Raw genomic sequence first — 56361 nt, 5'->3', positions numbered from 1 at the left:
TAGCGTGTTGACGACAAACTCATAATCCTTTGGTTGAAGGTTCGAATCCTTCTGGGCCCACCAATGAAACGCAGGCACTTGGACGCGCGTCCAAGTGCCTTTTTTGTGGCTCGGAAACTACCGGGAAACGTCTTCTTCTTCGCTGATCGCGTAGTTGGCGTCTTCTGGATAAGCAATTGCGTGTGCGGTATTCATCGTGCGGCTCCGTTGCGGTGCGCTTGCTTGCGCAGCCAAGTAAGGACGTCAACCGCGGGGTCCTCATGCATGCAGACATGCATCCGACCCAGCACGATGCTCTGCGTATCGCCGCCCGGCAAGACGTCATCAAGGCCGGTGGCTTCGCAGGCGATCAGGACCGGCGGCAGATCAGGCTGCGCGTGGGAATGCAGCATGGCCAGCACATAGCCCTGCATCATTTCGAAGCTGAGGGTGACGTCTGTGCAGACGCGGAACTGTTTGCTAGTGCTCATTGCCGTACCTGCACATCTAAGGCATCGACGGCAGTGATCGCTGCAGCAGCGTCGGCAATCGTGATGGCCCGGGTTGTCTTGCCTGTACTCCCGATGCGTGCCATCAGGCTCAGCCACGCGGTATGGCTGCATTCGAGGGTGTTGGCGATTAGACCCACATGCTGGGGCATATGGCGCGCCGCAGACGCGGGCGCTACTTGGGTGTTGTAAGACATGCTGGACTCCTTTTGTGTTTTGGAATCCGCCACGCCGAGACCAATCGGGGTGGCGGACAGTGCGCGGTTGGTCTGCCGGCCAAAAGGAACCGGTGGGCCTTGCGGCCCCCGCGCACCGCCCGCCATAAAGCTGGCCGGCATGCGCCCGCGACGATGCGGGTGAAAAAAAAGCGCCATGCATCGATCGATGGGCGCTGGTGCGCCTTTTGATTCGGGAGACCAATCCCGGTCGCCGAATGTGCGACGACGCACGCATACTCGCTCCGGCTCCTGGCGCGTGTCAACGGGAAAGCGCGGGAGTTTGCGTAGCGCATTCACGACGCACGGAATGATGGGGCGAATCGGAACACCGGTGGGCCCAGAAAATCTGGGCCCACTTCGGCTGGGTCAAAACTCCTGCCAACCTGCGCCGTCTGTTGAGCCAGTGATGGACGCGAGTTTGCGCGGTGCTCGGTGCGGGACAGCGTTTGCGGCTGTCTTCAACGGCGCTGCCTTCTGCTTGCTGCTTGAGCTGGCGATGGCGGTTTTAGGAAAATTTGCTTGGATCGGAAGAACTTTCTCTTTGTCGATCTTGAGGACCGCTACCGCCTCGGTCAGCTGCGTGGCTTGTTCTTCCATGGCACGGGCTGCAGCGGTCGCCTCCTCAACCAGTGCGGCGTTCTGCTGCGTGGTTTCATCCATCTGCGTCACGGTGATGTTGACCTGCTCGATGCCTGCCGACTGTTCCTGTGAGGCTGCAGAGATTTCACCCATGATGTCGGTGACGCGCTGCACGCTGGAGACGATCTCGGCCATCGTGGTGCCCGCCGTGTGCACCAGCGCAGAACCTTCGGTGACGCGCTCGACAGAGTCATCGATCAGGGTCTTGATTTCCTTGGCCGCGGCGGTGGAACGCTGGGCCAGGGTCCGCACTTCCGATGCAACCACCGCAAACCCACGACCTTGCTCACCAGCCCGCGCCGCCTCCACGGCAGCATTCAAGGCCAGGATGTTGGTCTGGAACGAGATGCCGTCAATCACGCTGATGATGTCGGCAATCTTCTTGGACGAGGCTTCGATGCCGGCCATGGTCCCCACGACCTTGCTGACGATCTCGCCGCCTTGCGAGGCGACGCCTGCGGCACCGATCGCCAACTGATTGGCTTGACGTGCATGTTCCGCGTTCTGGCGAACCGTGGAGGTCAGCTCTTCCATGGAGGCAGCCGTCTCCTCCAGGTTGGCCGCCTGCTGCTCGGTGCGCTGCGACAAATCCTGGTTGCCGGCGGCAATCTCGCTGGCCGCCGAATTGATGGACACTGCCGACTGCTGGATGCGCCCAACGATCTCTGCAAGCTGCGCAGCAGTGGTGTTGGCGTCATCGCGCATCTGGACGAAGACCCCCTTGAACTCGCCGGTCATGCGCGCGGTGAGGTCACCTGCAGCGATGGATTGCAGCAGCGAGGACAGCGATTGCAGGTTGCTGTCCGCGGTGGCCATGAGCAGGTTCAAGCTCTCCACCATGACGCGGAAATCGTACTGGAAGCGCTCGGCATCGCCGCGCGCCGTGAAGTCACCGTTGGCGGCGGACTGCGCCAGCTGCTTGATCTCGATGTTCATGGCAGACAGGTTTGCCTTGACCTCGTCCATGGTCTGCGTCAGCACGGCTTTTTCACCGGGCAGGCGCTCCATGCTCTCGCTCAGGTCACCAATGGCATAGCGGCCCATGATCCGTGCAAGGTTCGACTGCACGGCCAGGTGGGAGGCCACAAGGGCATTGGTGTCCTCGGCCATGCGGCCATAGTCGCCCGGGAAGGCCTGGGCATCCATGCGGAAGCTGGTCTGGCCTTCATCGTGGCGCCTGGCCATGTCGGCCTGTGCGGTCAGAAGTGACTGAAGCTGCGTTTGCATGCCCTGCATGCCCTGCATGGCGCGCAGCAACCGGCCGGTTTCGTCCTTGGCCTGTGTCTGCACGTTGTTGCCGAGCTGGCCATTGGCGATCGCCTCGGCCGCTTTCGTGGCGCGTGCCAGCGGCTGGGTCAGGCTTCGGGTGATGAGCCACGCCAGCAGGCTGCTGACCAGGACGACAGCGGCACCGCCAAGGATGAGCAGGAGCTTGCCCCGATCCATCGACTTGACTGCTTCTGCGTAGGCCTGTCTGCTCTGTCCTTCCTGACGGGTGACGAGTTCGCGGATCTTGTCCTGCCAGGCGAGGGTGGCGGGCCGCCCTTGCTCACTGAGAATGTCCTGGGCCTGCGCGTTCTCGTTCCTGGCTGCCAGTGCGATGACTTCGTCGTTGAACTTCACGGAGGTCGCCCGACGCTCGTCCATCTCGGCACGAATCTTCCGCCCTTCCTCCGAGCTGGACAGGGCGTCCAGCTTGGTGCGCAGCTCCTGGTAGCGCTGGCGCTGGGCCTTGATCGTGTTGAGTGCTTCGGTGTTGAGTTCTTCGCTTGTCGCCATGGCATACGTGCCCAGTGCGATCAGGAGCGAGGAGTTGGCATCCAGCATGCCGTTGCCGATCTGGATCTTGGCGGTGCGGTCGAGAACGATGAAGTCCAGCTGTGCGCGTGCGTTCGCCATGGTGCTCAGGCCGGTGGCCACAAGCAGGCCTGAGAGAAGAATCAAAATTCCAAATGCAACGGCCAAGCGGTGGCCGACGTTGAAGCGTTGAAGAAAAGCGATCATGGACGTCCCAGGAGAGATCAGTGGATGCATCGATGTCCAGGCTGTTGGCGAGCCTGGCATCGGCTTCCCGATAACGGCGCTCTCGTTCAAAACTGGAATGCCTGTCACTAAACGATCCGCTAACCCTTCAGAAAACGTCCGAGCTGTCGGGGTGCTCCTGACGCATGTCAGGCAGCGTGGTTGCGCAAAGCAATGCCTTGTCGGCACCGGCGAAGCCGATCGAGGTTACACACTCGAACAGTTGGCGGCATGGAAGGCTCGCATCGAGCGCGGCTTCCCACAGACGATGAAGCAGTCGTCGTGCTGCCCATTGCTAGGCTGCGCTAACCGAGCCTGTGCTTGATACGTTGCACGCAGCCATCCAGCGTTTGGCGTAGTCATACGCGGCGCGTTGGTCGGCAAAGGCGACACATGGACGTTGGTATCGGTGCAACGTGATGCCGCCGGGCTTGGAAAGCAGAAGCTCCGGCAGGAACTTTCCATCGCACGGAATGATGTGGGCAGTGAGCAGGTAATCGCCCACGTGCCGGATTGCGGTGACGCCCATAGACATCCTCCTTGATGGGGCAGGCACCTACCTTCATCCAACATCAGTGTCAGACGTTCGGCTATCGATGCTCGCCGAGTAACACGCCATCATTGAAGAAAAAGCCTCAAGCCGCTATCGGCAATAGACGAATGTGACTGTAAGTGTTTTCCTGACCCGCCGATGGTGGTGCCGCTGTCAGTGCCCAGCGTGCCCTTGACCTTGAGGCTTGACTTGGTCTTGAGGGCTTGGCGATGGGATTGGGTGCTCATTGCTTCCGGTCGGATTCGCGCTTAGCAGTGGACCAACCTTGATGAGCTGATCGGTATTGTTGAGCTGCTGCATTACCTTGAATCAGATGGCCCCTCACTGGGTGCTGAGCCTCTTACGTTCAACGTTTCAACCATCAGAACTTCTTGACATGGCGAAGGGCTTGAGATGTATGGCTCACGAAACGCCCGTGGCGCAATTTTTGCGCTGCCGGACGCGGGACCGATGGTCGCTCACCCCGCGCGACGCTTGAGCAGCGTCTTGCCGGCACCCATTAAGAAGTCCGATCGGTGGCTACGCCCGTGTGGGTGCCGGGCGGGATAGCCGTCTTATATGCTTGCATACGAGTGAAGGCTTCGACCATCCCTTCCTGTCGGTAGTAGGGTGCCCGCGATTCTCCGGCGATGGCACTTCTGGCGAGCTTTTGCAGACCTGGCCGCTGCCATCGAGAGCAAGGCAGTGACGATGGAGCATGTGCAGTTCGTCGGCTGTCGAGCCGAAGAAAATCCCTGCGCCGTCATCGATAGACGGCGGTAGTTGATGATGCGAATACCGGTGACCAGCGAGACGTTGCCGGTTGCTTGCAGCCCTTGCACGAAGCCGAAGTGCGAGCGAACGGGCTTGCTGCGCTCAACCTCGGCGATAATCTCGTCGACAAACCGAGCGCTCGCAGCCCGCCCGTCGGAACCGTTGAGCGTGAGCGTCAGCTCGAACGTGTGCGGTTGGCCCCGTGGCTGCTGCTGCCACCACTCGCGGATGGTCACCGCATCACAGAACGAGGCCACCACCATGCGGACGCTGTTGGCGGTGCTCTTGCGGCGCTGAATTGCCATGGCGCTACGCAGGCGCGAACGCTTGACCGCATCGCTCCAGTCGGCCTTCCAGTCGTCGACCGATAGCGTCCACGCCAGCCATCGCAGATGGCCGGCTGGGCACGTATCCGGATTCCACAGATCTGAATACTGCAGCGGGATCGCTTCCAGGCGCTTGGTGACGGCCGCCAGGCGCGCTCCATCGGCGTGGCGTTGGGTGGCAGCGGTGAACTACTCATCGATGCCGGCGTGCACGATGTCGATCGCGGCGCAGTAGGCGGCCTGCGTGCGGCTGATCCGGATGTCGGCGGCAGGCGAGTCCAGTTCGACGCGCTGCACACTATCGGCGAACAGCTTGGCCTTGATCGCCGATTCGGGCACGTCGCGACCGATGCGGTGTGCCTCATCCAAATACGCCTGCAGGCTGCGCAGTGCCTCGCGCATGACGACCGCCGAGTCCGGGCCAGCGTAGGTGTAGACGCGCCCACGAATGGCATACGGGACGATCTGGGCGCTCTGGACAGAGACATTGTCAGTCAGCGGGCGTACGTCATCGTTGATGAGGATCGCAGCGACCTCGTCCAGATCAGGCTGCGCGTGGGAATGCAACATCGCCAGCACATAGCCCTGCATCATCTCGAAGCTGAGGGTGATGCCCGTGCAGACGCGGAACTGTTTGCTCAGGCTCATGGCCGCACCTGCGCATGCAAGGCATCGACGGCAGCGATTGGTGCACCATCTCCGGCAAGCGTAAAGGCGTGGATGGCCTTGTCTGTATCTGCGAGGCGTGCCATCCGGCTCAGCCACGCGGCATGGCTGCATTCGAAGGTATTGGCGATCAGGACGATATGCTGGGCGATCTGACGCGCCGCAGAAACGGGTGCTTGTTGGGTGCTGTAGAACATGGTGCTGACTCCAATTCGATGAGCGAACCATCCACCACGCCGCCAAGCAGGGTGGACGACCGAACGGGGTTGGCGGACCGGGTCAGCGCCGGCAGGCTTTGCAGCCTCCCCGTCCGACCGTCCATAAAAACAGACAACGCCGGGCACGAAAAAGCCGCAGAGCATGCTCAATGCGGCTTTCGCCGCTGACAGTCGGGCCGCCAAGCCTGGTCGCCGAATATGCGGCGACGCACGCATACTCGCTCCGGCTCCTGACGCGTGTCAACGGGAAGCGCCGGAGTCTGCGTCACGCATTTCAAGAATCTCTGGCACTGCGTGGTCGTGCCTGCCGCATCTTCAGACTGGGCTCTAGTGGTCGATGAGCGAGCACACGCGTCAAGGTCAAGGCAGCTAGCCATGTCGCCCAACCTCTCATGTCGGGCATTGGCCAATGCGCCAGTCTGGCCGCACGCGGCTGTCACGCCGCCACTTGTCGTGCTGCCATATCCAAGCTACCGAGGTCGTTGGAAGGTCCATCAAGACTTGCTGGGGCAGGGTTGGTCAATGGCGAGTCGCCGGCAATCACGTGCACCGCCAATGCAAGGGACGACGCGTCACTCGCGTACACCTCCATGTGCGCTGCAGCCCCGCGCAGGAGCATGCCACTGCGCTGCGATATCCGTATGGAGACGAATTCGCAGGGCGCAGCGGCAGCCGCCGGCGGATGCATCGACGCGATGGATGCTTCTCGTCAGGTTGCGATCAGGTTGCGGCCGGATAGTCGGTGTAACCCTCGGCACCGCCGCCGTAGTAGGTGTCGCGATCCGGAGTGGCGAGCGGGACACCTGTCTGCAGGCGTGCCACGAGGTCCGGGTTTGCAATGAAGGGCTGGCCGAACGCGGCCAGGTCGATCACTCCCTGGTCGATCAACCGAGTGGCCCATTCCAGGGTCAATTTGCCCGCAAGGATCACGGTGCCGCCGTAGCTGCGCTTGAACGCTGCGAGGAACGTTTCGCTCATGTCGGGAGAGCCGTTTGCGTGGTTGTCGTTTAGATGCACATACGCAAGCGCACGCTTGGCCAGTTCTTCGGCCAGGTACAGATAGCTGGCCTCGCTCTCCGCGTACGCGGGCATGTCGAATTGGCGATTGTTCGGTGCAAGGCGGATTCCCACCTTGCCCGAGCCGATGCGCGCTGCCACCGCATCCACGGTCTCGAGAATGAGCCGCGCCCTGTTCTGCAGCGAGCCACCGTAGGCGTCGACACGGTCGTTGGTGATCGGGTTGAGAAACTGCTCGAAAAGGTAGCCATTGGCCGCGTGGATCTCGATGCCGTCGAAGCCTGCATCGATCGCGCGTTGGGCCGCCTGCTCGAAATCCCTGACGATGCCCGGTACCTCTTCGGTCTCGAGCGCACGCGGCGGGCTGGGCTCAACCGTGCCCCGCGTTCCGTCCTCGCGGTAGATGAATGCAAAGCTCTTGGAGCTGGATGCAACCGGGCGCGTGCTCGCGCTCACCGGATCAGCGCCATTGGGCTGTAGCGAGGTATGCGACATGCGGCCCACATGCCACAGCTGGGCGAAGATATTGCCCTGCTGGACATGCACCGCATCGGTCACCACCTTCCACCCGGCGACCTGCTCCTGCGACCAGATGCCGGGCACATCGATATAGCCCTGGCCTTGCTGCGAGACAGGCGTGCCCTCGCTGACAATCAGGCCTGCGCTTGCGCGTTGGGCGTAATACGTCGCCGTCAATGCGTTCGCAACGTATTCCGGATTGCGGGCGCGGGTCATCGGTGCCATCACGATGCGGTTGCTCAGCCGGGTGTCGCCGAGATCGAAGGGTTGAAAGATCTTTGATGTCATGGGGGCTAGTTGGTGGGAATAGGCTAAAGAAGGTAAGGTTGACTTCGATGCACATAAAGGTGCCAGGAGTCCCGTCATTGGGGACATCAATTCCCCAACGGAGGTCGGATGATTCCTGTCGAGACACTCAATGGGCTGGTCACCTTCGTCACTGCGGCACGTTCCAGCACATTCACCGAGGCGGCCGCGTCGCTGGGGATCTCGCGCTCGGCGGTAGGCAAGGCGATCGCCCGCCTGGAGGCGCGGCTGCGCGTGCGCCTGTTCCATCGCACCACGCGCCGCATCGCGCTCACCGCTGACGGCGAATCCTATTTCGCTGCATGCGCCGCTGCGTTGGAAGAGATCGCCAGTGCTGAAGCCGGCCTGGCCTCGCAGTCGTCATTGCCCACCGGCCGGCTGCGTGTGGACATGCCGTCGTCTTTCGGCCGCCACGTCATGTTGCCGATCCTGCTTCGCATCGGCGCAGCGCATCCCGATCTCCACTACACGCTCTCCTTCAACGACCATCTGATCGACCCGGCCCAGGAAGGCATCGACCTGACGATCCGGTTTGGCGGACTTGAGAGTTCAGGTGGGCTGGTGGCACGCAAACTGGGACGCCAGCGACTGGTGCTATGCGCATCAACCGCGTATCTCGCTGCGCACGGCACTCCCCGCACGATCAAGGACCTGCAGGCGCATCGCAGCATCGTCGGCTTCCGTAACGGCCAGCCTGTTGGCTGGAGGTTTGGCGGCAAGGTGACCGACCGCGATTTTGTGCCGCAAGGAACGCACCAGTTGAATGACGGGGACGCTGTCATCGACGCTGCGATCGCAGGTCTGGGCATCTGCCAGATGCCGATCTCGCTGGTGCGCCCGCACATCCAGGCGGACAGGCTGCAGCTCGTCCTGGAAGAGTGCACGGGCTATTGCATCGAAATCTACGCGCTCTGGCCGCGCACGCGTCACTTGCGCCCGAAGGTGCGCTACGTGGTGGACGAGTTGGTGCGGCTTGCTGCGATCGGCACCTTCGACTGAAGGCGCAGCGCGATGCGCGCTGCCGCCGCCAGCGATACCTGTCACCAGGTCCGGCGGCTTGAGTCGGGTTGAAGCGCTACCTGCCTAGCCGGCCTGCGCATCCCAGAACCCCATGAGCTGCGTGATCGCGGCATCCATCGCCTTGAAGCTCATGCCATCCCGGGCGAGCGTGGAGAGCCCGAGCAGGAAGCTGTCGAACACGCAGGTCAGTGCGGCAGCGTCGGCGGCCGGCCCGAGGTCTCCGCTGGCGATGGCGCGGTCCACGCAGGCGCGGATGCCGGCGCGGGTGCGGGCGCGCGAGCGCGTCAGCGGCGCGCACAGTGCCGAGAACTCCGGCGACGGCGCGCTCATCACTCCCAGCGTGACCATGCAGCCTTTCGGGTGGCCGCGCTCGCACTGCATCTTGGCCGAGCGGCGCAGCGCGAGTTCCACCGCCTGTTTCGGGCCGAGCGTGGTGTCCCACAAGCAGTGGGTCACCTTTGCATAGGTCGCCAGGTAGCTGTCCATGCATTCCCTGAAGAGCGCTTCCTTCGAGCCGAACGCGGCATAGAAGCTGGGCGCGGTGATGCCGCCGCCAATCGCGGCCTTGAGCTGGCTCAGCGAGGTGGATTCGTAGCCCTGTTCCCAGAACAGGTGAAGCGCCTGCTCGACCGCGGCGTCGCGGTCAAAGCTGCGCGGCCTTCCCATTTGCGCCATGGCGCCCTCCGATCTCTACATCAAGACTAGTCGATACATATGTCGTTGACAATGATGCTGCACCGCGGATATATATATCGAACGATACAGATCAGGATTTGGTATTGCCGGCTGGCAGGTCTCAAGACGAAGACCTTTTTTTTGGCCTAGATATGTATCGATCGATATTGATATAGCCAGCCAGGCAGAAATCTCCCTCCCCAACGAAGGACAGCGTGTGACTTCTCCAACTGCATCCACCGCCGGCGCGATCCCGCCGCCATTACCGATCGCCGCCCTGTTGGCGCTGGCCATGACCGGTTTCATCTGCATCGTGACCGAAACCCTGCCGGCAGGGCTGTTGCCGCAACTGTCCGCAGGCCTTGGCATCAGCCCGGCACTGGCCGGGCAGACGGTGACCGCGTACGCGCTGGGTTCGGTGGTGGCTGCCATCCCGCTGACCATTGCAACCCAGCAGTGGCGGCGGCGTAACGTGCTGTTGCTCACCATCATCGGCTTCCTGTTGTTCAACTCGGTCACTGCACTGTCGAGCAATTACAGCCTGACCTTGGTGGCGCGCTTCTTTGCCGGCGCGGCAGCAGGCCTGGCGTGGAGCCTGCTTGCCGGTTATGCGCGGCGCATGGTGCAGCCGGACCAGCAGGGCAGGGCCATGGCGATTGCGATGGTGGGCACGCCGGTTGCGCTCTCCCTCGGGGTGCCGCTGGGCACCTGGATGGGTGGCCTGCTGGGCTGGCGGAGCGCGTTTGCCGCCATGTCCGGATTGACGCTGATCCTGATCGTGTGGGTGCTGCTGAAGGTGCCAGATTACCCGGGCCAGTCCGCAGCGCAGCGGGTGCCGCTACGCAAGGTGCTTGGCACGCCGGGCGTGCGCCCGGTGCTCGCCACGGTGATGGCGTGGATGCTGGCCCACAACATCCTGTACACCTATGTGGCGCCGTTTGCTGCCCACGCCGGGCTGGGCCATCGTGTGGATGTGTTGCTGCTGATCTTCGGCGTTGCGGCATTGGCTGGCATCGGCGTGGCAGCAAGGCTGGTGGAGCAGCACCTGCGTGGCACGGTGTTGGTGTCGTTGGCAACGTTCCTTGCGATCTCGGTGGTGCTGGCATTCCTGCAGAACGTGCAGCCTGTGGTCTACGTGTGTGTGGCGGTGTGGGGCCTGACCTTTGGCGGCGCGGCGACCCTGCTGCAGACGGCACTTGCCGACAGCGCAGGCGAAGGCGCCGATGTGGCGCTGTCGCTCAATGTGGTTGCCTGGAACAGCGTCATCGCCGGCGGTGGTGTGGTGGGCGGCGTGCTGCTGGACCACTGGGGCGCGCAGACTTTCCCGGTTGCCATGGCCTTGCTGCTGGCCATCGGATGGTTGATTGCATGGCGTGCCAGGCGCCATGGGTTTGCCGCGGGCGCACGCTCGCCGGTTGCCGGCCACTAGCGCGCCGCCCCTGGTTTCCTTCCCGGCTGCGTTCGCTTGGCATACCTCGAGCGCAGCCGAGGGCCTGTACCGGCGTTTGTGTGCGGATATGCGTTTCATATACGATTCGTATATTCACAACATTGGAGCTTGCATGGGAATCGTCAATATCGATGACGAACTGCACGATCAGCTGCGTCGCGCGTGCACGGTGACCAGCCGGTCGATCAATGCGCAGGCCACGTTCTGGATCAAGGTCGGCATGCTGTGCGAGATGCATCCGGAGTTGTCGTTTCAGCAGATCGTGGCGCAGGAGCTGCGGGCGGCGGGCGTGCGGCCGCCATCCTTGAAACCGGCGCGGACATGATCAAGCAGCCGGCGGAGATTGCGTTGATGGCCAACGCAGGTGCGCTGCTGGCGCAGGTGTTCCATGCTCTGGATCAGCTGCCGCTGGCAGGCCGCAGCACGCTGGAACTCAACGACTTCGTCGAGCGGATGATTGTCGATGAGCTGGGCGCGCGGCCGGCCAGCAAGGGGCAGTACGACTTTCCCTTCGTGCTCAACGCCTCGATCGATGATGTGGTGTGCCATGGCGTTCCCGCGGCCGCGGACGTGCTGCGCAACGGGCAGATCGTCAATCTGGATATCACGCTGGAAAAGAACGGCTATATCGCCGACTCCAGCACGACGTACCTGGTGGGCGAGGTGGCATATCCGGCGCGGCGGTTGGTGCAGGCTGCCTATCAGGCGATGTGGAAGGGGATTGCCGCGGTACGTCCGGGCGCGCGGCTGGGCGATATCGGTCATGCGATTGCACGGCATGCGCGCGAGCAGGGCTATAGCGTGGTGAAGGAATATTGCGGGCATGGCATCGGCCGGCAGATGCATGAGGAGCCGCAGATCCTGCACTACGGGCATGCCGGCACCGGGATGCCGCTGCAGGAAGGCATGGTGTTCACCATCGAGCCGATGCTCAATCAGGGCAGGGCGGCGATCCGCGCCGAGCCGGATCACTGGCCGGTGCATACGCGCGACGGCACGTTGTCGGCGCAGTTCGAGCACACCGTGGCGGTGACGCGCACCGGTGTGCGTGTGCTGACCTTGCGCCCCGGGGAAACGCCGCTGTGTGTGCTGGGGTGAGCGCTTCGGACGGGCGGCGTGCGGCCTGCACCGGCGGTCGCCCCTTGCTCGTTGATTGCTCTGCCGCGGCCAGACTGCGGCAGGTCAGCAAGACTGCTGCACACTAGATCGCATGGCTGGCGTCTCCCGTGCGCCGGCACCCTGATCCGGCGGAGCGCTGGTCTTCCATGCAGCCACTTGCCCACAACGCCACGCACGCCGTGCACCCGGCGGTCGCACCCTGGCGACGGCCGCTGGAGTGGTTGCGCCGGCAGTTGCGTGCCAACGATCTGTGGTTCATCGGGTTGGCGGCGCTGGTCGGGCTGATCGCCGCGGCGCTGATGGTGGTGCAGGCTGGTATGGCGCACGTGCTGCAGGCTTGGCTGTACGGGCTTGCGCCGGGTGAGCGACTCAGTACCGCCGAATCGATCACCACCACCCAGTTGCTGGCGTTGCCGCTGGGCGGCCTGTTGGTGGGCCTGGTGGCATTGCTGGCGCGGCGGCGCAAGCGGCCGCTGGTGGATGCGGTGGAAGCCAATGCCTTGCACGGTGGGCGCATGTCGATGCGCGACAACCTGATCGTTGCGGTGCAGACGCTGCTGTCCAATGGCGTTGGCGCATCGGTGGGACTGGAGGCGACCTATACGCAGATGGGCGCAGGCGCGGGGTCGCAGCTGGGGCGCGTGTTGCGGGTGCGCCGGGCCGACATGCGCACGCTGGTCGGTGCCGGTGCGGCCGGCGCGATCGCCGGTGCGTTCGGGGCGCCGCTGGCCGGTGCGTTCTACGCGTTCGAGATCGTGATCGGTGCCTATACGCCGTCGGCGCTTGCGCCGGTGGCTGCGGCGGCCCTGGCCGGTGCGTTCATGGCCAACGCGCTCGGTGCCGCGCCGTATTCGTTGCCGGCGGCGGTCGCCTATCAATTACAGCCGCGCGACTATGCGATCTACATCGCGCTGGGGCTGACCTGCGCGTTGATCGGCATCGCGGTGATGCGGCTGGTGGCCGGTATCGAACGCGCCGTGGGGCGGATCGCGCTGCCGATCTGGGGCCGCCCGGTGGTGGGCGGGTTGTTGTTGATTCCATTGGCGATGTACTCGCCGCAAGTGCTGTCGTCGGGCCATGGCGCCCTGCATCTGGACCTGACCAGCAGCAGCACGCTACAGGTGTTGGCCAGTGTGCTTGTGCTCAAATGCATCGCGTCGGGCATCTCGCTGGGCTTCGGCTTCCGTGGCGGGTTGTTCTTCGCCCCGTTGTTCATGGGCTCGCTGGTGGGCAGCCTGTTTGCGGTGTTCCTGAATCTGCTGGTCGGGGCCGCGGCAGTGGACATCACCAGCGCCTCGTTGGTGGGCATGGCCGCGTTGGCGGCGGCCATTGTCGGTGCGCCGATGACGATGGCCATGCTGATCCTGGAAGGCACGCACGACTTTGTGCTGGCGAGCGCGGTGATGGTGGCGGTGCTGGTGGCCAATACCGTGGTGCGCCAGGTGTTTGGCTATTCGTTCTCCACCTGGCGCCTGCATCTGCGTGGCGAAAACATCCGCAGCGCACGCGACGTGGGCTGGGTGCGCAATCTGTCGGCCGGCAAGATGATGCGCAAGGACGCCAACCACACCGCGCACGACACCACGGTCAGCGAGTTTCGCCGGCGGTTTCCGTTGGGGTCCACGCAGCGCGTGGTGCTGGAAGACGCGGCCGGCCATTACGCCGGTGTGGTGCCGCTGGCGGTGCTGTACGCGGACAACGTGCAGGCCGATGCGCCGGTGAGCGACTACGCCAGGCATCGGGATGCGGCGTTGCTGGCAGACACCGACATCGTGGCGGTGATGAAGGTCTTCGACGCCACGCAGGCCGACGAGCTGGCAGTGATCGATGCCCAGCGCAAGGTGCTGGGCGTGCTGTCGGAAAGCTTCGTGCGCAAGCGCTATGCCGAGGAACTGGAAAAACGCGAGCGCGAATTGATGGGAGAGCGTGTGGTCGGCGATGACTGAGCCACGTGCTGCCGGCAGCGGCTGAAGCGACAGGGCGCGTGCTGGTCCGGCACATCCACTGCGTACTCGGCAACGTCATGCGCCCGCGACACGTGCAGCTTGCCCATCGACAGCGGCACCATGCGATGCCAACACGCATCTTCCCAGCGGCCTGCGCGTTGGCGGCGCTCACGCATCGGCAGCGTTGCTCACCCTCGACTAGTCGACGCGTGTGCGCAGCAGCGCGCCATCGGGTTGTCCAGACCGGTATCAACGCGTTAGCATCGACATCCGTCCAAAACGATTTCCTCCGACACATGACACCACCCTGACCTGAGGCATCACGCGCTCGCAGTTGCTGCGAAGGTCCAGGTGTTTGACGTTCATGTAGTCGCGCGGTGTGTGTGCCGGTGCGCGGAGTCGTTTCAATGTCCAGAGTGTTCTCGTTGCGCCAGCAATGGCTCGGCAACGTGCGTGGCGATGTGCTCGCCGGCATCGTGGTCGCGCTTGCGCTGATTCCCGAAGCCATCGCGTTTTCGATCATTGCCGGCGTCGACCCCAAGGTTGGGCTGTACGCGGCGTTCTGTATTGCGGTGGTGACCTCGATCGCCGGTGGCCGGCCCGGCATGATTTCTGCCGCCACCGGCGCAATGGCGTTGTTGATGGTGGACCTGGTCAAGGACCATGGGCTGCAGTATCTGCTGGCGGCCACCGTGCTGGCCGGCGTGCTGCAGCTGATCGCGGCGGTATGTCGCCTGGGTGCGTTGATGCGCTTTGTCTCGCGCTCGGTGATCACCGGCTTCGTCAATGCGTTGGCGATTTTGATCTTCCTGGCGCAGTTGCCGGAGCTGGTCGGCATGCCATGGCCGGTCCACGCGGTGTGTGCGGCGGGCCTGGCCATCATCTATCTGCTGCCGCGCTTCACCACGGCGATTCCCTCGCCGCTGGTTGCCATCGTGGTGCTGACGGCGGTGTGCGCGTATTGGGACATCGACATCCGCAACGTGGGCGACATGGGCCGTCTGCCCGACAGCTTGCCGGTGTTCCTGCTGCCGGATGTGCCGCTGACGTGGGACAGCGTGCGCATCCTGCTGCCGGTGTCGACGACGCTGGCCGTGGTGGGCTTGCTGGAGTCGTTGATGACCGCACAGATTGTCGAAGACCTCACCGACACCCCGTCGCAGCGCAACCGCGAATGCGCAGGCCAGGGACTGGCGAACCTGCTGGCCGGTTGCTTCGGTGGCATGGCCGGCTGCGCGATGATCGGGCAATCGGTGATCAATGTGCGCTCGGGCGGACGTGGGCGCTTGTCGTGCCTGGTGGCCGGCGTCGTCCTGCTGCTGATGGTGGTGTATGGCGCGCCCTGGGTGCGCCAGATTCCGATGGCCGCATTGGTGGCGGTGATGATCATGGTCAGCATCGGCACCTTCAGCTGGGGGTCGTTACGCGATCTGCGCACGCACCCGGGGAGTTCGTCGGTGGTGATGCTGGGCACCGTTGTGGTCACGGTATGGACGCATGATCTGGCCCGCGGCGTGCTGGCCGGGGTGCTGCTGTCGGCGCTGTTCTTTGCGCGCAAGGTCGGGCGCATGTTGCAGGTGCAGGCCAGCGAGCGTGACGACGGGGTGCGCGTGTATGCGGTGCACGGCCAGGTGTTCTTTGCATCGGCCGGGCAGTTCGTGGCCAGCTTCGATTTCCCGGGCACGCCGCCGAAGGTGCTGATCGATCTGAGCCACGCGCACTTCTGGGACATCAGCGCGGTGGCGGCGCTGGATCGGGTGGTGCTCAAGCTACGCGCGCACGGTGCCGAGGTCGAAGTGGTCGGCGTGAATCAGGCCAGCGACACGCTGATCGACACCTTAGGAACCCATCGGCGCGATGGCGCGCGCCTGCAGCTGGGGCACTGAGTTCTGCTGCTCGTGCGCGACCCGCTCGACCACTGGCGCGGCCGTGTGGCGTGCATGTTCGTCCAGCAACGCGGACAGGCGACGGTGGCAGTCGCGGAAGGCCAGCGCGGAGGCCGGCATGTCGCAGGCATCGAAGGTTCTGGCCTCGGCCTTCCAGGCGGCGAGCAGGTCTTCCAGGTCGCGGATCAGGCTCGGCATGCGGGTGACTCCGTGGGCGTTTCCATCAGTACGGCCACGAGCGCCGGCCGGATGCAGTGGCGCTCGTTTGGCGCATGCGTGACCGGCATGAGTGCGCTGAAATCGTGCAGGACACACGTGCGCATCACATCTGCGGGAGGAGGGTGGCCGTGCGGTCTTTCACCGCTGGAGCTGACCATGAGCAATGACGAAAACGGCAACCGCGGCGTGGACGATCCGACCCCGCCCGATGGCATCAAGGCGCCGGGCAGGGACACTGCGCCGATCCAGGAAGGGCCTGCGCAGGACAGCGAGATCGATGACGACGATGGCATCGAAGATCCGGTGGAGGACGATGATGACCTGAGCGAGGAAGACGACGAAGACGAAGACGACGACCAGTAAGCGCGTCGCAGCGTTGCACGCGGCCGTGCATCGTTGACCCCGCATGCCGCCGGTTGCGCGGCATGTGCTGGCTGGGGCGGCCAGGCTGCCTAGACTTGGGGATTGCCCAGCCTGTGACGTCCATGGACACCTCGTTGCCGCCATTGCCCAGCATCGCGCTGGGCCAGTACCGCCACTTCAAGGGCGGCCGTTATGAAGTGCTCGGGGTCGTGCGGTGCAGCGAAACGCTGGCCCCGCTGGTGCTCTACCGTCCGTTGGACAGCGACATCGGTCTATGGGTGCGCCCGTATGCGATGTTCGTCGCGCAGGTCGAGGTGGAGGGCGTTGCGCGTCTGCGGTTCGAGCGAGTGGAGTAGGCGCTGCTTGGTCTTTCCGACGTTACAGGGTCGTTTGCGAGTGTGTTGGCAATGATGGCCGCCGCTGCTGCGCCCGTCACCACGCCCGATGGCCGCTATCTGATCGTGCGTGGCCGGCTCTGGCGTACCGCCAACCCGCATCTGGACGAAGACGTGCGTGCCGGGCTGGTCGGCGCATTGATGGACGCGCGACGCGCGGTCAAGGCGGCCAAGCGCGATGAGGATGCCGGGCGGCTGGCTGCAGCGCGTGCGGCGGTCGACCGTGCCAAGACGGCGCTGGGAGAGCGCGGCCCGGTGTGGTGGAGCGATGGTGCCAAAGACTTCAATCGGCATCTGGTCAAGAACACCCCGTACGCCGACTGGTTTGCGGCGCTTGTGGCGCCCGATGCCTGAGTGCCCGTTGCAGGCACCGGGCGAGGTTTGCCGCTGCCTGCAACGACAAGGCCCGGGAATCCCGGGCCTTGTCTGCTGGATCAAACGCCCAGCGATTTATCTGGACATGGCGAGCGTAGTGAGCAGCCGCGCTCAGCCCAGGTCGCAATTGCTCGGCTGCGGCCAGGTGGTGGCGGGCAGCATGGCCTTGACGGCGGCCGGCGCGGTGATGCCGATAGCGCTGGCGCCGTAGAGGTCTTCCAGTTCGTCGATGCTGACGATGTAGCTGTCCAGCGAACCGAGGTTGGCGCTGTTGGGAATCAGCCAGCTGATCGCGCGGGTGCCGCCGCCCGGGTTGGCGGTGATGATCGTCTTCCAGAAGAAATCCGGGGTGCGGATGCCGTGGCTGCTCAGGAAGTAATCGTTGGTGGTGTCGCTGTAGATCACTCCGCCGTAGACCTGCACGCTGGCGATGTCGCGGTAACACTCGGCCACGTTTTCCGCGCGCACCCAGATGCCCTGATTGAAGCTGGCCACCTGCGGCACGATGTTGGACATGAGGTTGGCGCGGCGGATGTAGGTCGCGTTGTAGTCCATGTGGTTGGAGGTCACCAAGTGCCCGCGATCGTAGCCGGTGCGCACGCTGGCGTAGGAGGCGGTGGAGGTCTGGCCGGCGCAGCCGCTGGGCAGTTCGGTGTCCAGATTGAAGCTGGACGGACGCGCCGCCGAGCCGGTATCGGCCTGCAGGACGTACTCATAACGCAACGCGGTGTGGTTGGTGCAGTCGTAGCGCAAGGTATAGCCGCCCTTGTTGAGGGTGACGACCTGGGCGTTTGCGCTGGCACTGGCAGCGGTGAACAGCAGAACGGCAAAGAAAGTCCGGAAGCGCATGGGCAGTGAATCTCCTGGAAAATCAATCGGACGCACGACGCCACCGCCGGCTGCTGTGGGCAGACCGACGCTCAGCGGAACGCGCGCTGGAAGGGGGACAGTTGGCTCGGTATTTAGCGAGCGCGACAGCTATCGCATGCAAATGTTGCTTGGTGGTGACGTAGGCGTGAGGAATGTGCAGTCGCGCCAGTTTTTCCGGCAAAACTGTGATAAGTTTTGCGCATTGGCCGGCATACGGCTGGCATGCGATAAGCGCGTGGTTATGCCTGGAGCGCGCGGATGCGCCTGCTGCGTCGGTCTTTTTGCGATGGCGCACAGCTGCGCCATCAGCAAGGCACGGTCGCTGCTGTCGGACAACTGCCCGCGTGGAGGTCGGGGTATATGCTGGCACCCGCGGTCAGATGGACAACCGCGGGAGTGCAGTCGCGAACACCGCAGTGCCGGTCATCGGCGCAAGATGCGCGTGGCTCGCTTTGAAACGATGCCGGACCACCGCTGCGTTCGCCGCCTGCGGGCATAAAAAACCCTCTTCTGCAGCCATGCAGAAGAGGGCGTCGTGGGTGTCGCAGGACGATCCGGTTGATTGACTATGCAGCGTCTCTTTCCAGCTGCTGTGCGCTGGCAGGCTCCAGCTGGAACAGCGAGACCAGCTGGGTCAGGGTGCTGGACTGCTTCTCCATCGCCCGTGCCGCGGCCATGGCTTCTTCCACCAGCGCTGCATTCTGCTGGGTGGTTTCGTCCATCTGGATCACCGTCTGGTTGACCTGCTCGATGCCGGCCGATTGCTCGCTGGAGGCGGCGGTGATCTGGCCCATGATGTCGGTGACCCGGTTCACGCTGGCGACGATCTCGGTCATGGTGGTGCCGGCCTTGTGCACCAGCACCGAGCCTTCGGCCACCTTGCCCACCGAGGCGTCGATCAGCTCCTTGATCTCCCTGGCCGCAGCGGACGAACGCTGTGCGAGCGTGCGCACTTCCGAGGCCACCACCGCAAAGCCACGGCCCTGTTCACCGGCACGCGCCGCTTCCACTGCCGCGTTCAAGGCCAGGATATTGGTCTGGAAGGCGATGCCATCGATGACGGAGATGATCTCGGCGATCTTCCTCGATGAGGTTTCGATTCCCGACATGGTGCCGACGACCTGGCTAACCACCTCGCCGCCCTTCGAAGCCACACTGGCCGCATTGCGTGCCAGGTCGTCGGCCTGCAGCGCGTGTTCGGCGTTCTGCCGGACGGTGGAGGTGAGTTCCTCCATCGAGGCGGCGGTTTCTTCCAGGTTGGCGGCCTGCTGCTCGGTACGCCGCGACAGGTCCTGATTGCCGGCGGCAATTTCGCCGGCAGCCGTATCGATCTCCGACGAGGAATGCTGGATACGCCCGACGATGTCGGTCAGGCGATCCACCGTGGTGTTGGCATCGTCGCGCATGCGCGCAAACACGCCGGCGAAGTCGCCGTGCATGCGCGTGGTCAGATCGCCGCTGGCAATCGCCTGCAAGACCTGCGACACCGCACCCAGGCTCTTGTCCGAGCTGCTCATCAGGTGATTGAGGTCCACCACGATCTGGCGGAAATCATGCTCGAACGCGGTCTCGTCGCCACGTGCGCTGAAGTCGCCCGCCGCCGCAGCCGATGCCAGGCGCTTGATCTCGCCGTTGATGGACAACAGGCTGGCCCGCACATCGTTGATCGATTGACTGATCACCGCCTTCTCGCCTGGCAACGGCTCCAGCTGCTGCGACAGGTCGCCGGCGGCATAGCGTTCGGTCAATGCGACGATCTGCATCGTCACCGCGATATGGCTGGACACCAGCGCGTTGCTGGCACGCACCATGCTGCCGAATTCGCCGGGGAAATCCTGCTCGGCGATGCGGTGACTGACCATGCCGGCTTCGTGCCTGTCGCCCATCTCGGTCTGCGCCTGGATCACCCGGCGCAGCTGACGCTGCATGCTGTCCATCGCCTGCAGCAGTTGGCCGACCTCGTCGTTGCGGCCGATCGAGATGCTGTTGTCCAGTTTGCCCGAGGACACCGCATGCGCAATGCCCACTGCACGGTTCAGCGGTTGGGTGATGGCGCGTGCCACGATCCAGCCGAAGGCGATGCACAGCACCGCACCGACCACACCCAACACCAGCCCGCCGATGCTTGCCGCCACCGAACTGTCCACCGCTTCCTGCACGGTGCCGCGGAAGCGTGCATCGGCACGCTTCTGCATGGCGGTCAGGGTGGTGCGATAGGTTTCCAGTGCCGGTGCCATGGCGCTCATCTGCGCCGCATCGGGTTCGCGCTGCTCCACGAACGCGGCGGCCACGCCGTGCGCCAGGCTGTAGTACTGATCGAACTGCTTGCCCAGGCCTGCCAGTTCCTTTGCATTGGCGGGATCGGATTTCTGCAATTTCACGTAAGAGGCGTGGATCTCGTCGGCCACCGGCTTGGTGGCCGCCAACATGTCGGCATCGCCGGCGGCAGCGGCGCCGTTGAGCCCGTTGATGAGCTTGTCCAGCGCAGCCACGTTGCGTGTCATGGCGTCGAGCATCGGGAAATGCACGTCGCGTACCGCTTCCAGGCGGTCGTTGTTGCGGTGAAAGACCAGCGTACTGAAGGCCACATAGCTCGATAGGCAAAGGATCGCCACCGCGGCCGGCATCAGGATTTTCCAGAACAACGGTAGCGACAGGATGCGTCTCATGACGTGAGTCTCGAGCAGGTGGCGGGTCACGGCTTCAGGACGACCTTGACGCTGGGGTCGACTGCGCTGGCACTGATGTAGCCGATGGCGCCCGGCGTGGCGGCGACGGCCTTCTTGACCGCGTCGTCGCCGCTGACACGCTTGGGACGCTGCGCCTTGCCGGTGAACATCAGCTGCGACCAGTACGACTTCAGCTGCGCCGAATCGCGTGAAGCCACTTTCTTGTAGAACTCATCGCGGGTGGCGACGCCTTCTTCCTGGTCGATCGGCACCGCCGCGCCGCCACCGGGCAGGCTGCTGGATTTGGCCAGGAAGATCTGCGACACCTGCGCGGCGCTGAGGCTGTCCGGGCCGCCCTTGGCCGCCATCACCACCACGACATCGGCATTGGCGCAGAACGCGGTCAGTGACAACGCGGCAAGCAGCGAGACTGCAAAACACTTGGAAATGGTCATGGGGGCTCTCTTAGAACACGAAGTCGACGGAGGCCGACAGCAGGTTGTAGCTGCCGCCCGGACGGAAGCCCGGCTGGATGTTGTTCAACGATCCGAACGAGCCCGCGTTGTTGTTGATGTGGCTGGCCTGCAGCTTGAACGCAACGCTCTCACGCGCGTCCCAACGCAGCGCGGCGGTGAAGCTGTGACGGCCGCTCTCGGCCTGCGCCAGTGCGCGGGTCATCACGCCGACCGGATCCTGGCCGGGCGCGATGCTCGGGCCCTTGCGATCGACGTTGGCATAGGTGATCGATGGCGTCAGCGTGCCGAAGCGCCCGCCGACACTGAGATAGCCAGAGGTGGTCTTGCCGTTGAGCGAAGGCGAGTAATCGGCGCGGATCACTTCGCTGCGCAGGAACCAGTTGCCCGGATCGTAGGCGTAACCCACGCTGGCAAAGCTGCCGTCCACGCCATAGGTGGTCAGGCGATCGGCCAATGCCGGGTTGATGCGTTGATAGACCGAGAACAAACGCTCCAGAGACGGGGTGTCGAAATCGGTGGTGCCCACGATGTAGGCAGCACGGAACGTCGACGCACCCGATTCAAGACCCAGCGCCAGCCCGCGCATGGCGTAGACATCGGCCTTTTTCGAATTGATGCGGCCGTAGAAGCCCTGCACGCTGACCACGCTCTGCCCGGCGTTGATGGTGTAGACGCCTTCGACGCCGTCCATCGGCAGCAGGTAGTTGTAGACCTCGTACGGCGGGCGTACCCACGGGGTGGCATAACCCACGCGCTGGTATTCGGAGAGCATGTACAGCGGCGCAGTGATGCGGCCCAGGCGTGCGGCGAACTGCGGGCCGAACTGATACTTCACATGCGCCAGCGTCACCTTCGGATCGTAATCGCCGCGCTCGGCGTACTCACTGGTCACCTGCAACACGCCGGTGAACTTCTCGGTGAAGTTGGCGTTGACCTGGCCGGCGATGCGCGAGTCCGGGCGTGCCGAGGTGGAGTGGCTGGCACCGGCACCTTCCACGGTCTGGATGTCGGGCGTGAAGTCGGCCTGGTCCTCGGTCGAATGCACCACGCCCAGCGTGCCGAAGCCGCTGAAAGAAAACATCGCGTCCTGCTGCGCGTAGGCGCAGGTCGACGATGCCAGGGCGATGGCGCCACTGAGAAGCTTGACGGTCAATTTCATTGAAATCTCGGCTGAGTGGGTGATGGACGCAGCGCCATCGGTGGCGCGGACAGAACGGTGATGGGCGTCGCACGCCCTGGATTGCGGTGGCGGCCGTCTGCATCGTTGCTTTAGCGATATTTTTACAATCGAGATTAGCCGGTTAAGAATCCGACGCGCTCAAAAAAGCAGGCGATAGTTTTGCTCTATCGAGGCAATTGATTCGCGTGTTTGAAACAGCGGACGTGACTATTGACGGACATAATCGTCCGCCTCCGTGGAACCCAGTGAGTGACACCAGCCACAGCGCGTTTTAGGCGGCCGAAACCGGCATTGCCGCCTTCGCAGCGCGTGCGCGTGCAAAAAACCAAACGCCACGCACTGGCAGGCCAGGCGTGGCGTTTGAGTTACTTCGGGCAAACGCGCTAGTTACTTAGCGCGAGTGCGTTACCGCTTTCGAAAATCCGGCCGGCTACGTGCACGCGTCACCAGATAACGACTGCCGAGCGACTGGAAACGGTTACTGGCGCTCCGTCTGCAACCGGCTTGCGACATTTTCATTCCACCAGCTGGCGCCGTACCGGATAACGCCAGCCGGTGATCGCCGCGTACGGCGAGCGTGCATAGATCCATTGCAGCCGCGCGTCGCCGTCGGCGCGGAAGGCGGCATCGTCTGCGAGCTTGCGCTCGAACTCGGCGCGCAGGGCGGCGTCGCTGCGCAGCACGCGCTCGCTGAAGTCCACCAGCTCGGTGCCGTACAAGCCACTATCGGGGCTGCCGGCATTGCGGAAACGTCCGCTGGCCAGCAATGAGTCGCTGCTGTGCGGTTCCAGCAATGCGGCCGCCAGCATGCGCATCGGTTGGTCGGCGGGCACGCGGATGCTGCCGGCGGCGAAGGCTTCGTCCGCTTCGTCGGTCTTCGGTATCTGGACGTCGGCCTGTTTCACCACGCGGATCTGCTGCACCTTGAGCTGACGCGGCTGCTGCAGGCGTTCGTAGGCGATGCCATGCGCCTGCAGCAGTGCGACCACATCGTCGTTGCCGGGCGGGATCCACCACGCGAGCGGGTAGCGCACGGCCTGGGTCTCGCGGTAGCCGATCACCGGCATGGTCCAGGTTTCGTCGTGTCCTTCCCAGCGCAGTTCCTGCCGGCCGGTCACCGGCGAGAACGCGCGGGCGTAGGTCACGCCCTTGAACGGCACCTGGGCGATCGGCTGTGGCAGGCGTTCCCAGGCGACCATCAGTTCCTGCGGGCGGGCGGCGCGATCGGCGCGCTTGGCCGCATCGATCTTTTTTGCATCGCGGGCAACCACGCGCAGTGCTGCTTCCAGCAGGACATAGTCGCCCAGCACGCGCTGCCGGTACGACTTCAAACGGTGGTTCTCCACCAGCACGGTGGGGATCCCGGCGAAGTCGCCATAGCCGGTGGAATAGCGCGGGCCTTCCGGCGAGTAACGCAGGCCCGAGCGCGGCTCGTCTTCGTCGATCAGGCTGGGATAGATCGCAGGCGCATGGCCCTGGTTGCGCAGCGCGGTGTTCACCGCCGGCGTAAAGCGTTGCTGCAGCCAGTCGGCGGTGGCGCGCGAGCGTGCATAGGTGCCCCAACCGGCGAAGGTAAAGGTGATGTCGTACTGGTGATCCAGCCCACCGCTGACATGCAGGTCGATGTAGAGCGCCGGATCCAGGCGATGCAGCAACGCGACCATCGCGCGCGTTTCCGGCGCCTCCAGGTTGAGGTAATCGCGGTTGAGATTGATGCCGCGCGTGGTGGTGTTCCAGCCCATCTGTTGCGGGCCGCGCAATGCGGCGCCGATCAGCGGGCCGCGCTGCTCGTGACCGTCGGCATTGAAGATCGGCACGAACACCAGATCCACCTGGTCGAGCAAGGTGTCCTTGCCGCGTTGCGCGATATCGCGTAGCAACATCAGGCCGGCATCCTTGCCATCGATCTCGCCGGCGTGGATGCCGGCCTGCGCCAGCATCACCGGCTTGCCAGGCGCGCCCTTGTGCGCGCGGACCAGCAGCAGGTCGCGGCCCTCGCTGCTTTTGCCGAACACTTCCAGCGACAGCAGCGGCGAGGCAGCGACCAGGCGTTCCAGCCAGGCGCGCGTTTCGTCGTAACTGGGGGTGCTGGCGAAATCGTTGCGCTCTGCCGGCGTGCTCCACGGATCGTCCGGCGTGGCGATCAACGCCTCGCTGGCTCCATGCCAGGCGCGCACCGGCGGTAGCGGCGCACTGGCGTCGATGGGCTGCGCGCTGGCCTGTGCGGCGCTGAACAGGGTTGCGGCGAGCAGGCCGGCAGCGGCACGCGTGGTGCCGCGGACCGTGGCCTCGGCTACGGCGTTGTGGCAGGCGCGTGCGGGAGGGTGCGAAGCTTGCGGAGCAAAGGGACGCGTATCGGAAGTCATATGGGACGTACGGGATCTCGATTGAGGGAGAAGACGTGGCAAGGCGTGCTGATCCTGAGGGCTGCGCCGGCACGGCGGCGGCTTTCAAACCAGGTAATCGCAATGTGATAACGTATCATCTTGTTGAGCCATTGCCTTGCCATGCTTTCCAGTCCCCAAGCCGCTTCCGCGATCTCGATCAGCAATCTGCATGTGGCCTATCGCGGCCGCGCCGTGTTGCAGGGGCTGGATCTGCAGGTCGCCCCCGGCAGTGTCTACGCCTTGCTGGGCGGCAATGGCGCCGGCAAGTCCTCCACGCTTTCCAGCCTGCTCGGCTTTGTCAGACCCGCCTCCGGCAGCCTGCGGGTCGACGGCATCGACCCGGTCGCCGACCCTGGCGCTGCGCGTGCGCGGCTGGCCTATCTGCCGGAAAACGTCGCGCTCTACGAGCATCTGAGCGCGCTGGAAAATGCCGACTACCTGCTGGCGCTTGCCGGCCAGCGCCGCAGCCACACCGAGATCGGCCAGGCGTTTGCCGCCGCCGGTCTGCAGGGCGAAGCCTGGCGGCAACGGCTGGCGGGATTTTCCAAGGGCATGCGCCAGAAGGTGGCGATCGCGGTGGCCACGCTGCGCCAGGTGCCGGTGTTGCTGCTGGACGAGCCAACCTCCGGCCTGGACCCACGTGCCATTGCCGACTTCAACCGGCTGCTCGGCAGCGTGCGCGAACGTGGCGGCGCGGTGCTGATGGTCACCCACGACCTGCTCGGCGCAGTGGATGTGGCCGACCGGATCGGGTTCCTGGAACACGGGCGCATCGCCGATGAAATCGGCGCCGGCGACAGCGGCTTCGACGTGCGCACCTTGCATGCACGCTTCGCACGTCCTCAGGATCGCGCTGCATGAGCGTTGCCGCATGAGTCCTGTGCTGTTGGTCGCGCGCGAAGAACTGCGCTTCATGGCGCGCAACCGTTCCGCTGCCATCGGTGTGGTGCTGCTGATGCTGCTCACGCTGGTGGCAGCATTGACCGCTGTGCATCATCAGCGCGAAGTGGCCGCGTTCCGCGCGCGCCAGCAATTGGCCGCGCAGCAGGCCTTCGAAGCACAGCCGGACCGCCACCCGCATCGGGTGGTGCATTACGGCCACTTCATCTATCGCCCGCTGCCCGCGCTGGCCGCATTCGATGCCGGCGTGGACGCGTTCACCGGCAACAGCATGTTTCTGGAAGGCCATCGCCAGAACACCGCCAACTTCGGCGATGTGCGCCAGAGTTCGCTGCTGGTGCGCTTCGGCCAGCTCACCCCTGCGTTCGTGTTGCAGGTGCTGGCGCCGCTGATGCTGGTGTTTCTCGGCTATGGCGCGGTGGCGCGCGAGCAGGAGACCGGCACCTTGCGTGCGCTGTTGTTGCAGGGTGCCACGCGTGGGCAATTGTTCGGCGGCAAATATCTCGCGCTCGCGGTGGTGGCCGCTGCCTGCCTGTTGCCGGCCCTGGTCGGGTTGCTGCCGATCGCGTCGTTGCCGGGTCAGGCGCTGCGGGTCGCGCTGCTGGTGCTGGCGTATGCGGTGTATCTGCTGGTGTGGTGTGCGCTGGTGCTATCGGTGTCGATGCTGTGCCGGCGCGGCCGCGATGCGCTGCTGGTGTCGCTGGCGGTGTGGGTGTGGTTGGCCTTGCTGGTGCCGCGCCTGGCACCGGATGTGGTCAGTGCGGCATATCGCCTGCCAACGCGGCTGGGAACCGATGTGGCGATCCAGCGCGACCTGCGCACCCTCGGCGACAGCCACAACCCGGATGACCCGCACTTTGCGCAGTTCAAGCAGCAGACGCTGGCGCGCTATGGCGTGCAGCGGGTGGAAGAGCTGCCGGTGAACTACAAGGGCCTGCTGGCGCTGGAAGGCGAGCGGCTGACAGCGAGCCTGTTCGAGCGCTATGCCGCGCGCGATTCGGCCATCCAGCAGCAACAGAATCTGCTGGTGCGCACGTGCGCCTTGCTGAGCCCCACGGTTGCGTTGCGCGCGTTGTCGATGACGCTGGCAGAAACCGACCTGCGTGCGCACGAGCGGTTTCTTGCGCAGGCCGAGCGTTACCGCTACACGCTGGTGCAGCAGCTCAACCAGCTGCAGGCCGATGCGGTGAGCATGGCCGACGACACCGCGCAGGATGCCGGTGCCGACCAACGCAAGCGTATCTCCTCCGCGCATTGGCATGAGATCCCGGTGTTCGCATTCCAGCCGCCGGCCACCACCGAGGTCGTGCGCGCCGCCGGCGTTGCGCTCGGCCTGGTCGGTGCCTGGTTGCTGGCCGCGCTGTGCATGCTGGTTGCAGCGGGCCGACGTGTGGGAGTGGCGCGCTGATGCTGCTGTGGAAATACGAACTGCTGCTGTTGCTGCGCGCCCGTGCCGCGCTGGCCGGACTGGTGTTGCTCGCGGTGTTGACGGTGTGCAGCCTGCTCTCCGGCCAGCATGTCATCGCCGCGCAGCGCGACAACATCGCGCGCATCGCGGCACTGCAGCAGGAAGACATTGCAGTGGTAGAAGACTATGTGGCGCGCTCCAACGACGCTGGCAGCGCGGCCTACTACAGCTTCCACCCGACCTGGGACCTGCCCTCGCCGTTGGCATTTGCCGCGGTGGGCATGCGCGATGTCTCGCCCTACATCCTGCGTGTGCGCGCGCTGGGCCTGGAGGCGCAGATCCACGATGGCGACAGCTACAACCCGGAGCTGGCACTGGCCGGGCGCTTCGACTACGCCTTCGTGCTGGTGTTCCTGCTGCCCTTGTTCGTGATTGCGCTGCTGTTCGATCTGCGCTCAGGTGAACGCGAGGCCGGGCGCGCACGCATGCTGGCCGCGCTGCCGGGTGCCGGAGCCGCGTTGCTGGTACGGCGCGTGGTGGTACGTGCTGCTGCGGTGCTGGTGTGCCTGAGCGTGCCGTTTGTCATTGCCGCAACCCTCAATGCGGTGCCGCTGCTGCAACAGCTCGCGGTACTGGCATTGACCTGCGCCTATCTGCTGTTCTGGGTGCTGCTGTCGGTGCTGGTCGGGCGCCTCCACTGGCGCCCGGCCGCGCATGCCACCGCCCTGGCGACCTGCTGGGTGGTGCTGGCGCTGGTGGCGCCGGCGTTGGCGCATGTGGCGATCAACCAGGCGGTGCCGGTCAATCAAGGCAGCGAGATCGCGCGGCTGCAGCGCGAGGCGGTCAACCACGCCTGGGATATTCCGCGCCAGGACACCATGCGGGCCTTCTACGCGCAGAACCCGCAGTGGGCAGATTCTGCGCCGCTGACCAGCGAGTTCCATTACAAGTGGTATTTCGCCTTCCACGAGAACGGCGATCAGCAGGTGGCGCCGCAGGTCGCGGCGTATCGGCAAGGCCTGCAACGACGCGAAGCGCTGGCGCAGCGCGTGGCCAGCGTATTGCCGCCGGTTGCATTGCAGGCTGCGTTGACGCGCCTGGCGGATACCGATCTGCGTGCGCAATTGGCCTATCAAGATCGCATTCGCGCCTATCACCAGGCGTTGCGGACGTTCTACTACGGCTATCTGTTTCGCGACCGGCCATTCACGCGCGACGACTTCGGGCGCGCGCCACGTTTTGATGCAAGTGCCGATCCCGCGTCATAGCAGCTGCGTTTTACCCCTCAACCTTCGTTGTCTCACTTGCGACCCGGGCCCAGCGCTTCCGGGTGTTTCAGGAGTCCTGCCCGATGTCCGTGTTCTCGCCGCGCCAACGCATGCCACACACAATGCCGTTGCTCAGCATGCTGGCCTGCGCATGCGTCATTGCCTGCGCCGACGCCGCCGAGCCGCAGGCACGCGATCTGGATGCGGTGCAGGTGCGCAGCCAGTACACGCCGTACCGCGCATTGAGTGTGACCGGCGCCACCAAGACCGATGCGCCGCTGCGCGACCTGCCGATCAGTGCGCGCGTGCTGGACCAGACCCTGCTCAAGGATGCCGGCGTCACCGATCTGGCCGGTGCGCTGGAGATGGCCAGCGGCATCACCAAGGCCAACAACCTGGGCGGGTTGTGGGACAGCTACTCGATGCGCGGCTTCACCGGCGACCCGAATTTCAGCTCGGACTACATGGTCAACGGCTTCAACGCCAGCCGCGGCTACAACGGCCTGCGCGATGGCGCCAACACCCAGAGCATCGAGGTGATCAAGGGCCCGGCCTCGGCGTTGTACGGGCGTGGCGAGCCGGGCGGGGCGGTCAATATCGTCACCAAGAAGCCGTTGTTCCAGCCACAGCACAGCGTGGATCTGTCGGCGGGGCGCTTTGATAGTTATCGGGCTGCGCTCGACAGCACCGGCGCGCTGGGCGAGAACCTGGCCTATCGGCTGAATGCAATGCACAAGGATCAGCACAGCTTCCGCGACACCGTCGACAGCGACAACACGCTGCTGGCGCCCTCGCTGCTATGGATGCCGACGCCCGATACCACGGTGTCCTACGAGCTGGAATTCGTGCGCATCCATGCGCCGTTCGATCGCGGTGTCACTGCCATCGACGGCGATGCCAATCGCTTGCCGGCCGGGCGTTTTCTGGGCGAGCCGCGCGATGGCGATATCGATCTGCATTCCACCGGGCATCAGGTCTTTGTGGTGCATGGCTTGAACCAGACCTGGTCGCTGCAGGGCGGCGCGACCTATCGCGACAGCGGCATGCGCGGTTTTTCGACCGAGCCGTGGACGCTGCAGGCCGACGACCGCACTTTGCGCCGCGAGCGCCGCTACCGCGATTACCAGGGCCGCGACATCGCCGCGCGTGCGGAATTGCTCGGCAGCTTGCAGACCGGCAGCGTCACCCACAATGTGTTGTTCGGCGTGGATGGCAATCGCTTCGACGACAGCCGCTTCCAGCAGCGCGCCCGCTCTGCGGCCACGCCATACAGCATCGACGTACTCGCGCCGCAGTACGGCGTTGCCCAGCCGGGGCGGCTGGCCACCATCACCGATACTGAGGAGCGCCAGCAGGTGTGGGGCGTCTATGCGCAGGATCAGCTCGACCTTGGCGCGCGCTGGAAGGCCTTGCTCGGCCTGCGCTATGACCATTACCAGCAGGATCTCGACAATCAATTGCGCAGCGCCACGCAGCGCGCCTCCGATGGTGTGGTCAGCCCGCGTGCGGGCGTGATCTTCCATGTCGATGCTGCGCTGTCGCTGTATGCCAGCGCCGCGGCCGGCTTTCGTCCCAATAGTGGCGTGGGTGCGGACGGACAGAGTTTTGCGCCGGAGAAAAGCCGCTCGCTGGAAACCGGCCTGAAATACGTGCAGCCCGGCGATGGCCTGGAAGCGACGCTGGCCGCGTTCCGCATCGACAAGAAGAACGTGCTGAGCCTGGATCCGGCCGACACCAGTTTTTCGTTGCCGGTGGGCGAGATGCGCAGCCAGGGCGTGGAGCTGGATCTGCTCGGGCGGCTGACCCCGCGCCTGGCCGCCTCGGTGGGCCTGGCCTATACCGACTCGCAGGTCACGCGCAGCAGTGAGGCCGCCGCCGGCACCGGCCTGGCCGAGGGGCGCCGCTTTCCGAACGTGCCGCGCTTCAGCGGCAATGCCTTCGTCAACTACGCGCAGCCGTTGACCGGCAAGCGCAGTGCGGCGGTGGGCGTGGGCGTGTCGCATACCGGTGAGCGGCTGGGTTCGGTGGATAGCAATACCGACTTCGTGCTGCCTGCGTACACGGTGTGGCGCCTGGTCGGGCATTACGACCTGAGCGAGCGCCTGCGCCTGTATGCCAAGGTCGAGAACCTCAGCGACCGCCGCTACGCCGCGTTCTCCTACAGCGAGCAGTGGGTGTATCCGGGCGCGCCGCGCAGCTGGACGGTGGGTGTGCGGCTGCGGTTTTGATCAGCGCTCGCAGGTGATCGACACCGCCAATCAATATCCGATCCTGTGTGGTCGATGGATCATGCGACCACTGGTCGGGTGGGTGCGAACGACGGCAGCCCGTCGGACTGGTTGCCATCGTGCTGGATGCGTGCGCCAAACCAGTTTCAGCCAGCGGCCGTGTTCATCCAGCGCCAGCGGGATCGATTGGTCGCGCTAGCTGCGCCGCGTGGACGCACGCTTGCTGCGTTTCTTGCCAGGCGCCACGGGTGCGGCGTCCTCGCTGGCCAACGCGCCACCGTTGTGCAGCTGTTCCAGCCACGACAGCGCATCGACATAGCCGAGGAAGTGCTGCAGATAGCCCGGCGAGCACTCGCGCATCAGGCTGATGCAGCGGTGCACCAGCACGCTGGAATTGAGCGGGCCGGCGTCCTTGGGGGCGTCCTGCAGCGACTGCCGCACCTGGCTGGCGGTGCGCACCGTGGTCCAGGTGCGACGGAAATCCTCCAGCGCCGGCAGCTCGGGAAACGGCGTGGCATCGGCGCTGGCGGTCTTTCTGCTGTCCACTTCCATCAACGCGGCGTGGCCTGCCATCTGCTCGGCCAGTGCGCCCAGCGCGCTGCGTTGCGACGGCTGTGCGGCAGCGCTGGCGACACGGCGGCGTGCGGCTTGCTTCACCGTTGCCGCATACGCATCGACCAGTTTGCCCAGTTTTTCTTCCAGCACCTCGCGCACCGGCTCGGCCTGTGTGCCGGCACGCGCGGCCAGCGTTTCCATCAGATGGAAACGCACCGGGTCCAGCCGGTCGGCGCCCTGGCTGCGCCAGCGCTGCAGGCGCGCGTGCGCGGATGTCGCCTGCGTGCTCATCGCGTGCCTGTGGCCGGTGCTGGCTTGGCGGCAGAAGATGCACGCGAGGTGGACGGGCGCGCAATCGGCGCGATCTCCACGCGCCTGTTCCTGGCGCGGCGTGTTTCATCGGCATTGGAATCCACCGGCTGTTGCGAGCCAAAGGCCGCGGCGAACACCGACGCGGCCGGCACGCCTTCGGCGATCAATGCACGCGTCACCGTGAGTGCGCGTTGGGCAGACAGTTCCCAGTTGTCGGCGTAGCGACGGTTGCCGCCCAGCACCGGGCGGTCGTCGGTGAAGCCGCTGACCATCAGGATCTCCTCGCGCGCCGCCAGGTACTCGGTCAACGGCGCGGCCAGTGTCTTCAGCACCTCGCGGCCTTCCGGCTGCAACTGATCGGAATTGAAGGCGAACAGCACATTGCCGCGGATGCCGATGCGCCCGTCGACCAGGGTCACGCGGCCGGCGGCCAGTGGCGCCGCCAGCGCCTGCTCCAGCGTCTTGCGGCGCTGCGCTTCGGCCTGACGCTGTTTGACCTCTTCGTCCAGGCGGCTGGACAGCTGCAGCTGCACACCGATCACCCCGACCAGGATCAGCACGAACGCCCCCAGCAGCACCGACATCAGGTCGCCGAAGGCGGCCCAGATCGGTGTGCCCGAGTCGCCGTCGATGTCGATCTCGTCGCTCATGCCGCGCTGGCCTCGTCGGCAGCGGCCTCACCGGCATCGTTGCGGCCGCGATCGAGCTGACGCAGCTCTTCGATGATCTGCTTCTGCGACAACATGCTGAGGTCCACCACCTCGCGCGCCTGCGCCACGTAATACGCCAGTTGGTCGTCGCTGCGGGCGAGCGAGGCGTCCAGTGCGGTGGCGACGTGCTGCAGGCGTTCGTTGAGCTCGCTGGTGGAACCGCTGAACAGCTGCACCGCCACGCCGAAGGCTTCGCCCAGGCTGGCCACTTCCACCGCGCTGCCGCTGACATGCGCGGCCACCGCGCCGAGCTTGCCGGTCTCGCTGCCGATCTGCTCGGTGAGCTGGATGCCCACGCGCTGCAACAGGTCCGCCGAGGTGGTGACCAGCGCATCCACCGCTGCGCGTTGTTCGGTGGAGGCGTGATTGACCGCGTTGAGCAAGGTATCCAGGGTGGCGAGCAGCTTGCTGCGTTCTTCCAGCATGGCGGTGTCGCGCACCATGCTTTCGGACAGGTTCTGGCGCAGCTCGGCCACCACATCGGCGGCGGCCTTGGGCGCTTCGGAAGCGATCTGCATCAGGCGGGCCACCTCGCTGATGGTGGCGCTGGCCTGTGCCTGCGCCTGCGTGGACAACTCGCTGGCAGTGCTGGCCAGGGTGTCGCAGATCGCCTGCTGTTGCTGGGTGACGCGTTCGCCGGTGCGTTCCCACTGCGTGGTCAGCTCCGCGCTCATCGCGGTGAAGCGTTCGCTCCACAGCGCCAGGCGCTGGGAATCGCGCGCTTCCAGCGCGGCCTGCAGGTCGGTGTGCGATTGCTGCAGGGTGCCGACCAGGGCGGCGGCATGCGTGTCGAAGCTGGCGGTGGCGGCCGCCAGCGCGCCCTGGTGCTGGCTCGCCAAGGCGGCGCTGGCGTCGCGTTGCTGCGCCAGCGCATCGTTCCAGGCACTGGCCGTCTCGCTGCTGGACTGATCCATGCGCCTGGACACCGCATCGACCAGGGCGCTGGAGCGTGCGTCGAAGGTGCTGGCGAACTGGCTCAGCGTGCCCTGCAATTCCTGCGTCAGCACGTGATTTGCGCGCTGCTGTTCGGCCACTGCCGCGGTCCAGGTGGCGGCAGCCGCCGCGGTGCTGTTTTCGAAGCCGCTGCTCAGGCCATCGAGTTGTTGCTGCACGGCCTGGTGCACGCCGTCCTGCAGCGCGGTGGTCTGCTGCGCGAGCTGGTCGAGCGTGGCGTGCAACTGCGCACTCAACGCGGCACCTGCGCGCTGCTGCTCGGCGAGCACCGCTGCCCAGTGGTCGGCAGCGGCCGCGGTGCTGCGGTCAAAGCCGTCATTGAGTGCGTGCAACTGCTGCTGCACCGCGTGGCTCACGCCGTCCTGCACCGCACTGCTGCGCTGATCGAGCTGCGCCAACGTGGCCTGCAACTGCTCGGTCAGGGCGAGGTGCGCACGTTCCTGCGCGGCCAATGCGGCCTGCCAGTGGTCAACGGCCGTCTGCGCACTGTGCTGGAAGCCGTCGTTGAGTGCGTGCAGTTGCTGCTGCACGGCGCTGCTGACGCCGTCCTGCACCGCAGTGGCCTGTTGTGCGAGCTGCTCCAGCGTGTTCTGCAGCTGCGTGTCGAACGCCTGCTGCGCGCGTTCCTGCGCGGCAAGCGCGGTGGTCCAGTGCGCGGCCGCGGCACTGGCGCTTTGCTGGAAGCCGCTGGTGATGCCGTCCAGTTGCTGCTGCACGGCGTGGGTGAGGCGCTCATGCAAGGCGGCGGTATCGCGCGCGATACTGGTCATGGTCGCTTCCATCGCCGGCTGCAGGGCCGCGCCCACCGCGCGTGCGCTTTCTGCCACGCCGGCCTGCAGCGCGTGCTCCATCGCCGTGGCCAGGCGCGCATAGGTCGCCTCGCTCCTGGCGTGGAATTCGGCCTGCTGCGCGGCCAGGCGCTCATCGGCGGCGATGCTCTGCTGCTCGATGCTGCCCATCAGCGTCTGCAGGCGATCGATCAGCGCCGGCATCAGCGCGCTTTGCTGCTGCTGCAACTTGAACACTTCGCCACGCTGGTGCGCGTCCGAGTGCGGATGCAGCTCGGAGGCGATCTTCAGATCCAGCCGCTGCACCGCCTGCAGCCGTTCGCGCCGGCACAACGCCGACAACAGCCCCAGCATTGCGGAGGTTGCCACGCCGGCGATCGAGGTGCCGAACGCAAATGCCAGGCCTTCCACCGGTGCGGCCAGCGAGCCGCGAATGGCCTGCAGGTCGGTGGCGCTCTGCAATGCAAAGCCGGTGCCCTTGAGCGTGGCCATCATGCCGAGCAGGGTGCCGAGCATGCCCAGCAACACCAGCAGGCCGACCAGGTACGGTGTCAGCACCGGTGCCGGCAACGCCACGCGCTCGCCCTTGATGCGCAGGCGCACCGCGTTGCGCAGGCTTGGATGCAGGCGCTCCAGCCACTCGCTCAATGCCGTTGGTGCGGTGGTCAACGCGGCAACGGCATCGTCCAGCGTGGCGCTGGCCTGGCGATAGCGATACAGCTCCAGCGCGCCGGCCACATAACAGGCGCCGATCACCGCTGCGACGCAGGCGCCGAGCGGATTGGAGCCCAGATAACCGATGCCGACCCAGCAAACCGCCAACAGGCCGACGACAAACACACACAGGTGGACGAGAGTTCTGAACATGAGGTCCCAGTTAGCGGGTACGAAGCGCTGCAAGCAGGCCTTCGATCGGGTGAAAACGGACATCCAGTTCGGCGAGCAATACGCTCTGCATGTCTTTGCGAAACACATCCAGCCAGCCATCGGAGACCGCGCGTGGCGCGGCCTCGCCGTCGTGTGCCGGGTTCTGCGCCTGCGCGGCATCGCGCAGACGCTCGAAATGCGCGCCGAGCAGGGTCGGCACATGATTCAGCAGGGTCTGCTCGCGCGGGCTCAAGGTCAGCTCCATCACCGCATCCACCTCGGCCAGCCGCGCCATCGGCGCGGATTCCAGCGCCAGCATGTCGCGCAGGCGGCCACGCAGATCGCCGGTGGCGGTGCGCATCGCGCGCTGCATCGCCAGGTAGTGCTGCCGGAACGGGGCATAGTCGAGCGCAGGCGTCGCTGCCGCCGCGTCGTTGTCGGCATCGGCGGCGCTGCGCGCATCGCGACGCGCGCGCGCGAGCACGGCATCCAGCTCGACCACGCTGCTGGTCGCCAACCCGGTGCGCACGCGCGCGCAGGCCTCGGTGTCGAGTCTGCGCGTGTCGGGCAGCGCTTCGATCTCCGGCAACTTGCCATCCAGCGCCTTGGACACGGCGACCGCGCGCGTCCAGTCGATCCATTGGCTGAGCCGGTCGGCGAGCGCATGGTTGGACTGGGCAACGTGGGCATCGGTGAGGCGAGCGAGCAGGCGAATGAACGCCGGGCCCGACAGGGGCGCCCGTGGAGCAGCTTTCGCCATTGTTCCGGTCAAAGACCGCGCATTTTACACGGGAAGCTGCGCGGTTCGGCGCTTTGCACGGCAGCTGCGGGCTTGCCGCGCAGGCCGGCCCTGGCGGCATTCAGCCGGCCTGGTGTGGGGCGTGCGCGCGATTGCAGCATGCAGGGCTGTGATCCAGCGGGCGCAGCGCCCAAGGATCAAATCCATCTGTAGCGGTATCTGGCCTGCGCACTCCCGTGGTCGTGCGCAGCGAGCGCTACCAACGCTGCGGGCCGGATACGCCTGGCCCGCAACGCGATCTCTCACCCTCGGGCGCGATGTACCAACGGAATCAGCACCACGCCCAGCAGCGCCACCGCGGCGGCCACATAGCCGATGCTGCCCAGCCCCCAGGCCGGAATCACCAGACCGCCGATGATGGCGCCGATGCCGATGCCGGCATTGGCCGCCGACACATTGGTGGTGCCGGCCAGCGCCTGGGAGTGGGTCACCGAGTTCATCACCCGCACCTGGCTGATCGGAAACAGCGCGGTGTAGGCAATGCCCCAGACCGCCAGGGTCAGATAGAGCAGCACGCCGGTCTTGGCCACCGGCACGCACAAGGCCATGCCCAGCGCGAGCAGCAGCAGGAACACCGCCGTGGCACGCAGCGGCGAGCGATCCACCACTCGCCCGCCCAGCCAGTTGCCGATCAGGCCGATCGCGCCGAAGCCCATCAGCCACCAGCCCACATTCGCCGCCGGCACGCCCACGCTGCGTTCCAGCAGGTCGGCCAGATAGGTGTAGGCGGTGAACATGGCGGTGAAGACCACCACCGACAGGATCACATTGGCCAGGAAGAAGCGCTCGCCGAAGATGCCGGCCTGCTGACGCAGATTCACCCGTTCGCTGCGGGCCACGGTCGGCATCCATAGCGCCAGCGCCGCGGCCATCGCCAGCGACAGGGCGGCCAGGATCCAGAACGCGCCGCGCCAGCCGATGCTGTTGGCGGCCACCGTGCCCAGCGGAATGCCGAACAGCAGCGCCGCCGAAATGCCCAGATACACCCGCGACACCGCGCGCCCGGCGTGCTGCGGCCCGGCCAGTTGCCCGGCGGTTTCGCTGGCGGTTCCCCAGAACACCGGCAGTGCCAGCGCCGGCACGAAGCGGGCAAAGGCCAGCACCCAGATATTGGGCGCCAGCGCGGCCACTGCGTTGGAGACCGCAAACACCAGCAGGATCATGACAAACAGGCGCTTGCGATCCAGATGCGACAGCCACGCGGTCAGCGGCGGGCCGAACAGCATCACCGTGAAGGCGAACAACGTCACCAGCTGGCCGGCCGCGGAGATGGAAATTTCCATGTCGCGTGCAAGGCCGGGCAGCAGCCCGACGATCAGGTACTCGGTGGTGACGATCACGAACGCGGCAAACGCCAGGATGAAGATCGCCACGCCGCTGCGTGCAGCGGCTGGCGCCGCGGTGGCGGAAACGGGGGAGGAAGTAGAGCCGACAGCAGACATGGCATGCGCCGCAGTGTGGGCTGGTCATCATAGGAAAGAATTAAGATCGTATATCGGGAGTATTTTCCGTAAATTGCGGACTTCAGTTCTTGAATAAGCGCCCATGCATCCGTCCGAACGCGTCAAAGGCATCGATATCTTCGTCAGCGCCGCCGATGCCGGCAGCTTCACGGCCGCTGCCGAGCGGCTCAGCCTGACCAGCTCGGCAGTGGGCAAGGCCATCGCACGCCTGGAGACGCGCCTGGGCGTGCGCCTGTTCGCGCGCACCACCCGGCGGCTAGCGCTGACCGACGCCGGCGCGGCGTTCTATCGGGTCTGCGTCAAGGTGCTCGACGAGCTGGAGGAGGCCGAGCACGTGCTGCGTGCCGAGGGCCAGGCGCCCACCGGCCGGCTGCGGCTGGACCTGCCGGTGAGCTTTGGCCGGCACAAGGTGTTGCCGGTGCTGCTGCCGTTCTTCCAGCGTTATCCCGGCCTGCAGCCGGTCATTTCGTTTACCGATCGCTTCGTCGACATGGCCGAAGAAGGCATCGACATCGCGGTGCGCATCGGCGGGCCGGATCACTGGCACAGCAGCCTGGGGCACCGCTATCTGGGCCATGAAAAACGCGTGTTCTGCGCCGCACCGCAGTACCTGGCGCAGCGCGGCACGCCCGACAGCATCGCCGCCTTGCTGGCGCACGATGCGGTGCTCTACGGCAAGGCCGATGGCAGCAGTAGCCCGTGGTTGCTGCGGCATGGTGCAGGGCCGGTGGAACAGCGTGCGATGGACGCGCGGGTGGTGTTCGGCAATGCCGAGGCGCAGGTGGACGCGGTGGTGGCCGGGCTGGGCATCGCACAGCTGCCGACCTGGCTGATCGATCAGCATCTGCAGCGCGGCAGCCTGGTCGCGGTACTGCCGCAATGCGATACCGAAGGCCTGCCGCTGCATCTGGTGTGGATGCGCGCGCGCCAGTTGCTGCCCAAGCTGAGCCGGTTGCTGGAATGTCTGCAGCAGGGCTTGCAGGATGCGGCGTGAGTGCGGCGCCTGGCGCGGTGTCGTGCGGTGTCGTGCGGCGTCTTGCGGGATTGCGGCAGCGGTTGTGCACGGTGTGCATCGACTCTCCGCGATGTAGCGCCAGGTTCGGGTCAGCGCACACGCCAGCACACGCAGCAGCAGGCCCGATCGAGCGCAATCACGTCGGTCTGCGCTTGCTCTCTGACCAATTCAGCTACAGCTGCGCTGTCTCACGGCCGACCCTGTTTTGTAAGGTGAACGCGTGTAGTCTGCCGTCCGGGGACGATTCCCCAACGAGGTGACCGCAATGGATCGCTGCGACATGCAGGTGTCCGATCTCATGGTTCTGGAGTTGCAAGGGTTCCACGCTGCCTATGGCAGTGGACCGGACTTCTGGGACGCGTATCAACGCATCATGACCCTTGCCGCGCAAGCCGGCGGCGATCTGATCACACTGGCCAACGAAATGGCTTCCCTGGCGCAGGGACTGGGCGCGACCAAGCACGCGCAACTGCTGTAATCCTCGCTTGCTTGCCTACCTGCTGGCGACGCGGGTCTGCGTGCCGGGAGGCGGTCACTTCGAAGCCGACGATGCAGGGGCTATGTGTTCAGCCGGCCGCGGTGTCTGCATGCGGCGCGCCATCGATCACCCAACTCCAGCCGCAACAGTCACACCGCAGGCGTGCTGCCACTGCGACGCGCTTACTCGGCGTCGGTTGTTGCGGTTGTCGCGGTCTCTGCTTCAGACGCGTCGGTTGCCTTGGCAGCCGGTTTGCCTGCCTTGGCAGGAGCGGCCTCGGGCTCGCCACGCTTCTTGTCGCGACGCAGCGGGGTATCGCCCAGACGCTCGATCGCGCCGCCGGATTGCTGGAACGCCTCCAGATCGGCGGCCAGCCGTTGCTCGGACAAACGCGGCTTGCCTGGCTGATTGCTCACGGTCATCGACTGACGGCGGGAGTTGTTCATGGCGAAATCCTCATGCGTTGTACAGCGTCAAGGGAATGCCCCGCCGGCGTTGGTCGTCGTAGGTGGCACGCACGTCGCGGCAATACGGCCCGGACATGACGAAACGCCGGCAGATTGCCGGCCGCGTCTCGTAGATCGAACAACACATGCGCGCCGCATCGATGGCCACGCACCAGCCTTCCTCGTCACGCGCCATCACGTGCCAACCTTGCGGTGTCACGCTGGTCAAGTGGTTGGGGATGCGGTCGGATGGATCGACCATGACGGTGAGCCGGCAACAGACGGCGTCGCAACGTTCGCAGAGATTCTTGATGGAGAAGGCCAGATAGAGTGAAGGCGACACCGGAGTCCGGCCGCCCTTGCACCATACACCTTGGGCGTGCCGGGGTGTGAACCGGTCCCTGCCTTGGATACAGCGGGTTGGCATTTGTGCTCCCGCAGTGCCCTGGCCGCGTGGTCGGCGCTGCCATGCGTGCATTGCGTATGGGCCTGCGGTGCGAGTGTCGCGCGCGGAGGCATCGGTCGAGTCACTTGTGGTGCCGATCATGTACACGTGTGATCGAGACTGCGACGCTGGCATCGACAGAAGAAAGGCAGGTAAAGAGACGAGCGCTGCGCCATGCCGATCATGATGGCGATGTCGAACGGTGCAATGCGCAGACAGACATGACGCACAGGGCGCGTCGATCCACGCATGCTCCGTTGCTCCGTTGCGTCGCGGCCGGGATTGCCGGATCCACAGCGATCATCGGCTGCCAGCGTGCAACAACGCCCGCAACGCGCAGCGTGGCTGGATGCAGCAGAGGTGTCCCTAAACGGTTGCCTTTGTCGTGCCGATGCGAAGACCTCTTTCACCTGTGCTGTCGGCAGGCCACCGTAGCGTTGGGTGGTCTGCATCAACGCGACAGGAGATCCCATGAATACTGCCCATGACCACACAGCTGCGCCCGACCCGGCCGGCGATCACGACGACCAACGCAGCGACAAGGAAAAACAGGACGCCTTGCAGGATGACGCGCTGGAAGAAACCTTTCCGGCCAGCGATCCGGTGTCGCCGTTCGTGCCGGCCAAGCCGCTGTACTGACCAGGCCGCACATTGACCATCAACGCAAACGGCGCGGTCATCGACCGCGCCGTTTGCGTTTGCAGCGCTGCCGGCGGTTACGGCGTCAACACCACCTTGCGGCAATCGTCCTGCTTCTTGTCGAACAGTTCGTAGCCACGCGCGGCATCGGCCAGCGGCATGCGATGCGAAATGATCGCGCTGGGCTTGAGGTCGCCGTTGCCGATGCATTCCAGCAAATGCGGCATGTGCTTCTGCACATGGGTCTGGCCCATCTTGAAGCTCAGGCCCTTGTCGAAGGCATCACCGAACATGAAGGCATGGATGAAGCCGGCATACACGCCCGGCACGCTGACCACACCGCAGCGGCGCGTTGCGGCAATGCACTGACGAATCGCCACACCGCTGCTGCCTTCCAGCTTCAGGTTAGTCAATGCGCTTTCGACTGCGCTGCCTTCGGCCTCGAAGCCCACCGCTTCGATGCTGGCATCGACGCCACGGCCGTCGGTTTGCGACACGATCACATCGGCCGGGTCATCGACCTCGTCGAAATTGATCGGGATAATGCCGTAGGCCTTGGAGGCGAAGTCCAGCCGATACGCATGCCGGTCAACCATGAAGATGCGCTCGGCGCCCAGCATGCGGCAGCAGGCCGCAGCCATCAGGCCCACCGGGCCGGCGCCGAAGATTGCCACGGTCGAGCCCTGCTTGACCCCGGCATCGATGACGGCCTGATAGCCGGTCGGCAGGATGTCGGACAGGAACAGCACCTGTTCGTCGTGCAATGCATCGGGCACCACCAACGGCCCGACATTGGCTTTGGGCACGCGTACGTACTCGGCCTGTCCGCCGGACAAGCCGCCATACAGATGACTGAAACCGAACAGCGCCGCCGGTGGACGCATGTCCTTGTGATTGAGCGCCGCGCCCTTGCCGGTATTGGTGGTTTCGCAGGCGGAGAATTCCTGCAGCATGCAGTGGAAGCAGCGCCCGCAGGCGACCACGAACGGAATCACCACCCGGTCGCCGCGCTTGACCGCGGTGACGTCGGGGCCGACGTCTTCGACAATGCCCATGAACTCATGGCCGAGAATATCGCCGTGCCGAAGATCCGGAATCTTGCCGCGATACAGATGCAGGTCCGAACCGCAGATGGCCGTCGCGGTCACGCGCAGGATGAGATCGTCGCGTTCGACCAGGATCGGGTCCGGCACGGTTTCGACCCGGACATCGCGTGAGCCGTGGTAGTTGAGGGCGAGCATGGGGGTTCTCCGAAAAGGCCGTCGATGTGCGGCAACACAGCCAGTGTCGGTAGCGCGCCGTTAAGTCCGTCAGCACGGCACGTGCGCACGGTGTGGACGCGTTCGATTGGCGACGCGGCGTTGATGCGCGTGTCACGTCTGGATAACCCACGCGCTCGCACTCTCGAACGACACGCTGAATCGTTCGCAGGTTAGTGCGTGCAGCGACCATGCGACCCCGACAATCAACGATCGTGCCCTGTGCGATCAACCAGGAGAAAAGGAATGGGAATTTTCAAGATGGTGACCGCTGGTGCAGTGGGCTACGTGGCGTACAAGGCGTGGCAGCGTCGTCAGAGCGAAGCTGGTGAAACAGCCAGCCCGAAGAGCAACGATCGCGACATTCAGCAGCAGACGCTGGGTGCACCGGCCAACGCGGGCAGCACGCCGCCGCATGGCGATCCATTGCGTGACGCTGCTGCAATCTCCGGCGACCGCAAGCAGGCCCTCGGTGCCCTGGTGGTGTTCAACGAGCAGGAACGCACGCTTGCGCAACTGGCGGTCGTGAAAGGGCTTGGTGGCGAGACATTGCAGTTTGCCCGCAAGATGGACGAGGCCCATAGCGCGGCATTGACCGATCTCAGCCGTTTCGCACCGGATCGCAGCGGCACGCTGGCGCAGGCTGCATCCACCAGCGCCGAAGGCACCCGCAAGCGTCTTGAAGGCCTGGACGGCAAGGAGTTCGAGACGCAGTACCTGCAGGCCAGCGTGACCAGTCACGAGCAGGCCTTGACGTTGCTGGACGCCCAGTTGGCCAGCGAGCCGGGATCGAGTGATCTGGGCAAGGAGCTGCAGCGCGCACGCGAAACAATCGCCCAGCATCTGGAACATGCCAAGTCGCTGCGGGCCAAGGCGAGCCAGCCGCACTGATAGGCGGAATGCTGATCAAGCACCGCACGTGATGTGCGGTGCGATGTCACCAGACAGGCAGCTTCGGCTGCCTGTTGTCGTTGTGGCGCTGCTGGGCGCGCGTCAATCTTGTTTGATGCGTGCCGCATGCTCAGCCGGTTCCGGTTCCGGTTCCGGTTCCGGTTCCGGTTCCGGTTCCGGTTCCGGTGCAGTGCAAGGCGATCTCATCGCAACGCAGTCGTCATGACGCGTCAGGCGCAGCCTGCTCGAAGCCCGCGGCCTGGCGTTGCCACAGGCCGTCGAACACGCCACCGTGTCCACGCAGTTGTGCCGGGTTGCCGTCTTCGACTACGCGACCTCCCTGCAGCACCACGACGCGATCGAATCCGATCACCGTGGACAGGCGATGCGCCACTGCCAGTACCGTGCGATCGCGCATCAGGTGATCCAGCGCGGCTTGAATTTCCGCTTCCGACTCGGTGTCCAGCGCCGAGGTTGCTTCATCCAGGATCAAGATCGGTGCGTCCTTCAGAAACGCACGCGCAATGCCCAGACGCTGGCGCTGACCACCGGAGAGCAGGACCCCGCGCTCGCCGACCTGGGTGTCGTAGCCCTGCGGCAGTTGCCGGATGAAGCCATCGCAGAATGCATGCCGCGCGGCGTCCTGCACCTCCGCATCGCTGGCCTCCGGGCGGCCGTAGCGGATGTTGTCGGCAATGCTGCGATTGAACAGCGCGGTTTCCTGCGGGACCACCGCAATCTTTTCGCGCAGGCTGTCCTGGCTGACGCTGCGGATATCCTGGCCATCGATCAGCACGCGTCCGGATTGCACATCGTCCAGGCGTTGTATCAAGGCGATCAAGGTGGACTTGCCGGCGCCGGAGGGCCCGACGATGCCGACCTTCTGGCCGGCGGGGATGTGCAGGTTCAATCCGTCCAGCACTGCCACCCGATCCGGATAGGCAAAGCGCACTTCTTCGAAACGCACATCGCCCTGGGCCAGTGCCAGCGGTGCATCCGCATCGACGATGGCATGCGGCTGCAGGATGATCTGCAGCGTGTCGGCGATGGCGCCTAGCTGCTGGGTGGTGTCCACCAGCGTCAGCGCCAGGTCGCGCGAGCCGTGCAGGATGCGGAAGGTCAAGGCGCTGACCAGCACCACATCGCCCGCGCTCACCGTGCCGGCGCGCCACATGCTGATCGCCCAGATCAACATGCCGCCGGCCATCACCGACAGGCAGATGTCGTGGATCACTCTGGCCTTTTCCACATACATCCAGCTGCGCCGATGGGCGACCGCCTCGTCGCCGATCTGTTCGGCCAGCCGCGCGCTTTCGCGGTCGCGCGCGGCAAATGCCTTGATCGTCCATACATTGGACACCGCATCCACCAGCTCGCCGCCCACGCGTGCGGCCTGTGCGGCAAAACGCTGATGCTTGGCGCGGCCACGGATGCCGAAGCTGGTGATGATGGCCGCCACCACCGCGATAAAGCCGATCAGGGTGGCGGCCATGCGCCAGTCCACGGTGAGCAGCAGCACGATGGCGCCGATGAAGTCCACGATCGGCGGCACGATCTTCCAGGCCAGCCCGCCGTAAATTTGCCCGGCCGCGCTGCCCAGTGCGGTGATGCGGTTGCCCAGCGCGCCGGCAAAATGCTCGCTGAAATACCGCATCGGATGACCGGTGAGGTGGCGGAACAGATCCACACGGATATCCACCACGCTGGCCACCACGGTGCGACAGCCGAGCCAGCCACCCAGCCGCCACAGCAGGTTTTCGACGGCGATCAGGCCGATGAACACGCCCAGCGGCAGCCAGACATCGGCCTGGCGGCGCTGGTCGGTGGCCATCGCATCGACCAGCACCTTCATGCCGTACTGCACCGAGACCGCGCAGCCGGCAGCACCGATGATCAGCAGCAGCAACCCGGCAAAGTGCCAGGGCCGCTGGCGAATGTAATGCCATAGAAAGCGCGCGGGGGTGTCCGGCAACAGGGCGGGCTGCGCGACGGTGTTCACGTATCGATGTCGGCCAGCGCACGCTGCGGCACACGCAGGCCAAAGCGTTCGTGTTCGCGGCGTAACTGCTCGGCCAGGCCAGCGTCCAGTGGGCGCTGCCCGTGTTCGTCGGCATAGCCGAACACGCCGGTGTGGCAATGGCGGTAGTTGTCCCAGCCCGGATAGTCCAGCACCGGATACAGGCAGATCCCCTCCATCGGCACGCCTTGCTGCATGGCCAGTGCCACTTCGCTGCTGACGTGTGCAAGCCAGCCGGCACGTTTGTCGCCTTCGGCACCGGTTTCGGAGATGATCAGCGGGCGCTGATAGCGTTGCCAGAATTCGTCCATGATCGCCGAGAACGGACGGTGGTCGGGAGATGTGCGCGGGATCGGCGCACCGCCCAGATACCACTGATTGTCCGCGTAGTAGTTGAGGCCGACGATGTCCAGATACTGCGGCGCGCCGCCCAGCCCGGGCCACTGCCTGCCGCAGATCATGTCCCAGGCCTCGAATTGCGCCACCCGCAGACGCTCGGCTTCCCGGCGCGGGCCGGGGCGGTCGTTGGAGGCGGTCACATGGATGGCCGGGTCCACCTGCACGAAGCGCGCGCGCGGCTCCACCTGTCGCACCGCATCGATCGCGGCGATGGTGGCGCGTACCAATTGATGCTTGAGCTCGAAGCCGCGCCCGCGCGCTTTGGGATACATGCCCGAATGGTCGCCGCCGTTCCAGGCCCAGAACGAGATCTCGTTGAGCGGCGCGTAGAACGGCACGGCATCGGTTTCGTTCTTGATGCATTGCGCCGCCGCCGCGGCAAAACGCGCGAAGCGATCGACGAACTGCGGGCGCCAGATGTCCACATCGTCCGGCCAGCCGTAATGGCACAGATCCCAGATCACCTGGGTGCCGGCGGCATTGGCGGCATGCAGCATCGGCAGGAAGCTGGACCAGTCGTAATGCCCGGGCCGCTGCTCGATCAGGTGCCAGCGCAAGCCGTCGCGCGCCGTGCGCATTCCGTGCGCGGCGACGGCGTGATAATCGTTTGCTGCCCAGCGGTCGTGCCTGGTGCCGGCGATCAGATCCAGCCGGCGGCCATCGCGACGGCGATGGGTCGAACATTCGAAGCCCGCCATGAAAAAACTGTCGAACACTGTGGGGCTATGCATCTGAGGTCCTGCTGCATCTCCGCCGCAGTCTGCCGGCGGAACACTGAAATGTGACTGACACGACACGCCGGCCTGGAGAGCTGCTTCAAGCATCACCCGCAGCGGGACGTCCGCAGGGTGAGGTCCGGCCGCTCAGGCGATCAGTTCGGCGCGGCGTTGGTGTTCGGCCTCTTCGATGCGCTTGAACAAGGCCAGTGCCTGGCCGACGACCTGATCCATGTTGTAGTACTTGTAGGTGCCCAGCCGCCCAAGAAAGGTGACATTGGGCGTTTCGGCCGCGAGCCGTTCGTAGCGCCGGTACAGCTCGGCGTTTTCCGCACGCGGGATCGGATAATACGGGTCGCCCTCGGCCGAAGGATACTCGCGGGTGAGGCTGGTCTTGGGATGCTGCTGGCCGGTCAGGTGCTTGTACTCGGTGATGCGTGTGTAGGCGACAGTTTCGGCCGGGTAGTTGACCGTCGCCACCGATTGAACCTGTTCCTGATCCACGGTGCTGTGCTCGAACCTGAGCGAGCGATACGGCAGCTTGCCGTAGCAATGGTCGAAGTATTCGTCCACCGGGCCGCTGTAGACCAGCTGGTCGTAGTCCAGCTCGTCGCGGATCTCGCGGTAGTCGGTGTTGAGCATCACCTTGATGTTGGGGTGATCGAGCATGCGTTCGAACATGCGCGTATAGCCGTGCAGCGGCATCTGCTGGAAGGTGTCGGTGAAGTAGCGGTCGTCGTCGTTGGTGCGGGTGGGCACGCGTGAGGTCACCGACTTGTCCAGCTGCGACGGATCCAGGCCCCATTGCTTGCGCGTGTAGCCCTGGAAGAAGGTCTCGTACAGCTCGCGGCCCACCTGGTTGATCACCACATCCTCGCTGGTCTGGATGTCGGCCACCGGCTCGGCGCGGCTGGCCAGAAACGCGGCGGCGGCGTCTTCGGTGGTGAGCTGCAGGCCGTAGAGCCGGTTCAAGGTGGTCATGTTGATCGGGATCGGTACCTGCTGCTCGCCCACCTGCGCCAGCACGCGGTGCTCGTAGGGCCGCCACTGGGTGAAGTTGGACAGGTAATCCACGATGCGCTGCGCATTGGTGTGGAAGATGTGCGGCCCATAGCGATGGATCAGCACACCGGCGTCGTCATGAAAGTCGTAGGCATTGCCACCGATATGCGGGCGGCGATCGACCACCAGCACGCGCTTGCCCAGACCTGCGGCCAGACGCTCGGCCAGCACGCTGCCGGCAAAGCCCGCGCCGATGATCAGGTAGTCGAATCCGCGCCGGGTGCCGCTGAGGGTGCGCGTGCTCGCCAGCGGGACGGTGCCCGACGGTGTCATTGCTTCCACGTGAGTTTCTCCTTCATCAAGTCATAGGTGTGGTCCCAGGACATATCGCCCAGCACCTGATCGGCGGTGTCCAGCAGCTGCGCGCGATCGGTGCCGTCGCGCAGTGCGGCTTCGCAGGCGGCAACGAAGGCCGCCGCGGTATCGGCAATGCGCACCACGCCGGTGTCGCCATAGGTGCGCACCACATCGTGGATCGGTGTGGACACCACCGGGCAGCCACCCGCCAGGTATTCAGGGGTCTTGGTCGGGCTGATGAAACGGGTGGAGGCGTTCATTGCGAACGGCATCAGCGCCACCTCCCAGCCGGACAGGTAGCCGGGCAGCGCGTCGTAGGTCTTGCCGCCGAGATAATGGATGTTGGCGGCCTGCGGCAGGTCGGACGCGGCGATCTTGACCACCGGCCCGATCATCACGAACTGCCACTGTGGTCGCTGCTCGGCGATCTCGCGCAGCAAGTCCACATCGAAGCGCTCGTCGATGACACCATAGAACCCGAGGCGCGGGTGCGGAATGTCGGCTTGGTCGGCCGGCTCCTGCTGCGGTTGGCGTGCGGCAGCGAAATGTGCCACGTCCACACTGCTGGGGAAGGCATGCGTGTTGGCATGCAACGCACGCTTGGCTTCCCAGATGCTGTAGCCACCGGTGAATACCACGTCGGCACGTTGCAGCAGCTCGCGCTCGCGCTGCACCAGCTCGGGCGGCGCGCCGCGAAACGCCGAGAGCTCGTCCATGCAGTCGTATACGATCGCGCGCGGATGCAGATGCGCACTGAAGCTCTGACTCATTGGCGTGTAATACCACAGCAGCAGGTCGCCCACGCCAAGCTCGGCCAGGTAGCCATCCAGCAATTGCCGCTGCACCTGTACTGCATCCTCGCCCGTACACCCGGCCGGCAGACGCGGCACCAGCACATGCAGGCCGCCCTCTTCGCCACGCACCTGCAGCCAGGGCTCGGATTCATCGCAAACGATGGGCTCCTCCCAGAACAGCACATTGAAGTCGCCGGCAAAGCGTGACATCAGATGCTGCGGGCGTTGGTAGACGAAGCTCCAGCGCAGATGCGACAGGCACAACAGGGTCGTACGCGCAGGATCGAACTGCGGCGTGCTGTCGGACGAAACGGCTCGGCGGGTCTTGCCGATGTCGTAGTGGAACTGACCAGCCCAACTCATGGAATGACCTCACTGGAGAAAAAGGGATGCACGCCGATCAGGCGCGCGAAAGACGGTCCGTCGGCACCAGCGTGCGCGCCGGCTCGCTGCGACGACGGCCATCGGCAGCCGGCAACAGGCGGCGTACCGGCGCGGCTGCGTCGCGGACAAGCTCGGTCTCCGGCACGGGTGCCGGCGCGTGTGGCCTGCTCAGGCGCGAGGCGGCATAGCCGTCCGGGTGCATGGACTGCCAGCGCCAGGTATCGCGACACATGCGGTCCAGGTCGTGTTCTGCCTTCCAGCCGAGCAGGCGCTGGGCAAGCGTGGCGTTGGCGTAATACACCGCCACATCACCACCGCGACGCGGCGCAATGCGCAGCGGAATGCGCCGGCCACTGGCGCGTTCGAACGCGGCGGCCACTTCGCGCACGCTGTGGCCGCGCCCGGTGCCCAGATTCACCACCAGGCCGGTGCGCTCGCGCTGCAGGTAGTCGATGGCATCCACATGCGCACGCGCCAGGTCCATCACATGCAGGTAGTCGCGCACGCCGGTGCCATCGGCAGTGGGGTAGTCGTCGCCAAAGACCTGCAGCGCATCGCGGCGACCGACCGCCACCTGCGCGATGTAGGGCATCAGATTTTTCGGTACACCGCGCGGGTCTTCGCCCAGATACCCGCTGGGATGCGCACCGACCGGGTTGAAGTAGCGCAGCCGCGCCGCATGGAACTCAGGCCCGGCCGCGCTGAGGTCGGCGATCATCTCTTCCATCATCAGTTTGGTGCGTCCATACGGATTGATCGCTTTCAGTGGCGCGTCTTCCCGGATCGGGCTGGTGTTGGTATCGCCATACACGGTGGCCGACGAGCTGAACACCAGCTTGGTCACATTGGCGGTGCGCATTGCGCGCAGCAGCGCCAACGTGCCGGTCACATTGTTGTTGAAGTACAGCAACGGTTCGCGCACCGATTCGCCCACGGCCTTGAGCGCGGCAAAATGCAGCACCGCATCGATCTTCTTCGCAACCAGCAGCTCGGCCAGCTCGGGTGCGCGCACGTCCATGCGATGGAAGTCCGGGCGAAAGCCCATCAGATGGTGCAGATGATCGAGCACGCGCTCGGAGGAGTTGCTCAAATTATCGACAATGCACACCTGGTGGCCGCGGCGCGCCAACTCGACGCAGGTATGTGAGCCGATATAGCCGGTGCCGCCAGTGACCAAAATTCTCATTGATTATCTGCCTTGTGGAGGGCGCTGACGCGCCGGCCTCTCAATGGCGCGGATGCACCACCTGCACGTTTCGATGCGTGTTGCGTGATGTCATCGCGCCGGCAGTGCGCTGCTCTTGCGCCACGCATGGGTAGCGGGCAGCTCTGGGCGAGAAGAAAAGGGTTGTGCATCACGCTCCAACGCCACCTACGGTAGGAGCCCGGCCGTGAGAACAGGCACAGTGGCGGGTGCGTGCCGCGCGAGTATGGCGTTGACCGAAACCTCACCGTGACTGTGGGTCAGTGAGTGCGCGCGGAACGTGTTGCAGGCAGCGCGCAGCGCAAGGCCAGGCCGCCTCCGCCCCTGCAAGCGCACGCTGCAATAACGAAAAAGCCCGCCTCGCTAAGCAAGCGAGACAGGCCTTGTGATCAGGTGCAGCGCTGGATGACGTTAGAGCGTGACGGCGCCGCCGGCGATGGTCAGTAGCGTGCCCGAGGTGTAGCTGGCGGTATCTGCTGCCAGCATCACATATGCCGATGCCAGCTCGACCGGTTGCCCGGGGCGGCCCATCGGCGTCTGGCTGCCGAAATTTTCCACCGACTCCTCATCCATGCCGGCGGGAATGAACGGCGTCCAGATCGGACCCGGCAGCACCGCATTGACGCGGATGTGCTTGTCGGCCAGCACGCCCGCCAGGCCAATGGTCAGATTGGCCAATGCGCCCTTGGTGGCGGCATACGGCAGGATGTTCGGCGTCGGTTTCTTGGACTGCACAGAGGCGGTATTGATGATGGAGCCACCGTCAGTCATCAGCGGCACCGACAACTGCACCAGATGGAACACGGCATGCACGTTGGTATCGAAGGTCTTGCGCCATTCGTCCAGGGTGATGTCTTCAAACTTCTCGAAATATTGCTGGTAGCCGGCGTTGTTGACCAGGATGTCCAGGCCGCCGAAGTTGCTGTTGACCTTGTCGATCAACGCAGCTGCCTGGGCCGGGTCGCTGATATCGCAGCCCACCAGCAATGCCTTGACGCCGGCCTTTTCGATCAATGCGCCGATTCTGGCGGCGTCTTCCTGCTCATCGGGCAAGTAGGCGATTGCCACGTCGGCACCCTCGCGGGCATACGCGATTGCCACTGCTGCACCGATGCCGCTGTCTCCGCCGGTGATCAGCGCCCGTTTGCCGGTAAGCTGCCCATGGCCGACATAACTTTCTTCGCCATGGTCCGGGCGTGGATCCATCTTTTCGGTGCGCCCGGGGAAACTCTGTTGCTGCGGTTTGAATGGCGGGCGTGGGTAGTTGGGTACGGGCATTGGTGTCTCCTGACGATGTGACGCATCACAGTGAGCAGCAGTGTGCGTGCGCAAACGTAAACGGACGGGCTAGGCGATGTCGGCGGCATGTGTGCTGACGATGCCGCTGCCCGCGCATGTGGCGATTGCTTCACGCCGTCGCGCAGCTTTGTTCACTGCTCTGCAATGCGTACCGGCCTAGCGTGGGATCACGACCACAATGCAGGAGAACGACGATGGGCAGTGAACCGAAGAGGCCGTGGGGTCCGGATGATGATCAGAAAAAGCCGTTTACGCCGCAGGAGCAGCGCAACGAGGATGTCGAGTGGAAAGTTCATGACATGCCCGATGAAGATCGCGATGTGAACAAGGCCGATCCCGAACACGATTACGAGCGACCAGATGGCTCAGAGAAGCGCTAAGTCACGCGCACTGCTGCAATCCCTGCGTCCGCTATGCGGGCGCACGCAGGCTCGCCGCCGCGTCATTGCGCCGGCATGGCAATTCCATGCACATTTTCTCCACGGCTGACGCGTAGGCTATCGGTCACACCTCGCACCCGATGGCCTTGCCGCCGTGGTTGCGTACGCCCCAACCAGCAGTGGCGCGCGTCAGCGCGAGCTCACAGCCCAGCTGCCACATCACGGTGCAAGCGAGCTGATCCATCCGCTCAGTCCAATGCGCCCGTATCCGGGTTGTCCTTTAGTCCCCCGCAAACCTTGCGCTGTTTGGCGTTTCAACGCATTCGACGCACCGACCGACCCCAACCGTGACGCTTGGCACTGGCGTAATCCAGCGTTGCCCTGCGTACTTCGGTCAAACTTCTACGGCGAGCTCGACTTTGGGGGAGCGAGCGCCAGGCGGCCGGACGGCCGTGACAGCGATGTGCAACCTCGTGGTGGTGTGCAGGCGCGTTTTTCGCGCCGCCGTCACAATTCTCAACTGAACATGTATTAGTCATTGCGGACAGAAGCGCCCATGGACCGTCTTTCCTGCGCCATCATCGACGACGACGTGGAGTTCTGCGATCAGGTGGTTGAGTTAGCCACCGATAGCGGCTTCCGTGCCAAGGGCATCCACACCCTTGGCGAAGCCAGCCGTTGGCTGGACAGCAACTTCCCCGACCTGTTGGTGGTGGACGTTGGCCTGCCCGACGGCAGCGGTTTCGATCTCATCGAACGGCTCGACCCGGATCACACGCCGCAGATCGTGGTGGTATCGGGCGACTACGCCTACGAAACCCAGGGCCGCGCGCAGCAGTTCGGCGTCAGCGAGTTCCTCACCAAACCGTTCGCGCCCGAACGGCTGGAACGCGTGCTCGGCGGCCTGCGGGAAGCGCAGCAGGGCAACCTGGGCCTCATCGGCAACAGCGACAGCATCGTGCTGTTGCGCAAGGACATCGTGCGCGTGGCGCCCACCGATCTGAATGTGCTGGTGACCGGCGAAACCGGCACCGGCAAGGATCTGGTTGCGCGCGCAATCCATCGGGTCTCCAGCCGGCGTGGTCGCTTCGTACCGGTCAACTGCGGTGCGATTCCCGAGGAACTGCTGGCCAGCCAGCTGTTCGGCCACGAACGCGGCAGCTTCACTGGCGCCGATCGTCGGCATGCCGGATTTCTGGAGCAGGCGGCCGATGGCACGCTGTTCCTGGATGAGATCGGCGAGATGCCGACCCGGCTGCAGGTCTACCTGCTGCGCGCGATCGAGTCGCGCAGCTTCATGCGCGTGGGCGGCAGCGAGGAAATTCCGCTGGACGCGCGCGTGGTCGCAGCCACGCACCAGCATGTGCAACGCGAGCACGGCGTGCTGCGCGAGGACCTGTTCTACCGGCTCAACGAATATCCGATCCAGGTGCCGCCGCTGCGTGAGCGTCGCGGCGACGCGCGTCTGCTGGGCCTGCGCGTGATCGACGAGCTCAACGTCAAGTACGGCACCCGCAAGCTGCCGACCAAATCGTTGCTGCGCTATCTGGCGTATCACACCTGGCCGGGGAATGTGCGCGAGTTGCGCTCGTTCATCCGCTACCTGTACCTGCGCTCTGACGGCGATCTGTTGAGCGCGCCGGATGTGGTGCAGACCGTGCCGCAGGCCGACGCAGATGGCTTGCTGATTCCGGCGGGGTGGACCATGCGCCAGGCCGAGGACGCCATGATCGAAGCGGCGTTGTCGCGCACCCGGTTCAACAAGAAGGCGGCGGCGCGCGAATTGGGCATCAGTGTGCGCACGCTGCACAACCGGCTCAGCGATAAGGACGCGTAGTGGGCGACGCATCTCAAGGGCGCCGGCGCGAGCTGCTGCATCAGCTGCGCAACCGCCTCAACGTGATGGGTTTTGCGTTGTATGCGTTACGTAACGAGACCTCCAAGCCCATAGAGACTTTGCGCACCACCCATCAATCGGCCGTGGAGTTGCTTAATCAACTGGGCGAGGAAGAGCGCGCCCTGCGCCAGGACGATGCGATATCCACCGGCAGCACCGATCAGTAATGCTCGGCCGGCTGGGTCTGGTTGCTGAGCAGGGCGGTGATCGTGCGCGGATTGTACGGCTTCATGCAGTACGACAGGTGCGCAAACCGCGGCGGTAGCGTGTAGCGGTCGTAGCCCGAGCAGAACGAGAACGGTACCCCGCGCTCCAGCAACGCATCGGCCACCGGAAACACCGGTTGACCACGCACATTGACGTCGAGCAGTGCGCCGTCGATGGTCTGTCCGGAGGTCACCAGCGACAGCGCCTCGGGCACATTGCCCACCGGTCCCAGCACGCAGACTCCGGCTTCCACCAACAGATCGTTGAGCGATTCGGCCAGCAGGTAATCGTCTTCGACCACGAGGATACGAAGGCCGTTGAGTGGATGGTCCAGCATGGGAACTCCTCGAGCGGTGGCGCTGTCCGGCGACGCGCAGGCCATAGTGCGCGTCGCGTCGGTTAACGCCGCGCGTAAGCAGGTGCTTCCAGAGCCGTTGCGTGCAATCCCTGTACCACTCAGACGCCGCGTAGCGGTAGAGGCGGGTTTGCGCCATCATTGACGATTGCGCCTGACACCCGGCGCCGTTGATGCGATGGCTGCAATGACTGACGACGACACTTCCTGCGACGACACCGCAGCGGCCATGACGCACGACGCCGTGGCGCCACCGCCGTTGTTCATTCTCGGCGTCGGTGCCGATGGCCTGGATGCCACGCGCCTGGCCGAACTGCTCGACGCGGTCGCCGGCGCGCCCAATCTGGTCATCATGCTGTTGCTGCGCGATCGTCACCTGCTGGATGAGCCGCGCCTGCGCGAGTTGCTCGGGCCGCAATCCAGTCTGCTGCTGGCGCCTGAGGATGGCGACGCGCTGCATCCCGGACGCATCTACCTGCCGCCCAGCCAGACGCTGGTGACCCTGGAAGAAGGCCGGTTGCGGCTGCGCCCCTTGCAGGAAGCCAGCGATCACGGCTTGATCGACAGCTTCTTCGTCTCGATGGCGCACGACCAGGACGGCAACGTGATCGGCCTGATCATGGGCCGCTTCGATGGCGACGGCACCTTGGGCACCGCCGCCATCAAGGAGTGCGGCGGTCTGGCGCTGGCGGTGGACGATCCGTCGTTGCACGGGATGGATCTGCGCAGTGCCGGCAACCCGGCCGCCATCAGCGACGACATCCTGCCGTTGCCGCGCGTGGCCGCACGCATCGCCGCGCATATGCAGCGTCACCATCGCTTCGGTCATCCGGCACCGGTGGGCGTGCGCAACGGCAGCGAGAATGATCAGCTCAGCCAGGTCGCCAGCATCCTGCGCAACGCCACCGGCCACGATTTCCATGGGTACAAACGCGCCACGTTCCTGCGCCGCGTGCAGCGACGCATGCAGGTGGTGCAGGTGGACACGCTGGAACAGTATCTGGAGCAGCTGCGCAGCCGCTTCGACGAACCGCTGTTGCTGTTCAACGATCTGCTTATCGGCGTGACCCAGTTCTTCCGCGACCGCCGCGAGTTCGAGTTTCTGGAGCAGCAGGTGATTCCGCGCCTGTTCCAGGGCAAGCAGCCGGGCGACCACCTGCGTGTGTGGGTGCTGGGCTGTTCCACCGGCGAAGAGGCGTATTCGTTGGCGATGCTGTTACGCGAGCATGCGCAGACGCTGGACGTGGCGCCACGCATCCAGATCTTCGCCAGCGACATCGACGGGCGGGCATTGGCCATCGCACGGGTGGGGCGTTATTCGTCCAGCATCGTTGCCGATGTGGGGCCGGAGCGCCTGCAGCGCTGGTTCGTCAAGGAAGGCGATACCTATGTGGTGAGCAAGCAACTGCGCGAGCTGTGCGTGTTCTCGCAGCACAGCATCGTCAAGGACCCGCCGTTCTCGCGGCTGGATCTGGTGTCATGCCGCAATCTGCTGATCTACCTGGATGCCGAGCTGCAGAACCGGGTGATCCCGGTGTTTCACTTCGCCCTCAAGCCGGGCGGCTATCTGTTCCTGGGCAACGCCGAAAACGTCTCGCGGCATGCCAAGTTGTTCGCACCGGTGGAGCGCAGCTTCCGCGTGTTCCAGAAGATCGATGCCGACAGCCGCATGCATACGACCTTCCCGTCGTCTGCGCTCGGACTGGACGGCCAGGCGCCGGCGCCAAACCGTCAGCAGCGCAGTGTCAGCAATGCACTGGTGCTTGCCGGCGAGCGCATTGCAGATCGCTACGCACCGGCCTATGCAGTGCTGGACGAGCATTTCGATGTGCTGCATTTCTCCTCGCAGGCCGGGCGTTTCATCCGTCCCGGCGGCGGCGCGCCCAGCCTCAACCTGCTCAACCTCATTCACCGCGACCTGCGTCTGGAGTTACGCAGCGCGCTCAGCCGTGCCGAAGCGGACATGACGCCGGTGCAGGTCAAGGGCGTCCAGATGCACGAGGATGCGGCGACCTGGGCGGTGGACCTGTTCGTGGAGCCGACCTCGGATTCGGAAGTTCCGCGCGGCTATGTGGTGTTGTTTCAGGAAGTGGAAGCGCGTGACCTGGCCGAGCTGGCGCCGCCGAAAGACACCGTGTCCGACAACGCCCACGTGCAGGCGCTGGAGAACGAGCTGCGCATGACCCGCGAGCGGCTGCAGTCGATGATCGAGGAGCTGGAGAGCACCAACGAAGAGCTCAAGTCCTCCAACGAGGAATACCAGTCGCTCAACGAAGAACTGCAGAGCGCCAACGAAGAGCTGGAAACCTCCAAGGAAGAACTGCAGTCGGTCAACGAGGAAGTCACCACGGTCAACGGCGAGCTGGCCCACCGCGTGCAGGAGCTGGCGCATGCCAACAGCGACCTGAAGAACCTGCTGGAAAGCACCCAGATCGCCACCGTGTTTCTGGACAACGACCTGCGCGTCACCAACTTCACCCCTGCGGTCACCGACATCCTGCCGTTGGTGGAAAGCGATATCCACCGGCCGATCAGCAACATCAAGCTGCACGTGACCTATGACGAGCTGCAGGACGATGTGCGCCGGGTGATCCGCACGCTGGCGGTGCTGGATCGCGAAGTGGAAAACCCTGCCACCCGTGCCCGCTACATGGTGCGGGTGCTGCCGTACCGCACGGTCAACAACTTCATCGGCGGAGCGGTGTTGACCTTCATGGACGTCACCCCGCTGACGCGCGCCGAGCGCGCGTTGCGCAGCAGCGAGCAGCGCCTGCGGACCTTGATGGAAGGGATTCCCCAACTGGTGTGGCGCTCGCTCGATGCTGGCCGCTGGACCTGGTCCAGCCCGCAGTGGTCCAGCTATACCGGGCAACGCGCGGGCGAGAGCCTGGAGCTGGGCTGGTTGCAGGCGGTGCATCCGGACGAGCGCGAGCTGACCTTGAATGCCTGGCACGACAGCGCGCGCACCGGCGGGCTGGACGTGGAGCATCGCCTGTTCAATGCAGCCGAGGACCGCTACCGCTGGTTCCATACGCGTAGTGCGCCGGTGCTGGACGAGCGCGGCCAGGTGCTGGAGTGGCTGGGAACCTCGACCGAATCGGACAATCTGCGCCGTCTGCAGGAAGAACAGCGCGTGCTGGTCAGCGAATTGCAGCATCGCACCCGCAACC

Annotated in this window: 50 protein-coding genes and 2 pseudogenes (1 of these 52 cut by a window edge); 21 read left to right on the top strand and 31 right to left on the bottom strand. The window is 65.0% G+C overall.

Features of this window, described 5'->3' with window-relative positions:
* Positions 1-191: 191 nt before the first annotated feature.
* The 9 genes and pseudogenes from LL972_RS01925 to LL972_RS01885 form a co-directional block, all read right to left on the bottom strand.
* Entirely contained in the window at positions 192-470 is a 279-nt protein-coding gene (locus LL972_RS01925) for a hypothetical protein (RefSeq protein ID WP_228326176.1), read from the bottom strand.
* A complete protein-coding gene (locus LL972_RS01920; protein ID WP_228326175.1) occupies positions 467-862 on the bottom strand; it encodes a hypothetical protein in 396 nt (131 codons plus the stop codon). Before LL972_RS01920 ends, LL972_RS01925 begins: the two co-directional genes overlap by 4 nt.
* A 210-nt stretch (positions 863-1072) precedes the next feature.
* Entirely contained in the window at positions 1073-3349 is a 2277-nt protein-coding gene (locus tag LL972_RS01915; protein WP_228326174.1) for a methyl-accepting chemotaxis protein, read from the bottom strand.
* A gap of 313 nt (positions 3350-3662) precedes the next feature.
* Positions 3663-3896, bottom strand: coding sequence for a hypothetical protein (locus LL972_RS01910; RefSeq protein ID WP_228326173.1), 234 nt, complete (start codon positions 3894-3896; stop codon positions 3663-3665).
* Between the two features lie 89 nt (positions 3897-3985).
* The gene (locus LL972_RS01905) at positions 3986-4147 is read right to left on the bottom strand and encodes a hypothetical protein (RefSeq protein WP_228326172.1); all 162 of its coding nucleotides are present in this window, start codon (positions 4145-4147) and stop codon (positions 3986-3988) included.
* Positions 4148-4654: 507 nt separating this feature from the next.
* Positions 4655-5196: pseudogene (locus LL972_RS01900) on the bottom strand (phage tail protein I); the annotation flags it as partial.
* A pseudogene (locus LL972_RS01895) lies at positions 5189-5542 on the bottom strand (baseplate J/gp47 family protein); the annotation flags it as partial. The pseudogenes LL972_RS01900 and LL972_RS01895, both read right to left, overlap by 8 nt.
* Before the next feature lie 101 nt (positions 5543-5643).
* Positions 5644-5862 carry a hypothetical protein gene (locus LL972_RS01890; protein ID WP_228326170.1) on the bottom strand — a complete coding sequence of 73 codons (219 nt, stop codon included), beginning with the start codon at positions 5860-5862 and terminating at the stop codon, positions 5644-5646.
* Between the two features lie 741 nt (positions 5863-6603).
* The gene (locus tag LL972_RS01885) at positions 6604-7707 is read right to left on the bottom strand and encodes an alkene reductase (RefSeq protein ID WP_228326192.1); all 1104 of its coding nucleotides are present in this window, start codon (positions 7705-7707) and stop codon (positions 6604-6606) included.
* A gap of 108 nt (positions 7708-7815) precedes the next feature.
* Here LL972_RS01885 and LL972_RS01880 point away from each other — a divergent pair, with 108 nt between their 5' ends.
* Positions 7816-8724, top strand: a complete 909-nt coding sequence (locus tag LL972_RS01880) for a LysR substrate-binding domain-containing protein (RefSeq protein WP_228326169.1) — start codon at positions 7816-7818, stop codon at positions 8722-8724.
* An 84-nt stretch (positions 8725-8808) separates the two neighbouring features.
* Here LL972_RS01880 and LL972_RS01875 read toward each other — a convergent pair whose 3' ends face one another.
* The gene (locus LL972_RS01875; protein ID WP_228326168.1) at positions 8809-9420 is read right to left on the bottom strand and encodes a TetR/AcrR family transcriptional regulator; all 612 of its coding nucleotides are present in this window, start codon (positions 9418-9420) and stop codon (positions 8809-8811) included.
* A gap of 217 nt (positions 9421-9637) precedes the next feature.
* Here LL972_RS01875 and LL972_RS01870 point away from each other — a divergent pair, with 217 nt between their 5' ends.
* The 5 genes from LL972_RS01870 to LL972_RS01850 all read left to right on the top strand — a co-directional run bounded on the left by LL972_RS01870 (position 9638) and on the right by LL972_RS01850 (position 15821).
* Entirely contained in the window at positions 9638-10849 is a 1212-nt protein-coding gene (locus tag LL972_RS01870; protein ID WP_323134198.1) for an MFS transporter, read from the top strand.
* Positions 10850-10982: 133 nt separating this feature from the next.
* Entirely contained in the window at positions 10983-11195 is a 213-nt protein-coding gene (locus LL972_RS01865; protein WP_228326167.1) for a ParD-like family protein, read from the top strand.
* On the top strand, positions 11192-11968 hold the full coding sequence (map, locus tag LL972_RS01860) for a type I methionyl aminopeptidase (RefSeq protein ID WP_228326166.1): 777 nt from the start codon (positions 11192-11194) through the stop codon (positions 11966-11968). The genes LL972_RS01865 and map overlap by 4 nt, the downstream gene beginning before the upstream one ends.
* Positions 11969-12135: 167 nt before the next feature.
* Positions 12136-13935 carry a chloride channel protein gene (locus LL972_RS01855; RefSeq protein ID WP_228326165.1) on the top strand — a complete coding sequence of 600 codons (1800 nt, stop codon included), beginning with the start codon at positions 12136-12138 and terminating at the stop codon, positions 13933-13935.
* Between the two features lie 407 nt (positions 13936-14342).
* Positions 14343-15821, top strand: a complete 1479-nt coding sequence (locus LL972_RS01850; protein WP_228326164.1) for a SulP family inorganic anion transporter — start codon at positions 14343-14345, stop codon at positions 15819-15821.
* Here the strand turns inward: LL972_RS01850 and LL972_RS01845 are convergent.
* Entirely contained in the window at positions 15774-16019 is a 246-nt protein-coding gene (locus LL972_RS01845) for a hypothetical protein (RefSeq protein ID WP_228326163.1), read from the bottom strand. The two genes, LL972_RS01850 and LL972_RS01845, sit on opposite strands and share 48 nt — an antisense overlap.
* A gap of 177 nt (positions 16020-16196) precedes the next feature.
* On the opposite strand from LL972_RS01845, the gene LL972_RS01840 reads away from it, so the two are divergent.
* The 3 genes from LL972_RS01840 (at position 16197) to LL972_RS01830 (ending at position 17152) form a co-directional block, all read left to right on the top strand.
* Complete coding sequence (locus LL972_RS01840) at positions 16197-16403, top strand: hypothetical protein (RefSeq protein ID WP_228326162.1); 207 nt, start codon at positions 16197-16199, stop codon at positions 16401-16403.
* Positions 16404-16525: 122 nt separating this feature from the next.
* Positions 16526-16759, top strand: coding sequence for a DUF1653 domain-containing protein (locus tag LL972_RS01835; protein WP_228326161.1), 234 nt, complete (start codon positions 16526-16528; stop codon positions 16757-16759).
* A gap of 54 nt (positions 16760-16813) precedes the next feature.
* Positions 16814-17152: a hypothetical protein gene (locus tag LL972_RS01830; RefSeq protein WP_228326190.1), complete on the top strand. Its 339-nt coding sequence runs from the start codon at positions 16814-16816 to the stop codon at positions 17150-17152.
* 132 nt (positions 17153-17284) lie between these two features.
* On the opposite strand, the gene LL972_RS01825 is transcribed toward LL972_RS01830, so the two are convergent.
* The 5 genes from LL972_RS01825 to LL972_RS01805 all read right to left on the bottom strand — a co-directional run bounded on the left by LL972_RS01825 (position 17285) and on the right by LL972_RS01805 (position 24734).
* Positions 17285-18022 carry a DNA/RNA non-specific endonuclease gene (locus LL972_RS01825; RefSeq protein ID WP_228326160.1) on the bottom strand — a complete coding sequence of 246 codons (738 nt, stop codon included), beginning with the start codon at positions 18020-18022 and terminating at the stop codon, positions 17285-17287.
* Between the two features lie 587 nt (positions 18023-18609).
* Positions 18610-20742, bottom strand: coding sequence for a methyl-accepting chemotaxis protein (locus tag LL972_RS01820; protein ID WP_228326159.1), 2133 nt, complete (start codon positions 20740-20742; stop codon positions 18610-18612).
* Positions 20739-21167 (bottom strand): substrate-binding domain-containing protein, encoded by a 429-nt coding sequence (locus LL972_RS01815; RefSeq protein WP_104583171.1) that lies wholly within the window; start codon positions 21165-21167, stop codon positions 20739-20741. Before LL972_RS01815 ends, LL972_RS01820 begins: the two co-directional genes overlap by 4 nt.
* 10 nt (positions 21168-21177) lie before the next feature.
* Entirely contained in the window at positions 21178-22347 is a 1170-nt protein-coding gene (locus LL972_RS01810; protein ID WP_228326158.1) for a hypothetical protein, read from the bottom strand.
* Between the two features lie 536 nt (positions 22348-22883).
* The gene (locus LL972_RS01805) at positions 22884-24734 is read right to left on the bottom strand and encodes a M14 family metallopeptidase (protein ID WP_228326157.1); all 1851 of its coding nucleotides are present in this window, start codon (positions 24732-24734) and stop codon (positions 22884-22886) included.
* A gap of 141 nt (positions 24735-24875) precedes the next feature.
* On the opposite strand from LL972_RS01805, the gene LL972_RS01800 reads away from it, so the two are divergent.
* From LL972_RS01800 to LL972_RS01785, 4 genes are all read left to right on the top strand, one after another.
* Positions 24876-25616, top strand: a complete 741-nt coding sequence (locus tag LL972_RS01800) for an ABC transporter ATP-binding protein (protein ID WP_228326156.1) — start codon at positions 24876-24878, stop codon at positions 25614-25616.
* 10 nt (positions 25617-25626) lie between these two features.
* Complete coding sequence (locus tag LL972_RS01795) at positions 25627-27063, top strand: ABC transporter permease (protein ID WP_228326155.1); 1437 nt, start codon at positions 25627-25629, stop codon at positions 27061-27063.
* The gene (locus LL972_RS01790; protein WP_228326154.1) at positions 27063-28331 is read left to right on the top strand and encodes a DUF3526 domain-containing protein; all 1269 of its coding nucleotides are present in this window, start codon (positions 27063-27065) and stop codon (positions 28329-28331) included. The genes LL972_RS01795 and LL972_RS01790 overlap by 1 nt, the downstream gene beginning before the upstream one ends.
* A gap of 83 nt (positions 28332-28414) precedes the next feature.
* The gene (locus LL972_RS01785; protein ID WP_228326153.1) at positions 28415-30559 is read left to right on the top strand and encodes a TonB-dependent siderophore receptor; all 2145 of its coding nucleotides are present in this window, start codon (positions 28415-28417) and stop codon (positions 30557-30559) included.
* Positions 30560-30754: 195 nt separating this feature from the next.
* On the opposite strand, the gene LL972_RS01780 is transcribed toward LL972_RS01785, so the two are convergent.
* The 5 genes from LL972_RS01780 to LL972_RS01760 all read right to left on the bottom strand — a co-directional run bounded on the left by LL972_RS01780 (position 30755) and on the right by LL972_RS01760 (position 36986).
* Positions 30755-31405: a DUF2894 domain-containing protein gene (locus tag LL972_RS01780; protein ID WP_228326152.1), complete on the bottom strand. Its 651-nt coding sequence runs from the start codon at positions 31403-31405 to the stop codon at positions 30755-30757.
* Positions 31402-32076 (bottom strand): OmpA family protein, encoded by a 675-nt coding sequence (locus LL972_RS01775; protein WP_228326151.1) that lies wholly within the window; start codon positions 32074-32076, stop codon positions 31402-31404. The genes LL972_RS01780 and LL972_RS01775 overlap by 4 nt, the downstream gene beginning before the upstream one ends.
* Positions 32073-34745 carry a DUF802 domain-containing protein gene (locus LL972_RS01770; protein WP_228326150.1) on the bottom strand — a complete coding sequence of 891 codons (2673 nt, stop codon included), beginning with the start codon at positions 34743-34745 and terminating at the stop codon, positions 32073-32075. Before LL972_RS01770 ends, LL972_RS01775 begins: the two co-directional genes overlap by 4 nt.
* Positions 34746-34755: 10 nt before the next feature.
* Complete coding sequence (locus LL972_RS01765; protein ID WP_228326149.1) at positions 34756-35505, bottom strand: DUF3348 domain-containing protein; 750 nt, start codon at positions 35503-35505, stop codon at positions 34756-34758.
* A 281-nt stretch (positions 35506-35786) separates the two neighbouring features.
* Positions 35787-36986: an MFS transporter gene (locus LL972_RS01760; protein ID WP_228326148.1), complete on the bottom strand. Its 1200-nt coding sequence runs from the start codon at positions 36984-36986 to the stop codon at positions 35787-35789.
* A gap of 103 nt (positions 36987-37089) precedes the next feature.
* Between LL972_RS01760 and LL972_RS01755 the strand changes: the two genes are divergently transcribed.
* Together LL972_RS01755 and LL972_RS01750 are read left to right on the top strand one after the other, a co-directional pair.
* Positions 37090-38001, top strand: coding sequence for a LysR family transcriptional regulator (locus LL972_RS01755; protein WP_102583563.1), 912 nt, complete (start codon positions 37090-37092; stop codon positions 37999-38001).
* Between the two features lie 286 nt (positions 38002-38287).
* Positions 38288-38500: a hypothetical protein gene (locus tag LL972_RS01750; protein WP_016900938.1), complete on the top strand. Its 213-nt coding sequence runs from the start codon at positions 38288-38290 to the stop codon at positions 38498-38500.
* A gap of 182 nt (positions 38501-38682) precedes the next feature.
* Here LL972_RS01750 and LL972_RS01745 read toward each other — a convergent pair whose 3' ends face one another.
* Together LL972_RS01745 and LL972_RS01740 are read right to left on the bottom strand one after the other, a co-directional pair.
* Complete coding sequence (locus LL972_RS01745) at positions 38683-38946, bottom strand: hypothetical protein (RefSeq protein WP_228326147.1); 264 nt, start codon at positions 38944-38946, stop codon at positions 38683-38685.
* Between the two features lie 10 nt (positions 38947-38956).
* The gene (locus LL972_RS01740; RefSeq protein ID WP_228326189.1) at positions 38957-39373 is read right to left on the bottom strand and encodes a YkgJ family cysteine cluster protein; all 417 of its coding nucleotides are present in this window, start codon (positions 39371-39373) and stop codon (positions 38957-38959) included.
* Between the two features lie 489 nt (positions 39374-39862).
* Between LL972_RS01740 and LL972_RS01735 the strand changes: the two genes are divergently transcribed.
* Entirely contained in the window at positions 39863-40030 is a 168-nt protein-coding gene (locus LL972_RS01735) for a hypothetical protein (protein ID WP_228326146.1), read from the top strand.
* A gap of 77 nt (positions 40031-40107) precedes the next feature.
* On the opposite strand, the gene LL972_RS01730 is transcribed toward LL972_RS01735, so the two are convergent.
* Entirely contained in the window at positions 40108-41271 is a 1164-nt protein-coding gene (locus LL972_RS01730; protein ID WP_228326145.1) for a zinc-dependent alcohol dehydrogenase, read from the bottom strand.
* Positions 41272-41535: 264 nt separating this feature from the next.
* On the opposite strand from LL972_RS01730, the gene LL972_RS01725 reads away from it, so the two are divergent.
* The gene (locus LL972_RS01725) at positions 41536-42180 is read left to right on the top strand and encodes a DUF4142 domain-containing protein (protein ID WP_228326144.1); all 645 of its coding nucleotides are present in this window, start codon (positions 41536-41538) and stop codon (positions 42178-42180) included.
* A gap of 220 nt (positions 42181-42400) precedes the next feature.
* Here the strand turns inward: LL972_RS01725 and LL972_RS01720 are convergent, their stop codons facing one another.
* From LL972_RS01720 to LL972_RS01695, 6 genes are all read right to left on the bottom strand, one after another.
* Positions 42401-44179, bottom strand: coding sequence for an ABC transporter ATP-binding protein (locus tag LL972_RS01720; protein ID WP_228326143.1), 1779 nt, complete (start codon positions 44177-44179; stop codon positions 42401-42403).
* A complete protein-coding gene (locus LL972_RS01715; RefSeq protein ID WP_228326142.1) occupies positions 44176-45327 on the bottom strand; it encodes a beta-glucosidase in 1152 nt (383 codons plus the stop codon). Before LL972_RS01715 ends, LL972_RS01720 begins: the two co-directional genes overlap by 4 nt.
* Before the next feature lie 132 nt (positions 45328-45459).
* Entirely contained in the window at positions 45460-46647 is a 1188-nt protein-coding gene (gene glf / locus LL972_RS01710) for a UDP-galactopyranose mutase (protein ID WP_228326188.1), read from the bottom strand.
* Positions 46644-47828: a glycosyltransferase family 1 protein gene (locus LL972_RS01705; protein WP_228326141.1), complete on the bottom strand. Its 1185-nt coding sequence runs from the start codon at positions 47826-47828 to the stop codon at positions 46644-46646. The genes glf and LL972_RS01705 overlap by 4 nt, the downstream gene beginning before the upstream one ends.
* Positions 47829-47865: 37 nt before the next feature.
* Positions 47866-49035, bottom strand: coding sequence for a UDP-glucose 4-epimerase GalE (gene galE, locus LL972_RS01700; protein ID WP_228326140.1), 1170 nt, complete (start codon positions 49033-49035; stop codon positions 47866-47868).
* Positions 49036-49464: 429 nt separating this feature from the next.
* The gene (locus LL972_RS01695; RefSeq protein ID WP_228326139.1) at positions 49465-50331 is read right to left on the bottom strand and encodes an SDR family oxidoreductase; all 867 of its coding nucleotides are present in this window, start codon (positions 50329-50331) and stop codon (positions 49465-49467) included.
* Between the two features lie 215 nt (positions 50332-50546).
* Between LL972_RS01695 and LL972_RS01690 the strand changes: the two genes are divergently transcribed.
* From LL972_RS01690 to LL972_RS01680, 3 genes are all read left to right on the top strand, one after another.
* A complete protein-coding gene (locus tag LL972_RS01690) occupies positions 50547-50732 on the top strand; it encodes a hypothetical protein (protein ID WP_228326138.1) in 186 nt (61 codons plus the stop codon).
* 556 nt (positions 50733-51288) lie between these two features.
* Complete coding sequence (locus LL972_RS01685; RefSeq protein WP_228326137.1) at positions 51289-52569, top strand: sigma-54-dependent transcriptional regulator; 1281 nt, start codon at positions 51289-51291, stop codon at positions 52567-52569.
* The gene (locus LL972_RS01680; protein ID WP_228326136.1) at positions 52569-52796 is read left to right on the top strand and encodes a hypothetical protein; all 228 of its coding nucleotides are present in this window, start codon (positions 52569-52571) and stop codon (positions 52794-52796) included. Before LL972_RS01685 ends, LL972_RS01680 begins: the two co-directional genes overlap by 1 nt.
* Here LL972_RS01680 and LL972_RS01675 read toward each other — a convergent pair.
* Positions 52790-53173 (bottom strand): response regulator, encoded by a 384-nt coding sequence (locus LL972_RS01675; RefSeq protein ID WP_228326135.1) that lies wholly within the window; start codon positions 53171-53173, stop codon positions 52790-52792. The genes LL972_RS01680 and LL972_RS01675 overlap by 7 nt on opposite strands.
* Positions 53174-53378: 205 nt before the next feature.
* On the opposite strand from LL972_RS01675, the gene LL972_RS01670 reads away from it, so the two are divergent.
* Positions 53379-56361, top strand: partial view of a CheR family methyltransferase gene (locus LL972_RS01670; protein ID WP_228326134.1) — the 5' portion only. It continues 569 nt past the right edge of the window; only the first 2983 of its 3552 coding nucleotides appear in the window; it begins with the start codon at positions 53379-53381; its stop codon lies beyond the right edge, outside the window.

Origin of the sequence: Xanthomonas campestris pv. asclepiadis (genome assembly GCF_020784175.1) — a bacterium.
Taxonomy (GTDB): Bacteria; Pseudomonadota; Gammaproteobacteria; order Xanthomonadales; family Xanthomonadaceae; genus Xanthomonas; species Xanthomonas campestris_D.
The sequence above is the reverse complement of the archived record's forward strand: the minus strand, read 5'-3'. Positions and strand labels throughout refer to the sequence as shown.

What these genes read in the sequence shown, in the direction of transcription:
- LL972_RS01925 (WP_228326176.1), bottom strand. Translation starts at nt 470, where the DNA reads ATGAGCACTAGCAAACAGTTCCGCGTCTGCACAGACGTCACCCTCAGC.
- LL972_RS01920 (WP_228326175.1), bottom strand. Translation starts at nt 862, where the DNA reads ATGGCGCTTTTTTTTCACCCGCATCGTCGCGGGCGCATGCCGGCCAGC.
- LL972_RS01915 (WP_228326174.1), bottom strand. Translation starts at nt 3,349, where the DNA reads ATGATCGCTTTTCTTCAACGCTTCAACGTCGGCCACCGCTTGGCCGTT.
- LL972_RS01910 (WP_228326173.1), bottom strand. Translation starts at nt 3,896, where the DNA reads ATGGGCGTCACCGCAATCCGGCACGTGGGCGATTACCTGCTCACTGCC.
- LL972_RS01905 (WP_228326172.1), bottom strand. Translation starts at nt 4,147, where the DNA reads ATGAGCACCCAATCCCATCGCCAAGCCCTCAAGACCAAGTCAAGCCTC.
- LL972_RS01890 (WP_228326170.1), bottom strand. Translation starts at nt 5,862, where the DNA reads ATGTTCTACAGCACCCAACAAGCACCCGTTTCTGCGGCGCGTCAGATC.
- LL972_RS01885 (WP_228326192.1), bottom strand. Translation starts at nt 7,707, where the DNA reads ATGACATCAAAGATCTTTCAACCCTTCGATCTCGGCGACACCCGGCTG.
- LL972_RS01880 (WP_228326169.1), top strand. Translation starts at nt 7,816, where the DNA reads ATGATTCCTGTCGAGACACTCAATGGGCTGGTCACCTTCGTCACTGCG.
- LL972_RS01875 (WP_228326168.1), bottom strand. Translation starts at nt 9,420, where the DNA reads ATGGCGCAAATGGGAAGGCCGCGCAGCTTTGACCGCGACGCCGCGGTC.
- LL972_RS01865 (WP_228326167.1), top strand. Translation starts at nt 10,983, where the DNA reads ATGGGAATCGTCAATATCGATGACGAACTGCACGATCAGCTGCGTCGC.
- map (WP_228326166.1), top strand. Translation starts at nt 11,192, where the DNA reads ATGATCAAGCAGCCGGCGGAGATTGCGTTGATGGCCAACGCAGGTGCG.
- LL972_RS01855 (WP_228326165.1), top strand. Translation starts at nt 12,136, where the DNA reads ATGCAGCCACTTGCCCACAACGCCACGCACGCCGTGCACCCGGCGGTC.
- LL972_RS01850 (WP_228326164.1), top strand. Translation starts at nt 14,343, where the DNA reads ATGTCCAGAGTGTTCTCGTTGCGCCAGCAATGGCTCGGCAACGTGCGT.
- LL972_RS01845 (WP_228326163.1), bottom strand. Translation starts at nt 16,019, where the DNA reads ATGCCGAGCCTGATCCGCGACCTGGAAGACCTGCTCGCCGCCTGGAAG.
- LL972_RS01840 (WP_228326162.1), top strand. Translation starts at nt 16,197, where the DNA reads ATGAGCAATGACGAAAACGGCAACCGCGGCGTGGACGATCCGACCCCG.
- LL972_RS01835 (WP_228326161.1), top strand. Translation starts at nt 16,526, where the DNA reads ATGGACACCTCGTTGCCGCCATTGCCCAGCATCGCGCTGGGCCAGTAC.
- LL972_RS01830 (WP_228326190.1), top strand. Translation starts at nt 16,814, where the DNA reads ATGGCCGCCGCTGCTGCGCCCGTCACCACGCCCGATGGCCGCTATCTG.
- LL972_RS01825 (WP_228326160.1), bottom strand. Translation starts at nt 18,022, where the DNA reads ATGCGCTTCCGGACTTTCTTTGCCGTTCTGCTGTTCACCGCTGCCAGT.
- LL972_RS01815 (WP_104583171.1), bottom strand. Translation starts at nt 21,167, where the DNA reads ATGACCATTTCCAAGTGTTTTGCAGTCTCGCTGCTTGCCGCGTTGTCA.
- LL972_RS01810 (WP_228326158.1), bottom strand. Translation starts at nt 22,347, where the DNA reads ATGAAATTGACCGTCAAGCTTCTCAGTGGCGCCATCGCCCTGGCATCG.
- LL972_RS01805 (WP_228326157.1), bottom strand. Translation starts at nt 24,734, where the DNA reads ATGACTTCCGATACGCGTCCCTTTGCTCCGCAAGCTTCGCACCCTCCC.
- LL972_RS01800 (WP_228326156.1), top strand. Translation starts at nt 24,876, where the DNA reads ATGCTTTCCAGTCCCCAAGCCGCTTCCGCGATCTCGATCAGCAATCTG.
- LL972_RS01795 (WP_228326155.1), top strand. Translation starts at nt 25,627, where the DNA reads ATGAGTCCTGTGCTGTTGGTCGCGCGCGAAGAACTGCGCTTCATGGCG.
- LL972_RS01790 (WP_228326154.1), top strand. Translation starts at nt 27,063, where the DNA reads ATGCTGCTGTGGAAATACGAACTGCTGCTGTTGCTGCGCGCCCGTGCC.
- LL972_RS01785 (WP_228326153.1), top strand. Translation starts at nt 28,415, where the DNA reads ATGTCCGTGTTCTCGCCGCGCCAACGCATGCCACACACAATGCCGTTG.
- LL972_RS01780 (WP_228326152.1), bottom strand. Translation starts at nt 31,405, where the DNA reads ATGAGCACGCAGGCGACATCCGCGCACGCGCGCCTGCAGCGCTGGCGC.
- LL972_RS01775 (WP_228326151.1), bottom strand. Translation starts at nt 32,076, where the DNA reads ATGAGCGACGAGATCGACATCGACGGCGACTCGGGCACACCGATCTGG.
- LL972_RS01770 (WP_228326150.1), bottom strand. Translation starts at nt 34,745, where the DNA reads ATGTTCAGAACTCTCGTCCACCTGTGTGTGTTTGTCGTCGGCCTGTTG.
- LL972_RS01765 (WP_228326149.1), bottom strand. Translation starts at nt 35,505, where the DNA reads ATGGCGAAAGCTGCTCCACGGGCGCCCCTGTCGGGCCCGGCGTTCATT.
- LL972_RS01760 (WP_228326148.1), bottom strand. Translation starts at nt 36,986, where the DNA reads ATGTCTGCTGTCGGCTCTACTTCCTCCCCCGTTTCCGCCACCGCGGCG.
- LL972_RS01755 (WP_102583563.1), top strand. Translation starts at nt 37,090, where the DNA reads ATGCATCCGTCCGAACGCGTCAAAGGCATCGATATCTTCGTCAGCGCC.
- LL972_RS01750 (WP_016900938.1), top strand. Translation starts at nt 38,288, where the DNA reads ATGGATCGCTGCGACATGCAGGTGTCCGATCTCATGGTTCTGGAGTTG.
- LL972_RS01745 (WP_228326147.1), bottom strand. Translation starts at nt 38,946, where the DNA reads ATGAACAACTCCCGCCGTCAGTCGATGACCGTGAGCAATCAGCCAGGC.
- LL972_RS01740 (WP_228326189.1), bottom strand. Translation starts at nt 39,373, where the DNA reads ATGCCAACCCGCTGTATCCAAGGCAGGGACCGGTTCACACCCCGGCAC.
- LL972_RS01735 (WP_228326146.1), top strand. Translation starts at nt 39,863, where the DNA reads ATGAATACTGCCCATGACCACACAGCTGCGCCCGACCCGGCCGGCGAT.
- LL972_RS01730 (WP_228326145.1), bottom strand. Translation starts at nt 41,271, where the DNA reads ATGCTCGCCCTCAACTACCACGGCTCACGCGATGTCCGGGTCGAAACC.
- LL972_RS01725 (WP_228326144.1), top strand. Translation starts at nt 41,536, where the DNA reads ATGGGAATTTTCAAGATGGTGACCGCTGGTGCAGTGGGCTACGTGGCG.
- LL972_RS01715 (WP_228326142.1), bottom strand. Translation starts at nt 45,327, where the DNA reads ATGCATAGCCCCACAGTGTTCGACAGTTTTTTCATGGCGGGCTTCGAA.
- glf (WP_228326188.1), bottom strand. Translation starts at nt 46,647, where the DNA reads ATGACACCGTCGGGCACCGTCCCGCTGGCGAGCACGCGCACCCTCAGC.
- LL972_RS01705 (WP_228326141.1), bottom strand. Translation starts at nt 47,828, where the DNA reads ATGAGTTGGGCTGGTCAGTTCCACTACGACATCGGCAAGACCCGCCGA.
- galE (WP_228326140.1), bottom strand. Translation starts at nt 49,035, where the DNA reads ATGAGAATTTTGGTCACTGGCGGCACCGGCTATATCGGCTCACATACC.
- LL972_RS01695 (WP_228326139.1), bottom strand. Translation starts at nt 50,331, where the DNA reads ATGCCCGTACCCAACTACCCACGCCCGCCATTCAAACCGCAGCAACAG.
- LL972_RS01690 (WP_228326138.1), top strand. Translation starts at nt 50,547, where the DNA reads ATGGGCAGTGAACCGAAGAGGCCGTGGGGTCCGGATGATGATCAGAAA.
- LL972_RS01685 (WP_228326137.1), top strand. Translation starts at nt 51,289, where the DNA reads ATGGACCGTCTTTCCTGCGCCATCATCGACGACGACGTGGAGTTCTGC.
- LL972_RS01675 (WP_228326135.1), bottom strand. Translation starts at nt 53,173, where the DNA reads ATGCTGGACCATCCACTCAACGGCCTTCGTATCCTCGTGGTCGAAGAC.